The sequence below is a fragment of the Desulfobulbus alkaliphilus genome, assembly GCF_016918545.1.
GTDB classification, from domain to species: Bacteria; Desulfobacterota; Desulfobulbia; order Desulfobulbales; family Desulfobulbaceae; genus Desulfobulbus; species Desulfobulbus alkaliphilus.
The window spans coordinates 57,672-101,314 of the sequence record NZ_JAFFQC010000015.1; the positions used below are offsets into that span (position 1 = coordinate 57,672).

Annotated in this window: 42 protein-coding genes and 1 other RNA gene (1 of these 43 only partly in view); 28 read left to right on the forward strand and 15 right to left on the reverse strand. The window is 52.0% G+C overall.

What is annotated here, in order from left to right:
• The 4 genes from JWG43_RS09640 to JWG43_RS09655 all read right to left on the reverse strand — a co-directional run.
• Positions 1-80, reverse strand: the 5' portion of a protein-coding gene (locus JWG43_RS09640; protein WP_205242707.1) for a response regulator. 2,080 nt of this gene lie to the left of the window's left edge; only the first 80 of its 2,160 coding nucleotides appear in the window; the start codon lies at positions 78-80; its stop codon lies beyond the left edge, outside the window.
• Positions 81-88: 8 nt separating this feature from the next.
• Entirely contained in the window at positions 89-931 is an 843-nt protein-coding gene (locus JWG43_RS09645; RefSeq protein WP_205242708.1) for an HDOD domain-containing protein, read from the reverse strand.
• Positions 932-1,135: 204 nt separating this feature from the next.
• Positions 1,136-1,498, reverse strand: coding sequence for a molybdenum cofactor biosynthesis protein MoaE (locus JWG43_RS09650; protein ID WP_205242709.1), 363 nt, complete (start codon positions 1,496-1,498; stop codon positions 1,136-1,138).
• A 15-nt stretch (positions 1,499-1,513) separates the two neighbouring features.
• Positions 1,514-2,935 (reverse strand): lytic transglycosylase domain-containing protein, encoded by a 1,422-nt coding sequence (locus JWG43_RS09655; protein WP_205242710.1) that lies wholly within the window; start codon positions 2,933-2,935, stop codon positions 1,514-1,516.
• Positions 2,936-3,307: 372 nt separating this feature from the next.
• On the opposite strand from JWG43_RS09655, the gene JWG43_RS09660 reads away from it, so the two are divergent.
• From JWG43_RS09660 to tyrS, 6 genes are all read left to right on the forward strand, one after another.
• On the forward strand, positions 3,308-3,793 hold the full coding sequence (locus tag JWG43_RS09660) for an NUDIX hydrolase (RefSeq protein ID WP_205242711.1): 486 nt from the start codon (positions 3,308-3,310) through the stop codon (positions 3,791-3,793).
• A gap of 161 nt (positions 3,794-3,954) precedes the next feature.
• On the forward strand, positions 3,955-4,269 hold the full coding sequence (zapB, locus tag JWG43_RS09665) for a cell division protein ZapB (RefSeq protein ID WP_205242712.1): 315 nt from the start codon (positions 3,955-3,957) through the stop codon (positions 4,267-4,269).
• Between the two features lie 20 nt (positions 4,270-4,289).
• On the forward strand, positions 4,290-4,577 hold the full coding sequence (zapA, locus tag JWG43_RS09670) for a cell division protein ZapA (protein ID WP_205242713.1): 288 nt from the start codon (positions 4,290-4,292) through the stop codon (positions 4,575-4,577).
• 277 nt (positions 4,578-4,854) lie between these two features.
• Positions 4,855-5,027: non-coding RNA, 6S RNA (ssrS, locus tag JWG43_RS20575), on the forward strand.
• A gap of 404 nt (positions 5,028-5,431) precedes the next feature.
• Complete coding sequence (gene rny, locus JWG43_RS09675) at positions 5,432-6,997, forward strand: ribonuclease Y (protein WP_205242714.1); 1,566 nt, start codon at positions 5,432-5,434, stop codon at positions 6,995-6,997.
• Positions 6,998-7,009: 12 nt separating this feature from the next.
• Positions 7,010-8,224 carry a tyrosine--tRNA ligase gene (tyrS, locus tag JWG43_RS09680; RefSeq protein ID WP_205242715.1) on the forward strand — a complete coding sequence of 405 codons (1,215 nt, stop codon included), beginning with the start codon at positions 7,010-7,012 and terminating at the stop codon, positions 8,222-8,224.
• 225 nt (positions 8,225-8,449) lie between these two features.
• Here the strand turns inward: tyrS and JWG43_RS09685 are convergent, their stop codons facing one another.
• Positions 8,450-8,872 carry a Fur family transcriptional regulator gene (locus JWG43_RS09685; RefSeq protein ID WP_205242716.1) on the reverse strand — a complete coding sequence of 141 codons (423 nt, stop codon included), beginning with the start codon at positions 8,870-8,872 and terminating at the stop codon, positions 8,450-8,452.
• A 119-nt stretch (positions 8,873-8,991) separates the two neighbouring features.
• On the opposite strand from JWG43_RS09685, the gene JWG43_RS09690 reads away from it, so the two are divergent.
• On the forward strand, positions 8,992-10,023 hold the full coding sequence (locus JWG43_RS09690; RefSeq protein WP_205242717.1) for a tRNA dihydrouridine synthase: 1,032 nt from the start codon (positions 8,992-8,994) through the stop codon (positions 10,021-10,023).
• Here JWG43_RS09690 and JWG43_RS09695 read toward each other — a convergent pair.
• The 3 genes from JWG43_RS09695 to glgP form a co-directional block, all read right to left on the reverse strand.
• Positions 9,999-11,294 carry a radical SAM family protein gene (locus JWG43_RS09695; protein WP_205242718.1) on the reverse strand — a complete coding sequence of 432 codons (1,296 nt, stop codon included), beginning with the start codon at positions 11,292-11,294 and terminating at the stop codon, positions 9,999-10,001. The two genes, JWG43_RS09690 and JWG43_RS09695, sit on opposite strands and share 25 nt — an antisense overlap.
• A 14-nt stretch (positions 11,295-11,308) precedes the next feature.
• The gene (locus tag JWG43_RS09700; protein ID WP_240193504.1) at positions 11,309-11,761 is read right to left on the reverse strand and encodes a hypothetical protein; all 453 of its coding nucleotides are present in this window, start codon (positions 11,759-11,761) and stop codon (positions 11,309-11,311) included.
• Positions 11,762-12,060: 299 nt separating this feature from the next.
• Entirely contained in the window at positions 12,061-14,256 is a 2,196-nt protein-coding gene (glgP, locus tag JWG43_RS09705; RefSeq protein WP_205242719.1) for an alpha-glucan family phosphorylase, read from the reverse strand.
• 263 nt (positions 14,257-14,519) lie between these two features.
• Here glgP and JWG43_RS09710 point away from each other — a divergent pair, with 263 nt between their 5' ends.
• The 7 genes from JWG43_RS09710 to rlmB all read left to right on the forward strand — a co-directional run bounded on the left by JWG43_RS09710 (position 14,520) and on the right by rlmB (position 19,647).
• A complete protein-coding gene (locus JWG43_RS09710; protein WP_205242720.1) occupies positions 14,520-15,041 on the forward strand; it encodes an OmpA family protein in 522 nt (173 codons plus the stop codon).
• A 271-nt stretch (positions 15,042-15,312) separates the two neighbouring features.
• Positions 15,313-15,846, forward strand: coding sequence for an OmpH/Skp family outer membrane protein (locus JWG43_RS09715; protein WP_205242721.1), 534 nt, complete (start codon positions 15,313-15,315; stop codon positions 15,844-15,846).
• Between the two features lie 21 nt (positions 15,847-15,867).
• Positions 15,868-16,893, forward strand: coding sequence for a D-glycero-beta-D-manno-heptose-7-phosphate kinase (gene rfaE1, locus JWG43_RS09720; protein WP_205242722.1), 1,026 nt, complete (start codon positions 15,868-15,870; stop codon positions 16,891-16,893).
• 99 nt (positions 16,894-16,992) lie between these two features.
• A complete protein-coding gene (locus tag JWG43_RS09725) occupies positions 16,993-17,874 on the forward strand; it encodes a YicC/YloC family endoribonuclease (protein WP_205242723.1) in 882 nt (293 codons plus the stop codon).
• A gap of 72 nt (positions 17,875-17,946) precedes the next feature.
• Positions 17,947-18,252, forward strand: coding sequence for a DUF370 domain-containing protein (locus JWG43_RS09730; RefSeq protein WP_205242724.1), 306 nt, complete (start codon positions 17,947-17,949; stop codon positions 18,250-18,252).
• On the forward strand, positions 18,245-18,865 hold the full coding sequence (gene gmk, locus JWG43_RS09735) for a guanylate kinase (RefSeq protein WP_205242725.1): 621 nt from the start codon (positions 18,245-18,247) through the stop codon (positions 18,863-18,865). Before JWG43_RS09730 ends, gmk begins: the two co-directional genes overlap by 8 nt.
• Positions 18,865-19,647, forward strand: a complete 783-nt coding sequence (gene rlmB, locus JWG43_RS09740) for a 23S rRNA (guanosine(2251)-2'-O)-methyltransferase RlmB (RefSeq protein ID WP_205242726.1) — start codon at positions 18,865-18,867, stop codon at positions 19,645-19,647. The genes gmk and rlmB overlap by 1 nt, the downstream gene beginning before the upstream one ends.
• A 186-nt stretch (positions 19,648-19,833) precedes the next feature.
• Here rlmB and rpsA read toward each other — a convergent pair whose 3' ends face one another.
• From rpsA to JWG43_RS09770, 6 genes are all read right to left on the reverse strand, one after another.
• Positions 19,834-21,000, reverse strand: coding sequence for a 30S ribosomal protein S1 (gene rpsA / locus JWG43_RS09745; RefSeq protein WP_205242727.1), 1,167 nt, complete (start codon positions 20,998-21,000; stop codon positions 19,834-19,836).
• 93 nt (positions 21,001-21,093) lie between these two features.
• On the reverse strand, positions 21,094-21,606 hold the full coding sequence (locus JWG43_RS09750; protein ID WP_205242728.1) for a YfcE family phosphodiesterase: 513 nt from the start codon (positions 21,604-21,606) through the stop codon (positions 21,094-21,096).
• Between the two features lie 5 nt (positions 21,607-21,611).
• Positions 21,612-23,384, reverse strand: coding sequence for a RiPP maturation radical SAM C-methyltransferase (locus JWG43_RS09755; protein ID WP_205242729.1), 1,773 nt, complete (start codon positions 23,382-23,384; stop codon positions 21,612-21,614).
• Positions 23,385-23,394: 10 nt separating this feature from the next.
• Complete coding sequence (locus JWG43_RS09760; RefSeq protein WP_205242730.1) at positions 23,395-24,120, reverse strand: LolA family protein; 726 nt, start codon at positions 24,118-24,120, stop codon at positions 23,395-23,397.
• On the reverse strand, positions 24,113-24,901 hold the full coding sequence (gene murI, locus JWG43_RS09765) for a glutamate racemase (protein ID WP_205242731.1): 789 nt from the start codon (positions 24,899-24,901) through the stop codon (positions 24,113-24,115). The genes JWG43_RS09760 and murI overlap by 8 nt, the downstream gene beginning before the upstream one ends.
• 611 nt (positions 24,902-25,512) lie before the next feature.
• Complete coding sequence (locus JWG43_RS09770; RefSeq protein WP_338033255.1) at positions 25,513-25,953, reverse strand: Ros/MucR family transcriptional regulator; 441 nt, start codon at positions 25,951-25,953, stop codon at positions 25,513-25,515.
• A 642-nt stretch (positions 25,954-26,595) separates the two neighbouring features.
• Between JWG43_RS09770 and JWG43_RS09775 the strand changes: the two genes are divergently transcribed.
• A complete protein-coding gene (locus tag JWG43_RS09775; protein ID WP_205242732.1) occupies positions 26,596-26,883 on the forward strand; it encodes an FmdB family zinc ribbon protein in 288 nt (95 codons plus the stop codon).
• 304 nt (positions 26,884-27,187) lie between these two features.
• Positions 27,188-27,391 carry a hypothetical protein gene (locus JWG43_RS09780; protein WP_205242733.1) on the forward strand — a complete coding sequence of 68 codons (204 nt, stop codon included), beginning with the start codon at positions 27,188-27,190 and terminating at the stop codon, positions 27,389-27,391.
• A 46-nt stretch (positions 27,392-27,437) separates the two neighbouring features.
• On the opposite strand, the gene queA is transcribed toward JWG43_RS09780, so the two are convergent.
• Positions 27,438-28,544 carry a tRNA preQ1(34) S-adenosylmethionine ribosyltransferase-isomerase QueA gene (queA, locus tag JWG43_RS09785; RefSeq protein WP_205242734.1) on the reverse strand — a complete coding sequence of 369 codons (1,107 nt, stop codon included), beginning with the start codon at positions 28,542-28,544 and terminating at the stop codon, positions 27,438-27,440.
• A gap of 275 nt (positions 28,545-28,819) precedes the next feature.
• On the opposite strand from queA, the gene mqnB reads away from it, so the two are divergent.
• From mqnB to JWG43_RS09845, 12 genes are all read left to right on the forward strand, one after another.
• Entirely contained in the window at positions 28,820-29,554 is a 735-nt protein-coding gene (gene mqnB / locus JWG43_RS09790; protein WP_205242735.1) for a futalosine hydrolase, read from the forward strand.
• Complete coding sequence (locus JWG43_RS09795; protein ID WP_205242736.1) at positions 29,547-30,383, forward strand: 1,4-dihydroxy-6-naphtoate synthase; 837 nt, start codon at positions 29,547-29,549, stop codon at positions 30,381-30,383. Before mqnB ends, JWG43_RS09795 begins: the two co-directional genes overlap by 8 nt.
• Positions 30,380-31,009: a molybdenum cofactor guanylyltransferase gene (gene mobA, locus JWG43_RS09800; RefSeq protein ID WP_205242737.1), complete on the forward strand. Its 630-nt coding sequence runs from the start codon at positions 30,380-30,382 to the stop codon at positions 31,007-31,009. Before JWG43_RS09795 ends, mobA begins: the two co-directional genes overlap by 4 nt.
• A gap of 416 nt (positions 31,010-31,425) precedes the next feature.
• Positions 31,426-32,169, forward strand: coding sequence for an arginyltransferase (locus JWG43_RS09805; protein ID WP_338033256.1), 744 nt, complete (start codon positions 31,426-31,428; stop codon positions 32,167-32,169).
• Between the two features lie 182 nt (positions 32,170-32,351).
• Positions 32,352-33,407 (forward strand): Fic family protein, encoded by a 1,056-nt coding sequence (locus JWG43_RS09810; RefSeq protein ID WP_205242738.1) that lies wholly within the window; start codon positions 32,352-32,354, stop codon positions 33,405-33,407.
• A 535-nt stretch (positions 33,408-33,942) separates the two neighbouring features.
• A complete protein-coding gene (gene gmd / locus JWG43_RS09815; RefSeq protein ID WP_205242739.1) occupies positions 33,943-35,028 on the forward strand; it encodes a GDP-mannose 4,6-dehydratase in 1,086 nt (361 codons plus the stop codon).
• A gap of 14 nt (positions 35,029-35,042) precedes the next feature.
• On the forward strand, positions 35,043-35,984 hold the full coding sequence (gene fcl / locus JWG43_RS09820; RefSeq protein ID WP_205242740.1) for a GDP-L-fucose synthase: 942 nt from the start codon (positions 35,043-35,045) through the stop codon (positions 35,982-35,984).
• Positions 35,985-36,432: 448 nt separating this feature from the next.
• A complete protein-coding gene (locus tag JWG43_RS09825; RefSeq protein ID WP_205242741.1) occupies positions 36,433-37,251 on the forward strand; it encodes an ABC transporter permease in 819 nt (272 codons plus the stop codon).
• On the forward strand, positions 37,241-38,581 hold the full coding sequence (locus JWG43_RS09830; RefSeq protein WP_205242742.1) for an ABC transporter ATP-binding protein: 1,341 nt from the start codon (positions 37,241-37,243) through the stop codon (positions 38,579-38,581). Before JWG43_RS09825 ends, JWG43_RS09830 begins: the two co-directional genes overlap by 11 nt.
• A 198-nt stretch (positions 38,582-38,779) precedes the next feature.
• Positions 38,780-40,732 (forward strand): class I SAM-dependent methyltransferase, encoded by a 1,953-nt coding sequence (locus JWG43_RS09835; protein WP_205242743.1) that lies wholly within the window; start codon positions 38,780-38,782, stop codon positions 40,730-40,732.
• 155 nt (positions 40,733-40,887) lie between these two features.
• A complete protein-coding gene (locus JWG43_RS09840) occupies positions 40,888-42,846 on the forward strand; it encodes a rhamnan synthesis F family protein (RefSeq protein WP_205242744.1) in 1,959 nt (652 codons plus the stop codon).
• 107 nt (positions 42,847-42,953) lie between these two features.
• Positions 42,954-43,643: hypothetical protein (locus JWG43_RS09845; protein ID WP_205242745.1), on the forward strand; the 690-nt coding region annotated here is incomplete at its 3' end.

Here is a 43,643-nt window from a genome sequence, read left to right on the forward strand (position 1 = left end):
TCCTGGTGCAGGTGATCGCACAGGGCGGTTAGTTCACGGACTGGATCGACCAGATCAGCGAAAAGGGGAGTCAGGGCCATGCCACACCTCAGCCGCCGTACATGTTTTTTGTTTTTTCCAGTTCGTCGGGAAGATCCTCGGCCAACACCCGGTATTCTTCAACATTGGTTTGGATATGGGAGGCCAGCGACGCTGGCAGAGTGGCCGGCAGCCCTTCTTTGACGGAGAAGTGTAATTGATTGATAATGTATTCGCTCATCTGCAGGATGCCGGTCAGCGATTGGGGAGGGGCCTCGCCGTTTTCGAGATGGTGATCGCGGATAGCCTCGGCAATCGGATCCGGTATGCGCCATTCCCTGGCCAGAATGTATCCTGTTTCGCAGTGGTCAGTGTGGAAGAGTGCCTGTTCCACCTCGACGATGCCGGGACCATCGGCTGCCAGTTGTTCGATGAGCAGCAGGAAAGTGTCCTTGTCTGCTTCCATGGCAACAATCAGGCCAATATCATGGAGGATGCCGGATAGGTAGGCATCGTCACCATTGATACTGAAAATACGTTCGGCAATCATTTTGCTGCAGATGCCCGAGGCAGCGCTGTGCAGCCACAGCTTTTGGGGTGAAAAAGTTGTGGTGCTCGAACTGCTGCGAAGCATACCCTGAATAGCATCGGTCACGGCAATGTTGTACAGGTTTTTCATGCCCAGCAGGGCCACGGCACGGGAGATGGAATCAACCTTGCGGGTCAGGCCGAAATAGGAGCTGTTGACCAGGGTCAGCAGGCGGGCGACCAGGGCCGGATCCATACGGATCACTTCTTCGAAATCCTGCAAGGTGGATTCCTGGTCGTTGACGAGTTGGACAAGTCGGGTGACAATATGGGGGAGTGTTCTGATTTTTTTAAACTGGAGGATGAGTTTCTCGGCTGCGGTCATGGACGGGCTCCGTTGGGCTGTGCTCCCCTCTCTGACATGCAACGGGTGCCCATCCGCAAACGGCTGTTTTCACGGTGACTCATTGTTGCTCTGTCCAATACAATTCGTGAACAGGTACATAGAAAGCTGCGATGCAAGGTGCTGGTGCGTCTCGATTCAGAAGGGAAAATTCCGTTTCTTGACGAACGCTGACGCAGGGGCTGGTCACCCGACAACCTCATTTTTCCTGACAGCCTCTGCCTTGATGCGATCCAGGAGTTCCGCCAGCACAGGCTTAATGTTTTCCCGTAGATCGCCGGCAACAACAATAAAGAGCAGATCGTCTCCCGGGGCGAAGTGTCCAGAGTGTGCTTCGACAAGAATCTCATAGATGCCGGGGCGGTCAAGGTATTCACGACGCAGTTCGCTGATTTTATCCTGATCGACTTCGATGTCCAGTGCCGTCACCCGGCGATGATCCACCCGTGACCAACTGCGCACCGTGCCGTTATGAATAAGGATCATCCCGACATTCTCGGTGAAGTCGGGCCGTTGTTTCAAAGCAGCGATTGTTTTTGAAATATCCACTAGTATTGTATGAAATTATGGTTTTCTCTTGTGTTCCGGTTTGTACAGGGTGACAACTTGCACACGAGAAGGGATGATCAAAGATTCCCCGACTCTGATTAAATTTTTCTCTTGTCGGCCATTTACGGCCAGCAGTTCATGCAGAGGGACTTCGAAATGCCGGGCTATGGATGAGGTTGTGTCCCCTGGCTGGACAATATAGCGGACGGGAATCGAGCGTGTTGGCATGCTTGCCGGAACCTGGGTAACAGTGGGCGGGGGGGTGGAAACGGTTTTTCTCACCTTGGTTGCGGCCGGCTGAATGGCTGCCAGCCCAGCCGGTAAACGCAACAGATAGTTTTGCGGCAGGGGCTGCACTCCGTCCAAGACCGGTTTTCTCAGCGCCGGGTTCAGGCGGGTCAGCTCCTGTTGTGAAATGTTGAAGGTGGTGTGGATTCTGCTTATGGGCACAGATTGCTGGAGACGGAATGTGACCGTGGCATCGGGACGGTCGAGTCGGATATTGGGATCGGCGTAGAGTTGCCTGGAAACTCTCATGGCGGCGAGGAATTCTGAATAAAAGTTCCGGGAAGCAAACTTGAAATGCCCCTGGTCATAGGATTTGAAGATGTTTTCATAACAGCCTTTAGCCCTGACAGCCCGAACAGTACCGGCTCTGCCGTAGTTATAGGCGGTGATTGCCAGCGGCCAGGTTTTGAGTTGTTCATAATTCGTTTTCAGCAGACGGGCGGCGGCCTGGGTGGAGATATACGGATCCAGGCGTTCATCAACGTGATCATTGATGGTCATGTACTCCGAACCGGTTGTGCGGATAAACTGCCAGAGCCCGGCGGCGCCAGCTTTGCTGTAGGCGGTATAATTGTATGATGATTCGACGTGGGGCAGGTTCAACAGTTCCAGGGGAAGCCCGTGGGCGGCAAAAATCTGCTTGAATTGAGGCAGGTATCTGCCGGATCGGACCACACCTCGATGGAAACGGTCTTTCTGGCCGACCTGCATTCGGACGTTGCCCCTGGCTTCGAGATAGGCGGCCTGGTTCCGTGAGGGGAACAGGGACGCGATATGGCGTTCCTGCCGGGTCTGCGGGGGGGTGCCGTTGCCGAGCTGCAACAGAATGGTGTCAATTTGTTGTCGCGCTGTTTTTATTCGCTCGCTGTTGATTCTTGCCGCCCCCGGTACCTGCCGGGGGACCAGTTCGACCACGGTATAGACCCGGTCCAGGTGATTCCGGTCGTGCATGACACCTTGATTGGTGGTATATTTACCATAAATATTTTCCCAGAATTGCACGTTGGGGCGGATAGATGGGTACAGCGGGAACAGTTCCCCCGCCGAGGAGAATGCAGGGGAACAGGTGACAGCCAAATGCAGCCAGAAAGTGAGAAACAGGATGGACAATGACCGTTTATGCCCGGCTCGGCAAAGTGAGAGTACCATGATACCAAAACACCGTGAACAAGGGGAAAGGGTTGTTTGCCTGATCATGTACGAGTATTCTAGCACATTATGAGGTGTCCGGCGAGAAAAGTCAGATGTGTCTGGTTGTTTGTGAACTTTTTCCATTTTCCTCGATCCGTGAGCGTTCGTGCGTTAGCTGTATTGTCTGTGACCATTCGATTAACGGAGCCTTTATCAGACGGTTACGGGCAATGAAGATGGCGTACGGACGGATGACCCCGAAAGTCGGTTGGCGAAGGGTAACATCAAGGATCCCGCAATTATTATATGATACCAGTACGATATATCCAAAAGAGAATCCAGCCGTCACGGATTCAGGAGTTTGACACCGTCCATGGTGACGGCTGACCCATGTATACACCAATCATAGGGACTCTTGGCTATGTTCTTTCCGCCGATGGGATGCGAACACTTCTTGTCCATCGCAATGCCCGGAGCGACGATGAGCATCTGGGTAAATTCAACGGGCTGGGAGGCAAGATGCTGCCCGGAGAAGATGTGGTCACCTGCATGAAAAGAGAACTCTTTGAAGAGTCAGGGCTGACCTGCACCACTCTGCAGCTGCGCGGGACAATCAACTGGACCGGTTTTGGCCCCAGGGGAGAAGACTGGCTTGGTTTTATTTTTCTCATTACCGCATACCATGGGACAGTGCGATCCGGTAATGAAGAAGGTGATCTGGACTGGCACCTGTTGTCTGATCTCCACCGCCTGCCCATGTGGGAAGGGGATCGATTTTTTCTTCCCCTGGTTTTTGATGGTGACCCCCGTGTTTTTCATGGATTCATGCCTTATGCCCAAGGGCGACCAATAGGATGGAATTTTTCCCGGATATGAGGACCCTTTGGAAAAAACGAGTTCCTGTTGGTCCTTCTAAGCAAAGTCCTTGCGTTAGGAGGGGCAGCTCTGTATAGTGATGCCCTGTTTAGTTCTGTCATGATTTCGGAAGGTTAAGGTTTTACAACCTTTTCGGCAACTTAAAAGTCTGGGGAAGTGTCATGGGAAATAATTCGGAATTGGTTCGTCTTGAGGAGTTTGTCGATAAACTGTTGACGAAATACAATCAGCTCAAATCAGAGTATCTATCCCTGCGTGATACGCTGGCAGAGCGTGATGCTGAATGTGCTGACCTGAAAAACTCAATATCCAATCTGAGTAACGAACGAAGCGAAGTCGGCAGTCGGGTTGCCGGTCTGGTTGACCGTATCGAGCAATGGGAGAATGAGCAGGTCCCTCTGAGCCAGGAGCCGGTTGAACAGCATGGTGGTCCGCAGGGTTCTCTCTTCGGCGGCGATGCCGGCAATAAGGAATAATATTCAGGTACTGATAATCGATGCAGGACCGTCTTGTTCGTTTTCATTTGTTCGGACAGGAATTCACTTTTTACAGTGACGCTCCCGAAGATGAAGTTGAGGCGGTTTTGCAGCTGCTTCGTGATGAACTGGAAGCCAACGAGAAAGTGAGTCGAAGTTCGGTACCCTCCAGCAAGGTACTCGTGCTGGGCTGTTTGCGAATGGCAGCGAAATATATGCAGGTACATCAGGAGTACCAAGAATATCGCCACCTGCAGGAACGAACAGTTGATCGCTTGATCGATAAAATCTCCTCCGGTATGGACTGAGTGGCAACGAACTGAATCCGTGACGGCTGGACTCTTGTGTTGGATATATCTTTTTGCAATAACATTATAATTGCAGTTGATCCCTTGAAAATACCTTGCACCAGCCGTTCGGGGCATCCGTCCGCACGCCATCTTCATTGCCCGTAACCGTCCGATAAAGTATACTTTAATTGAAAGGTTACGAACAACGAAGCTGACGTACGGACGAACGCTCACGGATTCAGCAACGAATAATCATTTTGTTCGATGATTCGATCGGCTATAATGGAGATGAACAGTTCCCCTGCTCTGTTGGTGATCGGCGGAGTATTGAGCCAACTCCTATGATTAGGGCAGCCTTACAGTCGGATTATGGAAATCTTCATTGATTTGCAGACGTCGGCAGAGGCACTGCCCACCTAATGATAATTAGGTTTAATCATTTCGTCGACACGGCAGCGCGGGGGATTCTTACCAGCGAATAAACGCTGTTGACAATATGCACCGAAGGAATGGTGCCCAAGGGAAAGAGTACTGGTTTGCTACGGACAAGGCAGGTTTTGATACGACCAACAACCCTGATGCGATCAGGTTTACCATATATGTACATGCGTAACCCTTCACGCAGACTGTGTTTAGGGAAAAACCGAGGCAAACTCTGAGCCGCGCCCGGTTTTTCCGCACGTTTTCACATTGAAAACCATTGGACCGCCCCAGGGGAAAATCCTGCCGGCGCGGTTTGTTGTTGTCTCTCCACCTCCGCCGTATCCCCCCTGTATTCCCTTCTTTTTTTGACTTGTTGCCACAACTTCACCCTTTTGAATGTTTAACAGGGCAGTTGGTGCAGTGTAGAGATATTCGACAGGTATAATGTCATGGAACTAACTGTAATGACTCTGCTTTTAGCGCTGGTTAACCTTGTGGCCGGCTTGGTTGTCGGGGTGCTTCTGCGCAAGCGGTTGGTGGAAGGCAACCAGCGAAATATTGAATTACAGGGCCGGCAGATCATTGAAAATTCCATCAGCGAAGCCGAGCAGATCAAAAAGGAGGCATTGCTTCAGGCGAAGGAAGAAGCCTTTTTGATCAAGCAGGATGCCGAACGTGAACTTAAGGCCAACCGGCAGGAGATCAAGGAGGACCAGCGCAGATTAAATCGTAAATTTGACGATATCCAGCGCGAATTCCAGATTCTTGAAGAAAAACAGGCCAGTTTGAAATATCGGGAAGAGAACCTTGAAAAAAATGAAGGCAGGGTTGTCGAAAAGCAGAGCGAGTTGGATATACTGATTGATGAGCAGCGGTACAAGCTGGAACAGATCGCCGGGATTGACCGGGACGAAGCCAAGAAACAGCTGATGCTTTCCATTGAAAGCGAGGCCCGTATGGAGTGCGCCAAGAGGCTGTCCCGCATTGAAAATGAGATGAAGATCGAAGCCGATCGCAAAGCAAAAAATATCCTGGCCCTGGCCATTGCCCGCTATGCAGGTGATTATGTGGCGGATAAGACCGTCTCCGTGGTCCCCCTGCCCAATGAGGAGATGAAAGGACGGATAATAGGCAGAGAAGGTCGTAATATCAGAGCAATAGAAGCTGCCACCGGTATTGACATTATCATCGACGACACCCCGGAAGCGGTTATCCTGTCCGGATTTAATCCTGTTCGCCGGGAAGTGGCCCGGCTGGCTCTGGAGCAACTCATCGCCGATGGCCGTATTCATCCAGCCCGCATCGAGGAGGTGGTGCATAAGGTAGCGGAAGAACTCGAGGTCGGGATTCGGGAGTCGGGTGAGCAGGCGACCTTTGATGTCGGTGCCCATGGCTTGCACGTTGATCTGATCAACCTTATTGGACGACTTAAATACCGCACCAGTTATGGCCAGAATATCCTCCAACACTCTCTAGAGGTTGCCTTTCTCTGCGGGGTGATGGCGGCTGAACTGGGTCTGGATATCAAAAAAGCCAAACGTGCCGGTCTGCTCCATGATATCGGCAAAGCCGTGGATCACGAAGTCGAGGGTTCCCACGCCATCATCGGCCGCGATCTGGCCCGGAAATATGGAGAGGCCGAGGATATAGTCTATGCCATAGGTTCGCACCATGAAGATCTGCCGCCCAAAAGTGTCCTTGACGTCCTGGTGCAGTCTGCTGATGCCCTTTCCGGAGCCAGACCGGGCGCCAGAAAAGAGATGTTGCAGGGGTACGTGAAACGGCTTGAAGATCTGGAACACATTGCCAACGGTTTTAATGGGGTTGAAAAATCGTACGCCATTCAGGCTGGAAGGGATCTGCGCATCATTGTTGACAGCCAGAAAATAAAAGATGAGGAAACTACGCTGCTCAGTCGAGACATAGCCAAGGCCATTGAAGAGCAGCTGACCTATCCAGGCCAGATCCGGGTGACGGTCATCCGTGAGACAAGAGCCGTTGAATATGCCAAGTAACCGGGGGAAAACATGAAATCGGTAGATGAGCAGATTGCCCTGATTGAACGGGGGACCGTTGATTTTCATTCCAGGGAGGACCTGGTTAAAAAACTGACCAGGTCACTGGAAACCGAGGTCCCCTTGACCATCAAGGCGGGATTTGATCCAACCGCTCCGGATCTGCATCTCGGCCATACAGTCCTCATTCAGAAATTGCGGCATTTTCAACTGTTGGGCCATCAGGTACATTTTCTGATCGGTGATTTCACCGGTCTGATCGGAGACCCTTCCGGTAAGTCCGACACCAGGCCGCCTTTGACCCGTGAGGATGTGGAGAGCAATGCCGAGACCTACAAGGAGCAGGTTTTCAAGATTCTCGACCCGGAAAAGACCCTGGTTGTCTTCAACTCGACCTGGCTGGGACAGCTGACCTCCTATGATATGATTCGCCTGGCCTCGGAACTCACCGTTGCCCGGATGCTCGAACGCGATGACTTCAAAAAACGATTTGAGGCAAATAAGCCGATCTCGATTCACGAGTTCCTCTATCCCCTTATTCAGGGGTATGATTCGGTGGCCATGCAAGCTGATGTGGAGCTGGGCGGCACTGACCAGTTGTTCAATCTGCTCATGGGGCGTGATCTGCAGCGAAGCCGCGGCCAGGAACCGCAGGTGGTGCTGACCGTACCGCTGCTGGAAGGCCTGGACGGCGTCAACAAAATGAGTAAATCGCTGGGTAACTATATCGGTATCTCGGAACCGCCGGACACGATTTTCGGTAAGGTGATGTCCATCAGTGATGAGCTGATGTTCCGATACTATGAGTTGCTCAGTGACCTGTCCCTGGCGGAAATTGCCCAACTGCAGCAGGAGGTCGCCGCGGGCAATGTGCACCCCAAAGCTGCCAAGGTTGGCCTGGCCAAGGAATTGGTTGCCAGGTTTCATAACCAGCAAGCGGCGGATGAGGCGGAGCGGAATTTTGAACAGGTGTTTGCCCGGCACGAAACGCCTGATACGGTTGACGAGGTGCGGTTGATCGTCGAGGAAGATCAGATCTGGGTGCCGAAACTGCTGGTGGATGCCGGCCTGGTGAAGTCAACCTCCGAAGGTCGACGTCTGATGCAGCAGCAGGCGGTTTCCATTGACGGCAGCAAGGTAGAGGACAGCAACGCCGTTGTGCCCGCAACGGGAACATTGCTGCTCAAGGTCGGTAAACGACGCTTCTGCAGGGTTCTTTTCTCGTGATTGGTCTCCACGTGCAGGGATGAACAAGGGCTTTATCCTGAATCCGTGAGCGGGCGCTCAGGAGGGTGGCTGGTGAAAGTGTTTGGTAAGAATTTTCCTGAATTACACCCTGATTACAGGAAAATAAATCCTTTAAAGAATTCAGCCGTCACGGATTCAGGAAACAAAAAAAGCGGCTTTCCAGCAAGGGAAAGCCGCTTTTGTCGGTTGAATTTGGGGTTGTGATCAGTCCGTGGTGTCGGGGTGGGGCTTTTTTTCCCGACAGGTGGGGCATATGCCGGAGAATTCGACGTGATGGCCCATAATTAAGTAGGGTGTGGTCTCGGTGGCTTGGGCGACAAGCTCCTGAATGACCGGGACATCGATATCATCGACCTTGCCACAGGAAGAGCAGCGGATATGATAGTGATCTTCCGTGGTGGCATCAAAGCGTTTCTGAGTGCCGCCAACCTCCAGCTTGAGAATCATACCGCTGTCGGCCATCAAATCAAGGTTACGGTAGACCGTGCCAAGACCGATGCGCGGCAGGCGCTTGCGAACCATGTCATACAGTTCGCTCGCTGTAGGATGACTTGTTACTTTTGCCAACTCTTCCAGAATGATCTGGCGTTGGGTTGTCAGTCGGATCATGGGTGCAGGTGCGTTCATCGTCAGTACGGTATCCTTAAAAAAGTTTAGTGAATAATTGTTATCATAAAAATTTTACCATTCACTTTGTTTTTTTGTCAAGTAAGAAGGCTGTTCACAAAAAGTAATATGTTGGAAAAATGATCATCCGCGGTAAAAAAATCTGGCCACCGCTTATCCTCGCTCCCATGGCCGGCCTGACCCACTCGGCGCTGCGGACCCTTCTCCTTGGTTTTGGCGGGGTAGGTCTTCTCACGACCGAGATGCTTGCAGCAACCAGGTTGCCGGCGGAAAATCCTCACCTGTCACCTTACCTGGTGCGAACCGAGGCTGAATCACCGCTCGCCTACCAGCTGCTGCTGACCGGTGAGGAACATCTTCCCAAAGTGTTCGATGCGGTCCATCGTTTTCGAGCCGATATCGTTGATCTCAACCTTGGCTGTCCGGCACCTCTGGTCCGCAGAAGTGGTGGCGGCAGCAGCCTGATGGACAATCCTGCCCTGGTCCGGCGAATCGTCAGCTCTGCCAGGAAACAAACCCACCTGCCGTTAACCGCCAAGATCCGCCTTGGAGAAGACCTGGATGCGGTACGTCTTCGTGATTTCTGCGTCATGCTTGTTGATGAGGGACTGGATATGCTCACTGTCCATGCCCGATTGCGGCGGGAATCTTTTTCCAGGCCGCCTCGGTGGCAATGGGTGGCCAGAATCAAGGAATGGATTGATATTCCCGTCGTGGCCAATGGCGCCATTACTTCGGTGGCCAGTGCCCGGGCCTGTCTCGCCGCAAGTGGTGCCGACGGGTTGATGATCGGTCGTCAGGCAGCGGTGACACCGTGGATTTTTGCGACCATCGCTCGTGAGGTGTATGGAGCGGCAGTTCCAGAGACGGATATCTGGCTCCCCGGTGTGTATCGGCAATTTGCTCAGGCACTGATGGAGCGGTTCCGCCCTGAACGGCGGTTGGGACGGTTGAAGGAGTACACCCATTATTTTGCCGGTAATTATCCTTTTGGGCATCATCTGGCCAGTCGCGTCCAGGCAAGTGGTTCGTTCCCGGAGGCCTGTCAGCGGTCAGTAGAGTTTTTTGCCGAGAATGAACCTCGCTGGCAGAGACTGGAGACAGCTTGGTGGGAGTGGTTCGGATTTCAGGAGTGCAGGGCGGGATTATAGTAGCCGAAGCGGAGGGCGGGAAATGTGTTCCGCAGGGTCGCCAGCCAGGTGCGAATACCAAGGGGAGAACCGGTGGCCACATGGCCGATGACTTGCAGGTAGTGTTCCGGGTCCATGTTCAGGTTGCGCAGCTGAATCAGATCCGGGTGGCAGGAAGCAACCAGTTCAGAAAAAGCAGCATATTCCGCCGGATCGTCGGTGAATCCCGGGAGAATAAAGTAATTGAGTGAAACATGGCGGTTGTGGTGTTTCATGACCGCAATGGAGCGACGGACATCAGCCAGGGAAAATCCCCTGGGCTGATAATAGCGGTGGTGTCGTTCCTGTTGCGCACTGTTGAGGGAGATCCGGATCGAATCCAGACCGGCCCTGGCAAGGCGATCAACGGCATCCGGCAGACTGCCGTTGGTGTTGAGATTGATAGTGCCACGCCTGGTTCGAGAACGAATCAGGCGGATACTTTTTTCCATGATCCCGGCCTGCAGCAGGGGCTCTCCCTCACACCCCTGCCCGAAGCTGACGATGGGGTCTGGTGCGGACAGCAGATGATTCACCGCTACTTCGGCGATTTCCGCTGCCGAGGGGGTGAAGGTGATGCGATCCTGGGTTGAAGGGCAGCAGCCGGAGGTTTGGAGGGAAATGCAGCCGGCACAGGCGGCGTTGCAGGTCGGCGAACAGGGCAGGGGCGCTTCCCAGCGGCCAAGGAAATAATTCCGGGCCGCGGGGCAGCCGTAGGTCAGGCAGCATCGGCCCAAGTGCTGTACCAGGCGGTTGGCGGGGTGGTGTTGCAGCTTTTTACGGGTGCGGCGGTCAATGAGCCGCTGGTCGAATTGATCGGCATCCTGGCGGATATCAGGGTCGCTGCGGAAGGCCGTCGCCCAGAAGCGGCCCTTGCTCCACCCCACTGCGGTATAGGCGAACAAAGGCAGGACCGGCACAGGATCGGCAGCCTTTTGAAAAGCAGCCGTGTAAATGGCGGTATGGGCCGGGGCCATGAACGCGGCAACGGCCTGGACCGGTCTGCCGGAAGCAAACGGATCGGTTGCCAGCAAGGCTGGTTCGCCGCTCTCTGGTTCGATTCCTACCGGCAGACGGCCGGGCAGGGCAAACAGTTCGCTTCCAGGTGGCAGTTCAATCAGATCATCAGGCTGTGGTGCATTGAAGTGGCCGGCGGCATTGCCGGCCATATACAGGCCATCGTACTCGATGATGGTCCCGTTTTCAGTGGCAAACAGTAACGATGGAGTGGTTCCGGGGCGGGATACCGCCATGCCTTGCCCTTGGATTATCGGGGACGAATCTTGGTCAGGACGGAATCGACCGCTCGGTAAATGTCGAGGTCATCGCCGAAGACGTCCTGAATATTGGTATGGTTGATCAGGTCTTCAATGATGAACTGCGTCAGGTAGAGGCTGATGACATTGGGGTCAGGAGTCAGGTTGCGGATCGGAGCGATTTTGAACTGCATGTCAAACTCTTCCATTTCACTCATCCGCTGCAGTTGCTTTTCCATGACTTCTTGAATAGCCTGAACGGAATTTGTTTCAATGATATGTTGATCAAGCAGTCGTTGTACCAGAGAAACAGCTAGATCGGGGGCGAGCTCACGTGATTTTTTCAGCATGAACTGCCGTTCCCGTTCCCGTTTGCGATCAATGGCATCGATGGTTTTGTTGGTGCTGTTGCTGGGATTGATATGGCGGGCCATGGGGGTTTGCTCCTCGATGTTACAGCCCATGTGGCGGGCATTGCTTTATTTTGTATCGTCAATATTTTTGCCGATCTTCTGTTGTCACGGCAGGTCGGCCGGCATGCCGAGGACGAGAAACAACGAGTCGCGGCGGGAATACATACGCCCCGAAGGGCGGCTGGTGAAGGTTGTTATCAAGGATCCTGCTGTAATTGTAGGATGATTACAGGAAGATATATCCAGGATAAGCGTCCAGCCATTATGGATTCAGGTTGAATGCTTTTATACTGCACCTTGTGGTGATAAGCACTGCTTTTATACCCACTCCACGCTTTTTCTGGGGGTGGTTATATTACCTTGTGCTCACTGTGATAGAGACCGTGAAACCGGTCAACTGCCCTGTGAATGTCAGGATCAAGCTGCAGCCTGTACTGCTTGACATACTCCGCAGCCATGCGATGGGTATTGAAAATAGGGACATTTAGGCGCAGGTTATTGATGGCCCGTTGCATATAGAGATCCGGCTTTTGATAGAACATTTCGAGCACTTTGGGCAGTAACCGGTAGAAATCGTCAGCATCCTCGGTATACAGCAAGGATTCGGGTGCTTCACTGAGATCGGCCTGTTCAACCGGGCCTTCAAATCCGAATTTCCAGCCGGTTTGTCCCTGATGATAGCCCTCCACCCACCAACCGTCCATAATACTGATGTTGGGGACACCGTTCAGGGCCGCTTTCATACCGCTGGTACCGCTTGCTTCAAGTGGGCGTTTGGGGTTGTTGAGCCAGGCATGGACCCCGGCAACCATGAGTTTGGCGACCTGCATGTCATACCCGGTGATAAAGACCAGCTTACCCAGACCCTTGCTGCGGAGGTAGAGTTCTTCCTGATTGTCGAGGATCAGTTTGAGTACGGATTTTCCCGGTTCATCCGCGGGATGGGCCTTGCCTGCAAAAAGGAAATGCACTGGCCAGTTGTTGTTGACCAGGATCTCGGCGAGTCGTGGGATATCGTCGAAAATGAGGTCAGCGCGTTTGTAGGTTGAAAATCTGCGGGCGAACCCGATGGTGAAAACTCCCGGTTGCAACCAGTCGGATTCGGGAAGATGAGACAGGTGATTGGGCGGATCGATCCAGGTCTCCAGCATCTGTTCGCGGTGACTTTTGAGCATGGAATTGACAAATTGGAGCAGCTGCCGGTTGTCGGCATCCCAGGCGGAGCGCAGCGGTTCCATCAGCAGGGGAACATCTTCCTTGGTCAGCCTGGCAAAACATCCCGGATCCTTACGCCAATTGCTCAGGGAGGGGATAGGGTCGAAACAGCGGCGGCGGTTGTCGCTGATCCAGGTGAGATGATGAACGCCGTTGGTGATGGCCTTGATTTTTTCGGCAAAGTCTGGAAACTGCTTTTTGGTGACATCCCGGTGCAACCTGCTGACACTGTTGATAGCCCGGTTGAGCCGCATGGCCATGGCGGTAAAATTGTATTCGTGGCTGAATTCTTCGTCCTGGGCAAAAAGATTGAGAATACGCTGAAAAGCCCGATGGCTGATGGTGGCGTACAGGTCCCGGTCAAATCGGTCATGCCCTGCCTTGACCGGGGTGTGGATGGTATAGACGATTTTGTTAGCCACCCGGTTTGCCGCGGCGATGATTTCTGCGTCGGTCATGGTATCCTGAAACGATGGGCCCAGAGCCGATTGCAGTTCCTGGAAAATGAGATGCAGAGTAACTGTGACCCCATGCTGTTCATTGAGGTGGATCGTATCGATGGAGAAGTTGAGCGCTTCGAGCAGGGGCAGGATGGCAGCGCCGAGCATGCGGCGTTGGTTGGCCTTGATAACGGTCGACTTGGCGTTATAGAGTTGGTGTGCTGATTCAGTGACCCAGGGCGGCGCGTCGGGCAGGCTGTAGTCAATCAAGAACTGGGGGACAAAGTAATCAAGGAGGTCGTTGATTTCCATTTTCATCCAGACCCGGGCGGGGATCAGGGTCGGATGGTGTTGGCCGTTGAAAAAAGGAATGGCTATTGTCAACGGTTGGTCAGGGTTGACCGGGTCTTTGAGCTGAAAAAGGGTTGGCGTCTCTTCAGGAGTCCAGCGGGTAGCGTGATCGATCTGGCCGATTTTAGAATCAACGATCTGCGAAAAATAACCCTCACGGTAGAGGAGACTGACCGCGACAACCGGTATGCGGAGATCGGCAAAACTCTTTAAGGTGTCACCGGCCAGAACCCCGAGACCGCCGCTGTAGTTGGGGATTTTCCGGGGACCTTTGAGGTATCTTTTCAACAGGGCGCTGACCCGTTGGTCGCTGCTCTCGGTGAAACCATGCGTTTCCATGTAGGTCTTGACCGGATGGAAAACGTCCGGGTCGGCTCCGATTTCCATGGAGACATAAGCTACCGCATCGGTAGCGGGATCTTTCAGCTTTTGCCAGACATCATCGAATATTTTTTGTGAAATACCAAAAAAGGTGCCGAAGGGGCAGGTGGAGAGCAGGTGGGTGGCAGTGGCGGTGTTGTTGGTTTGGGCTGCATTCATGTATTAATTCTGATTCTCGGGAAGGAATGGCAAAAGACGATATTTTTGTATGTAAACAGTAAATCTTAGATAACCAGCACTTTTTTTGCAAGAGAAAATAAAAGTTTGTTGACCAGCGTGACTTGGTCAGGGTTGTTCTGTCAGGGTTCTGTTTCAGGAGGGTATATGAGGGAATCGGTAAAAAAGGATTGTATTTCTCCAAGGGCGAAGTAAATTAAAACAGCTTGTTACTTGTTTAACATCAACCGTTATGGAGAAGGGCAATGAGCAGTAAAAAATGGGTGTATCTGGCAACGTCGGTGATGCTCATACTTGGCCTTGGTTTTTCAGGCTGCAGCAAGAAAGTACCGGAAACTGTGCCGCCGCCGCCGCAGTTCACGGAAACTGAAGCCGCCGGGGTTACCGAGCCACTGGATACCGAAGAAACCGGTATCATGGAAGGGCGGACCTCGGGACCCATGGTACCAGTGTATTATGAATTCGACAGTTCAGCGATCATTGGCGAGCAGGTGCAGCGGATAGAGTTTAATGCTGAATTTCTCAGAGACAATCCTGATATCAGAATCAGGATAGAAGGCAATTGTGACCCGCGGGGCACGAGGGAATACAATCTCGCCCTCGGTGAACGTCGTGCCCAGGCAGCAAAGAGGTATCTGGTCAATCTCGGGGTCAGCCCAGAGCGCATGAACACCGTCAGTTTCGGGGCGGAGAAATTATTGCTGTATGGGCATGATGAGATTTCCTATGCCCAGAACAGGCGGAGTGATTTCGTCATTATCAATTGATAAGATATCACTGGTTGTGCATGTTCATCCAGAATCGAGATAAAGTGTACTGGTGAATGCAGTTGCAGGCCAATAAGGGGGCATGCTGCGGATCAGATGTGCGGGTACAGCAAAAAAGTTAGGAAAAATTGCTGGTTCTGGATGGGCACTCGTCAAAGCCGGGTGGAACGCGGGCTTCCTCCCGGTTTTGTTTTTTCAGGCTCTCAACTTCCAGGTTTGGCTCGACCAGGCCTGGCGGTGAAAAGAGAAATTGTTTTTTAAAGGATTGAATATGTTGAAAAAAATGAGAAATTTGGTTGGATGGCTTGGTGTGTTGATGATTACGGTTGCTGGTTGCTGGCAGAGCCAGGCCTGGGCCGCTGAGACCAAGATTGGAGTGCTCGACATGCAGAAGGTGTTGGCAACATCCTCAGCCGGGCAGAAGGCACAGGAATTGATCGAGCAGCGCATGGAATCACTGCAAACCGATTTCAGAAAGCAGGAGGGCGATCTGCTTAACCTGCAAAGTGAGATAGAGAGAAGAAGTTCAGCCTGGAGCGATACGGTTCGCCAGGAAAAAGCCATGGAATTTCAGCAAAAGCGGCGGGATCTCCTGGAAAAACAGGAAGAGGCCAAGATGGAACTGCAGAAATTACAGGAAAAGCATGTCAACCCTATTCTGCAGAAACTTGAGGGTGTGGTTGAGAAAGTGGCCAAAGAGAAAGGCTATGCACTGATCCTGCCGCGCAACATCGTGCTGCATGCCTCACCCGAAGTGGATATTTCCGATCTGGTCGTCACCGAACTGAACAAAGTACTCAAATAAATCAACAGCTTTTGTACAGCAGTGAACAGATCCTTTGAAGACCTGCAGCAGCTTATACCGCGACTGAGTAAAGCCCGGGTGCTTGTCATCGGTGATATCATTGTCGACCATTTTCTCTGGGGAACGGTTTCGCGGATATCTCCCGAGGCGCCGGTTCCGGTGGTCAATGTGCAGCGAGAGGATCTGCTTCTGGGAGGCAGTGCCAATGTATTGCGTAATATTGTCTCTCTTGGTGGCCAGGGGGCGCTCTGCGGTCTTATCGGCGCGGACCCCATGGGGAGGAAAGTGGTGGATCTGGTCACCAGCCTCGGTGCGTCCACCGAGGGGCTGGTGGTCGGGCAACGACCGACAACCGTCAAAACCAGGGTGGTAGCCCAGGGGCAGCAGGTTGTCAGGTTTGACCGCGAACAGACCGGTATCCCCGCTCAACAGTCGCTTGACGCTCTTCTGGCCTACCTGAAGCAGCATGTTCACACCTTTGACGCGGTCGTGGTCTCGGATTATGCCAAGGGTATGATCAATGAGCAACTCATGACCAGCCTGCATCACCTGCTGCATCGAGTTCGAAAGAAGGAAGGTCGTCAGCTGCCGCTGATTGTCGATCCCAAGCCGTCCAATATACATTGTTTTGTCGGTGCCACCGTCATTACCCCCAATCATCTCGAAGCGATGCAGATAAGCGGCATACGCATCGAGGACGATCAGAGCCTTCTGGCCGCGGCTCGCCAGATCCGTAAGGATATCGGCTGTTCAGCGGTGCTCATCACCCGGGGGGAGGCAGGGATGGCACTGTTGGGGAGCGATGACGTTCTGGTGACCATTCCCACCATGGCCAGAGAAATCTACGATGTGACCGGCGCCGGTGACACCGTGGCGGCAACCCTTGCCCTGGGGTTGGCTGCCGCTTGCTCGATGGATGATTCCGCTGTGCTCGCCAATCACGCCGCGGGGGTCGTGGTCGGCAAAGTGGGTACGGCCAGTGTCTCCACGGGCGAACTTATCACCGCTCTCGGACGATTTTGTTTTCCGGATCCAGGTGCCCGTTGATCAGCGCTTCGTGTGCGGATAAGCAGGCAGCCAGGTCCGTGTTCAGCTGGGGCGCATGTGATCCCTTACACCTTCACTGTTTGTAGAGACGATAAAGCAATGCGACTGCGAAGCATGACCGGCTTTGGCCGTGGTGAGGCCTCGGAAGACGGCCGGACCTGGGTGGTTGAGGTGCGTACCGTCAACCACCGGTTTCTGGATCAACGGGTTCTTCTGCCCCGACTTTTTGCGGCTTTGGAAGAACCGGTGAAAAAGGTGGTGGCCGCTGCCTTTGACAGGGGCAGGGTCGACATCAGCATCAGTCTGCTGGGCTCATCCGCTGTTGTCCCGCATCTCAAGGTCAATGAGACGGTTGCCCGCCAGTATCACCGCTGTCTGCGGCAACTGGTTGAAGACTACGGCCTGGAAGAGGATATCCGCCTGAGCGACATGCTCACCTTGCGTGATGTCATCAGCCTCGAAGAGGGGAATCCGGACATGGATACCGAATGGCAACTGATCAGCACGGCCCTCGATGCGGCCCTTGCCGATTGCGACAGCATGCGTGAGCGGGAAGGCACTGTTCTGCGGCGGGAGTTGTTGGACCGTCTGGAGAAATTCGAGGTCATCGTCAGGCAGATAGAAAATCAATTGCCGGAAGTGCTGCGGCAACGCCAGGCTGATCTCAAGCTCAGGATTGAAAAAGTACTGGACGGCTTTGACCTCGACCCCCTGCGTCTGGCCCAGGAAACTGCGATCATGGCCGATAAAAGCGACGTAACCGAGGAACTGACCCGGCTTGAGAGCCATATCGCTCAGTTTCGTGCCTTTTTATCCGCTGATGAACCGGTGGGCCGTCGATTTGACTTTCTTCTTCAGGAATTCCTTCGTGAGGTCAACACGCTGTCCTCGAAAATCGCCAACGCCTCCATCGGTCATCTCAGTGTGGAAATGAAAAATGAAATCGAAAAATTACGGGAACAGGTGCAGAATGTCGAATAGCGGCACGAGGGAATTCGGCGGGGTAACGTTGCCGATGCCATTCCGGTCACCGTTTTCCGGAGGGGATTGAGCATGGACTGCAGGCTTGTCAATGTCGGTTTTGGCAACGCGGTGACAGTCAGCCGCATCCTGGCGGTGGTTCATCCCGGCTCCTCCCCCATCAGGAAGTTGAAAGATGATGCTCGTTCTGAAAAGAAACTTATCGATGTGACGGAAGGGCGCCGCACCCGGGCCATCATTATTCTCGACAGTGGCCATCTTGTCTTGTCATCCGTTCAGCCGGAAACCATCAGTCAGCGTTTACTCGCCCTGATCCAGGACCAGCGCAATCCCTCGTTTTTGCTTGAGAAAAATAAACATGAGCAACAGGATGGCTAGCGGCCTGCTCCTGGTTCTTTCCGCACCCTCGGGATGTGGCAAGACCACGATTGTCAGGAAAGTCATGGCCACGCTGCCGGGACTTGTTTTTTCGGTGTCGCATACCACCCGGCCGGCGCGGGCCGGTGAAGTCGACGGCGTCCAGTATCATTTTGTCGATGAGGCGGCTTTTCTTCAGATACGGGACCAGCAACCCTCGGGCTTTCTTGAATGGGCCCGGGTGCACGGCAACCTGTACGGTACCGGGGTTGAAACCGTCCGTCAGTTGCAGCAGACAGGCTGTGATGTCATTCTCGATATCGATGTGCAAGGGGCCGCGCAGGTTCGGGAACGAGTCCCCGCGGTGTCCGTCTTCATTGCTCCTCCCTCCATGCAGGAACTCGAACGGCGCTTGCGCGGTCGGGGCACGGAAGAGGGCGCCATCCTCAAGAAACGTCTGGACAATGCCGCCAAAGAGATCGCTGCTGCCGGTAAATATCAGTACCTGATCGTCAACGATCGGCTCGATGAAGCAGTGGAAACCTTCCGCAGCATCATCATTGCCGAACGTAGCCGCCAGCGGCGGACCCTCTCCGGCCAACCCGTACAGCTTGCCTGTTCAAATCGGCATTGATGAAGACAGTAAAAAAAGGCGGCAACGAGTTGCCAGGTGGGGAGCCCGAAGATTTGATCTGGGGTATCAATGCCGTTGGCGAGGCCCTGCAGAGCAGCGCTTGCATCAGTGAGTTGTTTGTCCAGCGGGGCAAGGCCGGTCCTCGTCTGCAGCAGCTAATCGATCAGGCGAGAGCAGGTGACATTGCCATCCGTTTCGTCGAGCCTGACAGAATGCCGGTCCCCCGGCACACCCGGCACCAGGGGGTGGTGGCCCGCCAAAGCGAGGCCCCCCCAGTCTCCCTGGAGAAACTCCTGGACGGTCTCAGCGAAAAGGAGACTCCCGTTCCCCCTCGGCTGCTGGTGCTCGATTCCATTCAGGATCCGCGTAATCTCGGCTCCATTCTTCGCTCGGCACTGGCCGCGGGGTTTGTCAATGTCATCATGACCCGGGAACGCTCCGTGCCGATAACCGGTACGGTGGCCCGGACCTCGGCCGGTGCTTTAGCTCATCTCCGACTCTGCCGGGTGGTCAATCTCGCTGAAACCCTGCGCATTCTCAAGGAGCATGGTTTCTGGATTTACGGGGCGGTGGCGGAAAGCGAAGTGGTCTCAGTGTACAATGTTGATTTTTCCGGACCGATCTGTCTGGTCATCGGCAGCGAGGGCAAGGGTATCCGGCCCCTGGTGAGGAAACAGTGTGATATCCTGGTCACCATTCCCATGTGCACCCCGTTCAATTCGCTCAACGCCTCGGTGGCGGCCGCCATCCTTATGTTCGAAATCAGCCACCGCATCCGCTGACCCCTCCCTACAGCAAGATATATTCCTGAATCCGTGAGCGGATGCCCCGAAAGGGCGGCTAGTGAAAGGTATTTTCAAGGGTTTTCTGCTGCAATTACAACATGATTACAGCATGATATGCCCAAAACAAGAGTCGAGCCGTCACGGATTCAGGATATTCAAAACAAGAATCCAGACGTCACGGATTCAGGATTTTTTCTTCAACTGTGTTTTAAGCAGATCTCCCAGGGTCCCCATGGAGACCGGTTCCTTGCTCACCGGTGGCGGGGCCGGTTTTTCCTCCCGACGATGATCCTCCGGGGCGGTATAATCCTCTGGAGCCAGGGCGATACGTTTCTGGGTACTGTCAACGGATTCGATTTTCACGGTCAGATCCTGTCCAGCTTCCAGCACCTCCCGGGGATGATGGATTTTGCGACCGGCACCGAGTTTGGAAATATGGAGGAGGCCGTCAACGCCCGGTTCCAGGGTGATAAAGGCGCCAAAGGCGGTGAGCCGTGACACCCGGCCCTGATGGATCGAGCCGGGGAGATATTTTTCACCGGCCTTGTCCCAGGGGTTCTCCATGGTTTCGCGCAGGCTCAGAGAAATCCTATCCTTGTCCCAGTCCAGCCGTTTGACCACCACCTGGACCTGCTGCCCCTTGCTGAGGACGTCGTCCACCCGGTCGATCTGCCCCCAGGCGATTTCAGAGATGGGGATAAGGCCATCCACCCCGCCAATGTCGACAAAAGCGCCAAACTCCCGCAGCGAGGTGACGGTGCCGCTGACCTCCATCCCCTCGGTGAGCCGTTCCTTGAGTTGCTCGCGCTCTTGAGCTCGCTGTTCCTCCAGCACTGCCCGTGAGGAGACAATGACATTTTTCCCCTGGTTGCTGAATTCGATCACCTTAAAGGCAAAGGTCTTGTCGATGTATTCCTCTGCATTGTCAACTTTGCGGATATCCATCTGTGAATAAGGGCAGAAGACCCGCTGGCCGGCCATGGTCACGGCAAAGCCTCCCTTGATTTCCCCGGTCACCTTGCCTTCGATCGGAATCCCGGTCCGGCAGGCTTCTTCCAGGGCCAGAGATGAGGCACGACCGGATCCCAGTCGGGTGGTGAACAAGGTTTCACCGCTTCGGGCGCCGAGAAAATAGACGCTGAGGGATTCACCCGGAGCGGTGGTCAGTTCACCGGCTTCGTTGCGCAGTTCGGTTGCGTCGAGGATGCCCTCGCTCTTGCCGCCGATATCAAGGAAGATGTTGTCGCCGCTGATACTGACAACCACGGCCTCGACCCGGTCACCCGGCTGCATGGTCGGTCGGGAAACGGTTTTTGCCTGGAAAAGGTCTGCAAAGGATTCGTCACTCATAGTTCTCTACGGGTTCAAAAAAATGTATCCGACGGTTGAGGTCTGATTCTTTCCCCTCCGCCAGCGCTGCCGCCATTCCCCATCGGGAACGATTCAATCATTCAATATCAGTTTATCGCCCACCACGATCCGGCGGACTGAAAAATTACTGGTCTCCAGCAGGGCAAAAGCCGGTTCTGCATCCTTGCCGAGAAGATCGCCGGGATTGATCAACAGGCACTCGTTGATCTGTTCCACCGCATAGATATGGTCATGGCCGCAGCAAACCAGGTCAAAGGCGCCGGAGCGGGCCAGGTCATGAGCCGGTTCCGGGTAATGCTGCAGCGCGATACGCAGGGGGCCGGCGGTCAGTGTCCCGTGAAAGCCATGGTGCAGGATGTTGGCCATGGCTGTACATCGGGTGGCGATGAGATGCTGGTCGCCGGCATTATTGCCGTAGATCAGGTGCACGGGTCCTTGAAAAGCCCGCAGGTGGTCGAGCATGAAGGGAGAAATAAGATCACCGCAGTGAATCAGCAGTTCGGCATGCTCCTGGTTGGCCCGTTTGACGGCGCGCTGCAGATTGGGGATATGATCGTGGCTGTCCGAGATGATGGCAATACGCATGGACGTCAAGGGGCGTGGACGGCCAGGGCAAGGCAGGCGTCCTGATCCTGAAAGAGAAGACCTTTTTCGGCAAGATCGGCAAGAAAGTGTTTCAGTTGCTCCTCTTTAACCCGGTTGAAGGTTTGCAGCAACTCCTTTTGCCTCACCGGCTGCCGGCACTGCAGATAAATTTTGCGGGACAGACCGCGCAGTCGGTGGTGCAGTGTCGGCTGACCGGCACGTTCCTGCCTGATGAGGAGGAAGTCGCTGCCGTCACGATAACAAAGAGCAGGTTGTCGAGGGTCACGCCGGTTGTGGAAGTCCGTCCAGGCCGCAATCTGGCGACGCACTGGGGCCCAGAGTTTTTTCTGGTGTTGCCGATCGCCGCGGTACGATTGAATCAGCATGTCCACCTGGCTGAGGAAATACGCGGGAAACAGGATGCGGTACTTGGGGTGGGTGGTAACGGCTGTCAAGCCGAAGCGGCGTGGCTGGCTGTGCACGGGGCTGCCCAAGCCAAGGAAAAAGGTTGCCACCTGCAGAGGCGGGTACGGGAAGACCGCCTGCAGAGCGGTCATGGTATCCGCCACCTCCATTGTGGTTGAACCGGGGAATTCGAGGATCAGGTTGCCGGAAAGACGTATGCCCTGCTCCAGGGCGAATTTCATCGCGGCAATGTTGTCCAGCACCCGGGTCCCTTTGTTCATCCGCTCGAGCAGGGAATTAGAGAGGGCCTCGATACCCACTTGAATTTCGGTGAGACCGGCTTGACGGCACAGGGCATACTGTTGAGGGTGCTGCATGGCCCTGACTTCAGCAAAAAAACGGAACTCGGCCTGCTCATCGGCCATGTACTGAAAAAAAGAGCGAGCTGCATCAGGAGGCAGGGCGTTATCGGTGAAGGAAAAGTCAAGGCATTGATATTGCTTCGCCAGACTTTTGACTTCAGCCGCCATCCGCTCCGGCTTCTTGGTGCGATAGCATTGCCATTGCAGATTGAGATTGCAGAAACTGCAGCGGTTCCACCAGCATCCCCGGGAGAATTCAATGGGTAGTTGCGGAATGAAGGGGATAGCGCAACGGCTCAACTCGAAAAAATAGTCGGAGTAATCTGGGGTTGGGAGAGTGTTGAGATCCGCCACTTCCCGAGCGGATGAATGCGCTGATGTCGACGGGGTTTGCGCAGCAGAGAAGACAGTCTCCTTGGGGAAGGGTCCCCTGCCGAGGAGAAAGGTTGCCAGGTCGCGGAGCGGTTGTTCCCCTTCGCCACTGATCAGGTAGTCCACGGCAGGGAAGACGGTATGCAGTGCTGTTCCCATTTGCGGGGTACAGCTCGAACCGCCGAAAACAATGGGCAGGTGCGGACGGAGTTCCTTGATTTTTTTTGCAGCCCACAGCGAGGCGGTCAACTGGTTGAAGCAGACCGAAAAACCCACCAGCAGACATTCGGGGCACAGCTCCCGCTCAAGAAAGTTGGTCAGTTGCTTTTCCAGATCAAGGAGCAGGGACGGGTAGGATGTCGGATCGGTTTCCTTCAGTTCCCGTTGAAAAAGCCTGCCTGTCTGTTGGCGCTGTTCGGGGAACAACAGGCCGCTGTAGAGGGCTTCACCGGCCCAGCCGTTGACAGCGATCTGCTGGTACCGTTGCGTGCCGATTGCCGCCGCTACCTCCAGGGAGGGGTGGCGGACAGTGATGGCCATGTCTTCGAGGTGTTGACCCAGATAACTTTTGAGAGCACTAAGCTGGATGGACGGGCGATTGAACAGCGCCCAGGGCATGGAAATCAGCAGAAGCCGCATGGCAGCGATCTCATGGACGGATGATTTCGGTGCTTGGCTGCAGGTCAAGTTCAAGCAGGGATTGGCGCAATTGCGGATCGTCTGCCGGCAGGGCATTGAAGCGGATTTCAGTGAATTGCAGTTCGGTGAATGTCTCGAAATGATCCTCCATCAGCAAGCGCTGCATGATCATATCGGTATCGAACCACAGCTGGATCCGCCTGATCTGAGGATGAGGCTGTCTGGGGGTGAGCAGAATTGCCTCGAAAGTATCGGGTGCCGGCGTCAGCCTGAAGAAGGGGTCCGGCGGCTCGGCCGCAAAGGCCTCGAGCAAGCTGCGGGTTCCGGTGAAAATGGCGTACGTGATGTCAGCTTCCAGGTCGTCGATGGGCGAAACAATGAGTTGATTATCCTGAGGGGTGTAGATGAACAGTTCGTGACCGTCGTTGATGATGGTCTGGATGGTAGGTTCAGTGTAATTCCAGCGCATGATGCCGGAGATTTCCGAAGTGAGGGCTTCGCTGTCCCCTTCGCCGGTTGGACGGAAAAAAACCGCGTTGCCGGCACCTTCTCTGATGCGACCACTGGAAAAAGTGGCCTGGGAAAAATCGAATTCCAGACTTTGCAGTTCCATGTACTGTTGTTCGAAATCGAGTATACGCTGGTCCAGGGTGGAAGCAGCTGCACATGAGGGTGAAGGAAAGGCAAGGAGAAGCAGCAGCAGGAGGCTGAAGCAGGCCATGAGTGAGTTAAACATCGCTTTGTTCCAAAAGGACGGGGCGTCCGAAAATTTTTCCGGCCAGGGCGTGGACCGGCGCAGGGGTGTCGGAAACAAAAAAACGGCTGGGGGTTTCCGGTGCATAAAGCGTATTGCGCAGGGTAGTGTCCTGGTCGAGAATTTCTTTGAGATGCAGGGCGACTTCAATGGATGAGTCGATTATATGTACTCGGCGACCAATACGTGGGGCAATCGTTTTTTTGAGGAGAGGGTAATGGGTACAACCGAGGATAAGGGTGTCGATCTGCTTGTCGCGCAACGGATGCAGATATTTTTTGACGATCATTTTGGTTTCCCGCCGCTCCAGCCAGCCTTCCTCAACCAAGGGGACCAGCAGGGGACAGGCCTGACTGTACACCTTGCATTCCGGCCGGAGGGCATGAAGGCGTTGTTCATACAAACCGGCATTGATGGTGGCCCGGGTGCCGATGACACCGATCCTGTTGTTGCTTGTCACCGCCGCGGCTTTTTTCACCGCCGGAAAAATAACATCAATGATTAATTGGCTGTATTGCCGGCATAAAGAAACCGAAGCGGCGCTCGCCGCGGAATTGCAGGCAATAACAATGATTTTTGCCCCCTGGCGAAGAAGAAAATCCGTATTGTGATGTGAATATTCTGTGATCATGGCCGGACTTTTCGAACCATAGGGTGTCCGGGCCAGGTCGCCCAGATAGATCAGGGGAAACCCCGGGCAGAATTGCTCAATGGCGCGGGCAACAGTCATGCCGCCGACACCGGAATCAAAGATGCCGATCATTGTCTCTCATTCAGTGGCTGATTTGCAAAAGACCTTCACCCTTGAGCGTTTGTCCGTTTGTCAGCTTTGTCGTTTGTGGTCGTTTGATTGAAGTGCACTTTAACGGAGGATTACAGGCAATGAAGATGGCGTGCGGACAGGCGCTCACGGATTCAGGCACAGGTTTTGTACCTGCCCGGTTTATTACGCTTCTGTATTGCAAACAATCATGGGTGCCTCATATTTGTGCAGACGTGGCTGTCCGCTGTTGATCTTCCATGCGGGCAACTACGTCCGTGCAAAGATGGGGCGACTATGACCGCTTATTGCACACCGGCACCTGGAATAAGGGGAGCAGAACGGCAGTGGCGGTCCATCCTGGCAATGCAGCCAGGGGGATATTTATGTGAATCCATTCGGATATACAGGCGTGGCGTCCGTAATGGAGCCCCGTTTGCGGGCGGCTGCGACCGGGAAAAGAGGGGTGGCAATGATCGCTTCCTCTGCTTCTTTCAGTGCTTATCAAGAAATGTTTCTATTCCCCAGACTCTTTGCCGCGCTGTCAAATGTACCCCTTGAATAGTATCCTGGATCCGTGATTGAGAGCAAAAAATTTTACTTGTGGATGGACACTATTTATTTTTATCCTTGGAGCGTGCTTCAATTGATTTGCGGAGGTTGACCGGCAAGCCCCGCTCCTTTCCCGATTGTGAACGTTTTTCGGAAAGTGCTTTCGAGCAGAGCGGTTGTCGAGCGGTGAATCCGTATTTTTTACGATATTCCTTGGAATTGAGCCCATGAGATTTCAGATGCTTCGGGGAGAGCATCTTGAATTCCTGTCCGCATTCCAGGCAGACGATTTTATTTCTCTGGATGGATTTCTTCGCATCCATAACAGGACCGGATTCCTCTGGTTCCCTTTCAATGTTCGACAATTCAGAATCCTGCAGAGATTTCAGGGTTTGAAATGTATCGTTCAGTGCCGCCTTTATTTCATCGGTGGTCATCTGTTTACTGCTGATTTGCGACTGAATGATCTCGGCAGTCATTTCAACGAGTGATTTACTCATCATATTCTCCTGGTTATGAAAAAAATGGGTACAAATAATAATTTTAACATGTACAAGGAAAAAGATAGATCAAGTTTTGACGTATTGCAATTGTTTTATCTGTTGGCCCATTAATTTTTAAGGATGCATGTTCTGGAACTCTTTCAAAGATTTTCAAACCAGGCCGCTGCTGAAAATATTTATTTTTATCTAATCAATTAAACATGCACCGGATGTGAGGTTACAAGAGTCGTACCTGTTTCTTGAAGTTGTTGACCAGTGTCTGTCCAGAAGTGGTTGCCCATTCTAACTTTTTCCTGGATCCGTGAGCAAACGCCCGAAGGGTGGCTGGTGAAGGTTATTATCAAGGATTTTGTTACTATTATATTGTGATTACAGTAAGATGTTTTTCTAAAAAAAGCGTCAAGCCGTCGCGGATTCAGGCTTTTTCTATGTGGACAGTCGCGCCCGTGCAGAGATGGGAGGTGCCTGCGAGCAAGGAGAGCCTGGGCTGTTTGTCGATTGCCAGCGAATGGAGAGCTGTTGAGCAGGGGTAAATTCCTTTTGTGGAGTTGACACCGAAGGTGGGAAACATTAAATTTGTTCTATTTCAGACTACGGTTTCTTTCTTCAACGTACTATATATAACTTGTGTGAGGTGCTCCTATGCCAGTCTATGAATACGAGTGTGCGGGTTGCGACAAGATCTTCGAGGTTCAGCAGAGAATTGCCGATGAACCGATTCGGATCTGCCCGCAATGCGGTGGTGAGGTCCGTAAATTGATTTCCATGAGTTCTTTTCAACTGAAGGGTAGCGGGTGGTACACGGACGGCTACTGTGGTTCTACCAAAAACAAGGAAGATGCTCCTTCCGTACCAGCCAAGGACACTCCTGCCGCACCTCCTTGCCAGGGCGGGGCCGGAAGCTGTCAACAGTGTCCGGCTGCAAGTTAACAAAGGATGCTTTTTCAGAAACAGCTCTATTCACCAGGCTTGTGATTGCGCTGGCCAATGATCCAGGTTCCCGGGTCAGGCAGTCATCGACCTGTGGCCGGTGAACGTTTTTGCGCTGTCCCATTATCCCTTGATAGGGTGTACCTCTACCTACGGTTCTATTTTTCAACCCGCCTCCCTGGAGAACAGAATAATTCGTTTCAGGAGAGACACTGAGGGATTTTTCCCCGCGACCCGGTGCTTGCGCCGGGTTTTTTTGTCTGTGATGAGTGATTTGTGCTTTCTCAACTTCAGGAGTCACTCGATGCGGGTAATGGAGGTATCCATCACCTGGATCCGTGAGCGAACGCCCCGAAGGGCGGCTGGTCAAGGGTATTATCAAGAATTCCGCTGTAGTAATTATGATCTGATTACAGCAAAATATATCCCCCAAAACAAGAGTCAAGCCGTCACGAATTCAGGCATCAGGGAAGCCGATCAGTTCATCGCCGGGTTGCGGGATTCCTGAGACACGACTTGGCAGCAAAGATCTGCCGATCCTGATTCCTTGGGAATCACGGTCTGGTAATGATCGCCATGGCATCACCATAGGAAAAAAACCTGTACCCTGCCGTCACAGCCAGGTTGTAGGCATCCAGGATCCGGGGTCGGCCCGCCAGGGCCGAGACCAGAAAAAGCAGTGATGACCGGGGCAGGTGAAAATTGGTGATCAGGTTGTCCACCACCCGGAACTGATATCCCGGATAGATATACAGGTCGCAGGGGCCAGCCAGGGCCTGGACCTGCCCATTCGGGTCGGCGGCAAATTCCAGGGTCCGAACAGTCGTAGTGCCCACGGCCCAGATGCGGCCGCCAGCCGCCCTGACTCGATTGATGGTTGCCGCGGTCGCGGGCGAAACCTCCACCATCTCGCTGTGGATGACATGATGGCGGATATCCGTAGTGCGGACAGGGGCGAAGGTGCCGTAGCCAACGTGGAGGATTATTTCAATCACCTCGACCCCTTTTTCTTTGATGGCGGTCAGGAGGTCGTCACTGAAATGCAAGCCGGCTGTGGGGGCGGCAACCGAACCGGTTCGGCTGGCGTAGCGGGTCTGGTAGCGATGACTGTCTTCGCCGAGGCTGCCGTGGGGACGGTTGATATAAGGAGGCAGAGGCATCTGGCCGTGTTTTTCCAGGAGCGCTTCCAGCGAATGACCGTGTTTTTTCCTGAACAGGAGACTCACATTGGCTTTGCCGTCCTCTTCGTAGCTGTTGACGCGGGCGCTGAGGCTGCTGCTGAAAAGGAGCAGGGAGCCCGGTTGTGGCCGTTTTGAACTCTTGATCAGGGCGGTTGCCGAGGCCTCGCCAAGGTTGAGGGCAGTATTGGCTGGGGGTACGCATCGAGGGAATTCGAGCAGAAACAATTCCACCTTGCCGCCGGTCTGCTTGCAGCCGGATAGACGTGCCGGGAAGACTCGGGTGCTGTTGACCACCAACAGGTCGCCGGCCCGCAGATAAGAAAGGATGTCGCTGAATCGATGGTGGGCTGGAGAGGCCTCGGTGGTATCCAGGACCAGCAGGCGGGATTGATCGCGCTGTGGTACCGGATACTGGGCTATCTGTGCGGGAGGAAGATGATAATCGTAGGCTTCCAGGAAATGGGTGTCTTCTTTGCTCATAACAGATTGCAGCTGGACAGGGCTGGGTGATTTTCTTGCAAAGCGCGATACCCTACAGTACATTGTAAGCAAAGTCCAGCAACCGCTCCCGTCGCGGCTGCTGGATAACGTAATCGCTTGCCCCCTGGATCCGTGAGCGAACATCCCGAAGTGCGGCTGGTGAAGGTTATTGCCAAGGATTCAGTTGCAATTGTAACCTGATTACAGCAAAATATATCCCAAAAAGGGTCCAGCCGTCACGGATTCAGGTACACGCTATCCATAAGGACGAATTCTTGCAGGAACCCACCCCTCCGGATGATGAAGCCTCTACCACCAATCCGCGGAAGCGCTCCCCGCTGCAATCCTCAATGTACCTGATCACTGCTGCGACCCCGTTTGAAATGGATGCCTATCTGCAAGCCGCCGGGCAATCATCGTCCACCCGGCAATTAATCACCGGGATCGGTCCGGTGGAAGCAGCGGTGCGGACAACTGTTTTTCTTGCTGATATCGATATACCGATCCGCGGTGTCATCAATATCGGCGTTGCCGGGGCCTATCTCCATGAGGTCCAGGGTCCCCGGGTACTGGATATCTGCCTGGCAGACCGTGAGATACTGGGCGATTTCGGGATCTGCAGTGCCGAGGCGGTGGAACCGTTGCGTGGAGAAGCGCTGGACATAGTGGATACCTTTTCCCTGGAAAATGATCTGCTCTTTGCAGCTGAAGTCCAGTTGGCAGCCCTGGGCATCGCCTACCAACGGGGTTCCTTCATCACGGTCAGTTGTGTCAGCGGTTCACGGCAGCGCGGAGACCTGCTTGGGCTGCAGTACCAGGCCTTGTGCGAAAATATGGAAGGGGCGGCAGTGGCCAGGGCCTGTCTCCAGTTCGGCCTACCCCTGCTTGAACTGCGCTGTATTTCCAACCTGGTGGAGGACCGTGACCTCCAACAATGGCAATTGAAAGAGGCCTGCCGTCGGTGTGGCGTCGTCGCGGCCGTGCTTGTGGAGGGGTTACCCAATGATTGAACAGCAGCCGATTTCCATTGGGTTTTCACCCTGCCCCAATGATACTTATATTTTCAATGCGTTGGTGCATGGCAGGGTGCCGCTGGAACGGGTCCGCTTCAGTGAACCGCTGCTCGAGGATGTGGAAACCCTTAATCTCTGGGCTTTGCGTGGTCGGCTCGATGTGACCAAACTCTCCTTTCATGCCCTGGGACATGTGCAGGAGACCTATACCCTGCTGCAAACCGGTGCGGCCCTTGGGCGAGGCTGCGGTCCTCTGCTGGTCACCGGGACTCGCCCTAAAGTGGCGAGCATCGCTGACTGGAAAATCGCCATCCCCGGGGCCTGTACCACGGCTGCACTGCTGATGCGGTTGTATCAGCCGGCCTGGAACCATCCAGTGGTCCTCCCTTTTGATCAGATCATGGCTGCCGTTGCCGAAGGCCGGGTTGATGCCGGGGTCATCATCCATGAGAGTCGATTTACCTATCAGCAGCACGGGCTGCACTGTATCGAGGATCTTGGTGAATGGTGGGAACGGAGCACCGGTCTGCCCATTCCTCTGGGTTGTATCGCGGCCAGGTCAACCTTGGGGCCGGAGGTGCACCAAGAGATCGATGCGGCCATTGCCGCCAGTATCCGCTGGGCGGATGCCCATCCTGATGAAGGTTTTGCCTATATACGATCACATGCCCAGGAGTTGGAAATTGACGTCATCCGCAGCCATATAGGCCTGTATGTAAACGATTTTTCACGAGAACTCGGTGATGAAGGCAGAGCCGCGGTGCAGGAGCTGCTGCGCCGGGGTGCGGAGGCCGGGCTTTTTTCCGGACCACCACACACGCCATGACCACGATTGTCCCGCCACCTGTCGGCCCAGTCTGGGGTTGTGTCCTCATTGGCGGCAGAAGCCGGCGCATGGGGAACAGACCCAAACACCTGATTCGTCAGGAGGGATGCTCCTGGGCGGAGCGGACAGTTGCTGTCCTGCTGCGGAACGTCGAGCAGGTGGTCATCGCGGGGCAAGGGGTACTGCCTCCTTCCCTGACCACTTTACCGCGGGTGGCTGATGTAGCCGGTCTTGGCGGACCGCTCGCCGGTATCCTGGCCGTTTTCAGGGCCTACCCCGGGGTGTCCTGGCTGGTGACAGCCTGCGATCAGCCTGATATCGAGGGAGAGGCCCTGCAATGGCTGCTTGCCTGCCGGCAGCCTGGAGTTCTCGCTGTTCTGCCCGACCTGAATAATGATGGTCGGATTGAACCGCTCCTGGCGTATTACGACCAGCAGTGCCGCCACGTTCTGGAAAAAATGGCCGCCTCCGGGCAGCGGCGAATGAGCAGCCTGCGGCATACTGCCGGCGTTATCACCCCGCAACCCCCGGCGACTATTCGCTCCTGCTGGCGGAACATCAATACACCCCAAGATCTTGCCGCCCACCCAGCGGCCATGGTGTGTACCCTCCCGGAGGCCTGCTGATGCGCCCGCCGCATGCCTCCATTAATGATTACCTGACCTGCGAATCTGTATTTTGCCGTCATAACAATGAGGTAGTAAGGTGGTAAGGTGGTAAGGTAGGGTGGGCACAGCAGTACCGTGCCCACGCGGTGATCGGGTAGGATGAACACGACCGTATCGTGCCCATGCGGCGAGCGAGGCAAGGGCCAACAGCAATAACGATGACGATAACGACCACGATAATGAAACAGGGCCTGGATCCGTGAGTAAGGTAGGGTGGGCACAGCAGTACCGTGCCCACGCGGTGAGTGAGGCATGGAGCAACAGCAATAACGATGGCGATATCGACCACGATAATGAAACGACAGGCAAAAGGCGGCTGTTTGCCTGTCCTCAGGTAAAAAATTGCGGGGGATACAGACTCAAAGGAGGATGTTGTGCACCTGAACCAAAGGGAGCAGAGGCACCATGACGTACCGCCTGGGATCGTCGGGGATATGGAGCGATTCTTTGTCAACGTTGTTGCCGAATGCCCCTACGGGCTGGACCAGACCGCAATCTATCATCAGGCGGTGCCCGGTCGGCTCGATGAACAGAGCATGGGGGAATTTCTTGCCCACGGCTACCGACGTAATGGCAACTGCATTTACAATATGCGTTGTCCCCAATGCAGCCTCTGTGTGCCGATACGCTTGCGTCCCAAGCGCTTGCGTCTGAACCGCAATCAACGCCGGGTCTGGCGCAAGAATCAGGATGTTGCGGTCGAGATTGCCCCGCTGACCATGTCCCGCGAGAATCTGAACCTGTTGCAGCGCTTTCTTTCCAACCGCTTTCCAGCCGGCCGCAGCTTGGCGGAAAGTTATTATTCCGGTTTTTTCATTACCAGCATCAGTCGTTGTTTTGAAATCCGCTATCGGGTCGGTGACCGCTTGCTGGGGGTGGCCGTGGTCGATGGCAGCCCTTCCTGGCTCAATGCGGTCTATTTTTATTTTGATCCGGAATTCGGCTGGCGCAGTCCGGGAACCCTCAATATCCTCACCCTCAACCATTTCTGTACCAGCCGCAATATCGAGCACCTCTACCTGGGCTATTGGATCAAAGACCTGGTCGGCATGCACTACAAAACCGCCTTTCGCCCCCACGAACTGCTGCGCGACGGCACCTGGCGCGAGCAGCCCTGAAACCGTTGCCACCGCCAAAAACCAGGGATGCTTCCCTTTTTTTCAGGGCATAAAGGAGTACATCCCCGCAAAGTTAAAAAATAGGGGAAGTGTCCCTGGTTTTTGCTGGTTTTTGAAACCTCACGAACCCAGGCAAAGGATACGCCTGGTAATTGGGTGTAAATGGGTGTAGTATTGGGCTCATGCTGCAAAGTGACACTATCCAGATCACCCCGGAGATCCTGAGTCTCATCGCCGGAATCGACGAATTCAAGGGCGCCTGGCGTGCCTTGGGCACACTCGCGCCTGACCGCCTCTCGGCCCTGCGACGCGTCGCCACCATCGAAAGCATTGGATCCTCCACCCGTATTGAGGGCAGCAAATTGTCCGATCGGGAGGTGGAGCAGTTGCTGTTCAATTTGGAGATCAAGTCCTTCGCCACCCGCGACGAGCAGGAGGTGGCCGGCTATGCCGAGCTGATGGATCTGGTGTTCGCATCTTGGCAAGAGATCCCGTTCACCGAGAACCACATCAAGCAGTTGCACCAGATCCTGCTGCGCTGCAGCGAGAAGGACACTTGGCATCGCGGCAGCTACAAGACCAACGCGAACAGTGTCGCCGCCTTCGATGAGACCGGCGCTCGGATCGGTATCGTGTTCCAGACAGCGTCGCCCTTCGATACGCCCCGCCTGATGGTGGAGCTGGTCGCCTGGGTACAGCAGGAGCGCGAAGCCGCCCGTCTGCATCCACTGTTGATCATCGCTCTGGGCGTTGTTGTCTTTCTGGAGATTCACCCCTTTCAGGACGGCAACGGACGGCTCTCCCGCGTGCTGACCACGCTCTTGCTCCTGCAGGCCGGGTACGCCTACGTGCCCTACAGCTCGCTGGAAAGCGTGATCGAGCAGAACAAGGAGACGTATTACCTGGCACTGCGGCAGACACAGGGCACGATCCGTACCGAGTCGCCAAATTGGCAACCGTGGTTGGTGTTCTTTCTGCGCTCGCTGGCCGAACAGGTCCGGCGGCTTGGAAAGAAAGTCGAGCGGGAAAAGATTGTCCTGGCGGCTATGCCGGAGGTACAACTTCAGATTGTCGAATTCGCCCGAGAACATGGTCGGGTGACGATTGGCGATGCGATCAGGCTCACCGGTGTCAGTCGCAATACCCTTAAACAGCACTTCCGCAAATTGGTCAATCGCGGCATATTGAATCTGTACGGCAGTGGCCGTGGGGTCTGGTATGACCTGCGAGGGAAATAGGCTGAAAAATTTTGGACGCTTTCCTTGTTTCCCGGAAAGATATTGAAATTATCGGACGGTTACGGGCAATGAAGATGGCGTGCGGACGGATGCCCCGAAGGGCGGCGGGTGAAAGTTATTGCCAAGGGTCCCGCTGTAATTATAATATGATTGCAGCAAGATATGTCCAAAACAAGAGTCCAGCTGTCACGGATTCAGGTATAACTCATGCCATTGCGGAATACCTGGAAGTTGTCGAAGCACTCACCTTGGGCAAGAACATCCGGGAAGTCGAGGTCGAAAGGCTGTAGTTAACGCCATCACAATGGGCAATATCATACGAGATGCGGGATTGAGTACCGATGATTTCCGTAAGCTGTTGTAGGCGCGGGAAGTTTGGGAAAGTCAGCCAGCAAAACTCCTTGCAGGCTGGGCGATTTTCATGTATCCGTAGCCACCATCTTCCTACACCTTTACAGATTGTACGTATCTTGCAAATATCCGGTTCATGCCTGACTCCTGGGGGGTCGGGTGTGCGAATAAGAGGTCTTTGTTCATGAAAACAGCGTTTATCACCGGGATCACCGGTCAGGACGGCGCCTACCTGGCCGAACTGCTTCTGGAAAAGGGCTACATGGTCCATGGCCTCAAACGACGGGCTTCTTCCTTCAATACCGATCGCATCGATCACCTCTACCAGGACCTGCACGAAGAAAATATCCGTTTCCGTCTCCACTACGGCGATCTCACCGATGCCACCAACCTGATCCGCATCATCCAGGAGGTGCAGCCGGACGAGATCTACAACCTGGCAGCGCAAAGCCACGTGGCGGTTTCCTTTGAAACTCCGGAATACACCGCCAATGCCGATGCCCTGGGCACCCTGCGGCTGCTGGAGGCCATCCGCATCCTCGGCCTCGGTGAAAAGTCCCGTTTCTACCAGGCCTCCACCTCCGAACTCTACGGCCTGGTCCAGGAAACCCCCCAGAGCGAAACAACCCCCTTCTATCCCCGCTCGCCCTATGCGGTGGCCAAGCTCTATTCCTACTGGATCACGGTCAACTATCGCGAGGCCTATAATTTTTATTGCTGCAACGGTATCCTCTTCAACCACGAATCACCGGTGCGGGGCGAGACCTTTGTTACCCGCAAGATCACCCGGGCCCTGGCCAGGATCAAGCTCGGTCTGCAGGACAAAGTGTATCTGGGGAATCTCAATGCCAAACGCGACTGGGGCCATGCCAAGGATTATGTGCGCATGCAGTGGCTGATGCTCCAGCAGGAGCACCCCGAGGATTACGTCATTGCCACCGGAGTGCAGCACTCGGTGCGGGAATTTGTCGAGATTGCCGCCCGGGAACTGGGCATCGATATCGTCTGGCAGGGCCAGGGGGTGGAGGAGGTCGGTCTCAATGCCAGAAGCGGCAAGGAAATCGTGGCCGTGGATCCCCGCTATTTCAGGCCCACGGAGGTGGAAACCCTGCTGGGGGATCCCGGCAAGGCCAAAAAACAACTGGGCTGGGAACCGCAGGTCTCTTTCCAGGACATGGTCAGTGAAATGGTGGTGGAGGATCTCAAGCTGGCCGAGCGCGATCAGATCGTCTGTCAGAAAGGCTTTAAGGCCTTCAACTATTACGAGTAAGGGTACCCCCGGGCATGCAACAGTCAGCAAAAATATATGTAGCCGGGCATCGCGGACTGGTGGGAGCCGCACTCTGTCGCGCCCTGACAGCACAGGGGTACACCAACCTGATCACCAGGACCCATAAGGAACTGGAACTGACCCGGCAGCAGGCGGTGGAGGATTTTTTTCGGACCGAGCGGCCTGATTATGTCTTTCTGGCCGCGGCCCGGGTCGGCGGCATCCATGCCAACAACACCTATCCCGCTGATTTTATCCGCGACAATCTGCTCATTCAATCCCACGTCATCGACGCCGCCCATCAGCACGGAACCAGAAAACTGCTTTTTCTCGGCTCTTCCTGTATCTACCCGAAACTGGCGACGCAGCCGATGCGCGAGGACTGTCTGCTCACCGGCCCCCTGGAGCCGACCAATGAGTGGTACGCGGTGGCCAAAATCGCCGGCATCAAGATGTGCCAGGCTTATCGCCGTCAGTACGGATTTGATGCCATCAGCCTGATGCCCACCAATCTGTATGGCCCGGGGGATAACTTCGATCTCGCCAACTCCCACGTGCTCCCGGCCCTGGTCCGAAAATTCCATGATGCCAAGCACAGCGGCGGGAGCGAGGTGGAGGTCTGGGGCACTGGCACGCCGAGGCGGGAGTTCCTTCATGTCGACGATCTGGCTGACGCCTGCCTCTTTCTCATGGCAGCGTATAGTGCCGAGGAATTGATCAATGTCGGGGTGGGAACGGATCTCACCATCGCCGAGCTGGCCGCCGCCGTGGCCAGGGTCACGGGGTTCACCGGCACCATCCGCTACAACACCGCCATGCCCGACGGCACCCCGCAAAAGCTTCTCGATGTCAGCAGGTTGTTTGCCCTGGGCTGGCGGCCGCGACTCGACCTGGACCAGGGACTGGCCTCCACCTATCAATGGTTTCTGGGCAACCGCGCTTCTCTGCGGCTGTAATGCGCATGCGTGGTCTGCTTGACAAGATACGCCATTTTATTTCATAGGCGGTATCGAAATTTGTTTCCTTCCTCGTAATTCTTAGAAGAGTATCGATCTCCTCTGACCTGGTAACATGGCTTTAACCGGCCAACTAACACAAAATGCGCTAACCGCATGAGGTTCTGTAACCGTTTATACGTTCAAGGTAGCTTCCAGACTGTTTCGAACTTGGCATAGTAGCTTGTGCGTCCGCAGATGTAGTGTTGATGAATAGATACACATTGTGAATAGATAGAGTAGGTTCTTTGATACGATCAAATCCAACATTTATATCCTTAATGAGTACTATTAGATTTTTATTGTAATGGATTGGGTAGTAAATTTTGAAGTTAATATATTTGCAATTAATCAAATTTATTTTTGTAAAAAAATTTTAACAAGATGTATTTAAGGAGTTTGTTTTCTGATGCAAGATTTTCCTGTTGCACCAAAAAAAATGTTAGATTGTTTATGGTGTAATCGTTACCTGATTTTAACTTTTATTCAGCGGGAAATTTCTGGTCGTTACCGTGGATCTTTTATGGGTCTTGTTTGGTCATTTATATATCCTATGTTAATGTTGGCAGTTTATACTTTTGTTTTTAGCGTGGTATTTAAAGCAAGGTGGAATTCTGGTAGCGACTCTAAAACTGAATTTGCCTTGATACTCTTTGCAGGACTTATGCTCTATAATCTTCTCTCAGAGTGTTTAATCAGAGCGCCAAACTTAATTCTATCCAATGTGAATTATGTAAAAAAAGTAATTTTTCCTTTGGAAATTTTACCTGTCGTTATAGTTGGAGTTGCGCTATTTCATACGGTTGTAAGTTTTTTTGTGTGGATAATCGCGTATATGGTGCTTTTTGGTCAGCCTCATATAACAATATTTCTATTTCCTTTGGTAGTGGTTCCATTATTATTTCTAACTTTAGGATTGTCGTGGGGTCTGGCATCACTTGGCGTATATATACGTGATGTATCTCAGTTTATCGGCGTAACAACAACGGCCTTGCTTTTTCTTTCGCCAATATTTTATTCAATCTCAAGTCTCCCTGAAAACTATCAAATTTTTATAAATTTAAATCCTTTAACACCTATTATTGAACAGTCAAGAAAAGTACTATTTTCAGGAGAGCTGCCTGATATAAAAATTTTATTTTCATGTTATTTATTATCGTTACCTGTCATGTGGCTGGGCTTTGTGTGGTTTCAGAAGACTAGAAAAGGATTTTCAGATGTCCTCTAATGTCGCAGTAAAGGTTGAGAATTTAAGTAAGTGCTACCAATTATATGAAAAACCTCGGGATCGTCTTCTCCAGATGTTTTTTCGTGGACATAGAAAATTTTATCGAGAATTTTGGGCTCTTAAAAATATATCGTTTGAGATTAAAAAAGGAGAAACAGTTGGTATAATTGGACGTAATGGCAGTGGCAAATCAACACTGCTGCAGTTGATTTGTGGAACCCTCAATCCTACAAGCGGCGTAATTGAAACCAATGGGCGTATTGCGGCTCTTCTTGAACTTGGATCTGGTTTTAATCCAGATTTTACAGGTCGGGAAAATGTATATATGAATGCCTCCGTTCTTGGTTTGAGTAAAAGTGAGATTGATGCTAAATTTGAAGATATTATAAATTTTGCAGATATCGGGGAATTTGTTGAACAACCTGTTAAAACTTATTCCAGTGGTATGATGGTACGGCTCGCATTTGGAGTTCAATCTCAGGTAAATCCAGATATTTTAATTGTCGATGAAGCACTGGCTGTTGGCGACGCTCGATTTCAAGCTAAATGTTTTGATCGTCTCAAAAAATTAAAAGATAATGGAACAAGTATACTGCTAGTTACCCATTCTTCTGAACAGATAGTTACCCACTGCTCTAAAGCGATATTGCTCGAAGGAGGAGTCAATCTTGAATCTGGTGAACCGCGGCATGTCGTCAACCGCTACTTGGATGTACTTTTTGGAAAAACGAAAATTGATTCGGAATCAAGCCAGCCTATCGAGGAAAGTTGCTTGACTCCACAATTAGGTGACGATGATTATCATCTCAGCTTTACTGACGAAAGATTTCATACCAGGCAATGTTATAATCCAAATGAGTATCGATGGGGAGATGGTGCTGTAAAAATACTCGATTTTTATCTCTCATCAGAAAACGAAATTTATCCTTTGGCCGTTTCTAGTGGCAAAATAATTACCTTAGCTGTAACAGTGAAGTTTTTTTCGCATGTAATGAGACCAATTTTTGGATTGACGATCAAGACAAAAGAAGGGGTAACAGTTTATGGCGCAAATTCAGAAACACTTAATAGCAAATATTTTTTCAACACTTTTAAACAATATGATGTAGTACAAGTTACGGCAATGTTCAATTGTCGCCTTGCCCAAGGCGATTATTTTCTGTCACTGGGAATAGTGAGCAGAAATGGCGAAGATATAATTCCTCATGATAGAAGGTATGATTCTATTCACCTTCAGGTCCTCCCGTGTGAAAATTTTTTTGGAATGGCTGACCTGGAGCTGAAACTTGCTGGGAAAACAACATCGACATCACATCATAATGCTCAATAACTTTTCACCGGATGTAAGTGGTCGATGATCGTATCCGGGTTTTTAACAACTTGTCTTCATAAGTTTTATCTTAAACCCATCCTGCAGCTAATGCCCCCGTTCTGAAACTAAATTGTCTTCCTCAATCAAATTTTGCGTCTGTATTTGTCAAGAACCAGCCAATTCCCTTTTGATCTTTATTAGTTGCTGGTTCCCAAAATGAAAATTCTGGGAGAAACAATGTCCAATCCATATCATTCCTTGCTAACTGACTGGGGTTACAGGCTAAGCTCAAAGACAGATGTCTTTTCCAGATTAGGATACGAGGGAATAGGGTACAGCGATGGAGAAAGACTGGAGGAAGATCTTCTAACCACTCTAAAAAATATTACCGATCTTTCAGTCCTTTCGCCTGAGATACGCAACGCATGTAATGACTGGGTAACAACGTACCACCTGTCACCCGAACGTTCTAATATACTGAGACCATTTGCTCAATTTTTAACGTCAGTCAACATCCTTGAACTTGGTGCCGGTTGTGGGGCTATTACACGCTTTTTAGGTGAATCTGGAGGTAATGTCATTGCCTTGGAGGGGGCCCCCGCCCGAGCTGCTATTGCTCGGACAAGAGTACAAGATCTTCCTAATGTTGCTGTTATTGCAGAGAAAATCTTAGACTTCAAGCCTGATTTTAAATTCGACGTGATAACCCTTATCGGTGTCCTCGAATATGCTGGAAAATATTCAACCATTAAAGATCCGGTTCAAGGGCTTCTTGAGCATTGCCGTTCACTCTTAAAAGAGGACGGATTTCTAATTATCGCAATTGAAAATCAATTGGGCTTAAAGTATTTTGCCGGCGCGCCAGAAGATCACGTCGGTAAACCCGTGTTTGGGATAGAAGGTTGGTACCAAAGCTGTGATGTGGAAACATTCGGCAAACAGGTGCTCACGCGTTTTTTGGCCAGTTCGAGTTTTCCTGGGCTCCATTTTTTTGCCCCATTTCCTGATTATAAACTCCCTGTCTCAATCGTATCTGAAACAGCTTTCTCAAAGCCGCATTTCGATGGTTCGGCATTTGCGTGGCAGGCTGTGAGGCAAGATAGGCAACTCCCGAGTGTTTGTAATTTTTCGCAAGAACTAATATGGCCAACGCTTGAATTAAATGGCCTGATGATGGAGATGGCCAATTCTTTTCTGATTGTTGCAAGTAGTCTAGCTGGGATTGAACGCCTGAACCAAGGTGTTGATGGGTTTGCTTGGCATTATAGCTGTAGCCGAAAACCCCAATATTGCAAAAAAACTGTATTTAAATGTCCTGATAAGCTACATGAAAACACCATCTCCGTTGAGACTTTTCCTCTGAGCCTTGAGCAAGAACCCCTTGCCGGCGGCCTTTTAAATCATACAATAAGTCAACGGAATAGTTACGTTTTAGGCACCCTTCTTGCTTTTGATTTTACCAAAATCGTGACGAATGAATTCTGGGAATTTTCCGATATTGCTCGTTTTTTTAGAAATTATTTGAAACACCTCTCCTTTGTTTCTCAATCGCAATTCGCAAAAATTGACTGGGCTGATATGAACTCGCAGCTACCAGGGGTGATGTTCGATTGGATGCCAAAAAATGTCATTGTTGACAGTGAGGGTGTTCCCAGGGTGATCGATCAAGAGTGGTCTATCAATAGAGAAATCAGCCTCGGGTATCTTGTTTTTCGAGCATGTTATACCCTTGTTGTTTCAGTCTCTTGTTTCGGTGCGGGGCCACGATTTTATAATGGATGGCGAACGCCAAGGAAATTTTTTTTACTCTTAGCAGAGTCGCTTAACTGGGACATGCGCGAAGATAATTTAGAGAGCTATATCCGTCTTGAAGTTGCAGTTCAAGAATATATTACCGGAAATAAAAAGGATGCGGATTTCCGCTCTTGGTTCAACAGTGCCAGTTTAATTACAACATCTGTCTATAATCGCGTACAAAATCTCGAGCTAGAAATACAAAGACTGCTGAAACTGCAAAAAGAAATCATTCAGCAGCAAAATAGTACGCAAGAAACTTTAAATATCTTGACCAATACTCTGTCCTGGCGTTTAACCGCTCCCATTCGGCGGCTTCGTCATTTTCAGCAAAGATTTTCAAGTTATCTATCCAGTCTTTTCCAGAAGGAGTGACATACTTTAAGATTTGTGCTCTGCGCTTTTCAAGCCATTTAACCAAACGTTCAAACATTAGGAGATAATGTTCAAGAATACCTTATCTCGCCACTCACTTTTTTTGTTTGAAAGTAGATTAAATTAATACATCAAAAAAATTAAAAAGGTTACGTATGCGGCTTCCAGCAAACTGGAGACAATGGAGTCTCTTTTTCCCGCCAAAACCTATCTCGCCGCAGGTTTTCAGTGAAGCGCGATGTCTTTTTTCACCTGAATGGTATCTGACCCAACTTCGCGATACTGTCAGGACCGATCTGTTTGTACATTACCTGAAAATTGGCTGGAAACAAGGTCTGGATCCAAACCCATTCTTTCAAACTAAATGGTATTTGACGTGCTATCCAGATGTAGAGGTTACCAATGAATGTCCTTTTGTTCATTATCTTAGAACAGGAGCCGCGGAAGGTAGAAATCCAAGTCCAGTTTTTTTAACATGGTGGTACCTGAAAAATAATCCAGACGTTTATGAGGCCGGCAGCAATCCTCTTTTGCATTTCTGGCAATTTGGTAACCAGGAACGACGTTCTCCTTGCCCACTTTGGAATCTCGAGTGGTTTTTTCGTAATACCAGTGAATCCGATCTATTGACCGCGTTGTTAAACATTCGAAACAATGGATGGCACACAATGCCAAGTCCACACCCGCTCTTTGATAGTCGCTGGTATCTTGCAGCATACCCGAATGTGCCTGATAATCTGAATCCGTTAGAACACTATCTCATTAAAGGTTGGAAGGAGGGGTGTCGTCCAAATCCTGTTTTTATACCTTCGTATTACCACGAACAATATCCAGATACGCGCTGGCTAGAGCCTCTTACTCACTTTGTTGCATATGGTCGCGCTGAAGGAAAAGACCCTACTTTTATTTTTAACGAAGTATTCTACCGCTCTATTAATTTGAAAATACGACAGGATGAAGATGCTTTGGCACATTATGTGATTGCTGGAGCACGTGAGGGGTATGACCCTAATCCCTTCTTCCATAACAGTTGGTATCGGTTACAAGTTGATCATGATCTTAGTAGTTTAACTCCCTATGGGCACTATTTGCTTTTTGGAGCGAGGTCCGGAAAAAACCCCAGCCCCCTCTTTGATGGGCCATGGTATCTCCGTTCGAATAGTGATGTAGCCCAAAGTGGAAGAAACCCTTTAGAACATTTTTTAAGGCATGGGTTTCTGGAGGGACGATCCCCAGTCCCTCGTGAAACTAAACTCGCACCACCTACTGTATTACGACGTGGTGACAACCCGTGGGTAATACCACCGGCAATTGATTTACAAGAGAGAAAGGTGCTGCTGGTGGCTTGTCATGATGAGCGTAAACTCTACGGTAAAGCAGTTCGTCACCTTGTGAACGGGTTCAGAACAGAAGGGTGGGTAGTTATTCTGACCTATGACCATAAAATAGATCGAGAGCAATTCATTTCCTGGAGCGATTCAGATTTACCCCATGCCGTCTGCGCAATAGATCACACAGGATATGATTTTTATTCCTGGCGACTTGCTTGGGGAGCTTGCAAAGATATCGAACAGGCCAGGCGAGTGGCCTTGATGAATGACAGTGTCATAGGGCCCACCAAATCATTGTCCGAACTGTTGCAGTTAGTTGAACTACACACGGCTGATGTGCTGGGGTTTGTTGAATCAGGTGATATAATGGCGCACCTTCAAAGCTGGGGCCTTGTGTTTGGTGTAAATCCAATATGTGACGGGGCGATACGACGATTTTTAGACCAGGTAGATGGCAGTTGGTCCAAAATCCAATTGATCGCACGTGCAGAGGTCCCATTTGCGCGTTGGCTTACACTTCAAGGTTATTCGGTTGCCTCGATATGTTCACCAGTCTCCTTGATTCGCTCTCAGCAAAATCCGATTTTAGAGTGGCGGCGAGTCTTGAATGCTGGGATACCTTTTGTTAAACGAGAGATGTTTGCAATGTCGGCTTATCAGTCCGGTCAGCTTCCAATTGAAATTCTCGAGCAATTAGAGAAGATTTCCCAATGCGAAATACGCCCCTTGGTTGAGGATTCTTTAGCTCAGATAGGTCTTGAACTAGGTCGCCCTTGGGACTGAGCGTCGAAAATGCTTGTTTTGTAGGGGGGGCGGCAAGCCCTCTCAATGTACAATCGTCTGTGAGGTTTGATTGGAACAGAGGTTAAAGGGGTACGGTAAACATCGGAATGGTTGACTTTAAAAAATCGATAAAAAAACCGGAAACCATTGTTTCCCTTTGCTTATTGGTACTGCTTGGATCGGTTTTTTTGACCCACCCGTTTTTGCGAATACCCTTTGACCCTTGGGAGCATCTAATTAAAATCCGGTCAATTTATGACACGGGTACATGTTTCTTGTATTGGCCCGAATATGGAAGTTCTTATTGTTCATGGCATTTTTCATGGGCGAAGTTGTTTGGTTTTTTTGGAATAAACAATTCATTTCATTGGGCTTATATTATACACTTTGCGCAAAGTATTTTTTCAATAATAAGTGTTTATTATTTCGCATTTACTGTATTTCGTCTTTGTAATATTCGGACAACTCATATAGAACTACAAATACTAGCTTTTTTTGCTACTATTTTTTGGCTGACTGGAAATGGTACATTTTCTATAGATCGCCAACAGGCTTGGCTCATATGGTATTCTCTTACGTATCAAGGTTTAACTGTCCCTCTCTTTTGGTTAATGGTCGCTTGGTTATTGAAGATTTTATTCAATGATATACCAAGCACTTTTTTTAAATTTTTTTATGCTGTTTTGATATTTTTTAGTTTTTTTGTTCTTTTGTTTTTTCATCCTACTGAAGCAGCATTTTTTTTAATTTATTTTGTTATTATATTTGTTTTTTCTCCTTCCGCATTAAGCATTAAG

What these genes read in the sequence shown, in the direction of transcription:
- JWG43_RS09825 (WP_205242741.1), top strand. Translation starts at nt 36,433, where the DNA reads ATGCAAGATTTTCCTGTTGCACCAAAAAAAATGTTAGATTGTTTATGG.
- JWG43_RS09645 (WP_205242708.1), bottom strand. Translation starts at nt 931, where the DNA reads ATGACCGCAGCCGAGAAACTCATCCTCCAGTTTAAAAAAATCAGAACA.
- JWG43_RS09725 (WP_205242723.1), top strand. Translation starts at nt 16,993, where the DNA reads ATGCGACTGCGAAGCATGACCGGCTTTGGCCGTGGTGAGGCCTCGGAA.
- JWG43_RS09700 (WP_240193504.1), bottom strand. Translation starts at nt 11,761, where the DNA reads ATGGGCTGTAACATCGAGGAGCAAACCCCCATGGCCCGCCATATCAAT.
- zapA (WP_205242713.1), top strand. Translation starts at nt 4,290, where the DNA reads ATGCAGGACCGTCTTGTTCGTTTTCATTTGTTCGGACAGGAATTCACT.
- rpsA (WP_205242727.1), bottom strand. Translation starts at nt 21,000, where the DNA reads ATGAGTGACGAATCCTTTGCAGACCTTTTCCAGGCAAAAACCGTTTCC.
- mobA (WP_205242737.1), top strand. Translation starts at nt 30,380, where the DNA reads ATGACCACGATTGTCCCGCCACCTGTCGGCCCAGTCTGGGGTTGTGTC.
- JWG43_RS09655 (WP_205242710.1), bottom strand. Translation starts at nt 2,935, where the DNA reads ATGGTACTCTCACTTTGCCGAGCCGGGCATAAACGGTCATTGTCCATC.
- zapB (WP_205242712.1), top strand. Translation starts at nt 3,955, where the DNA reads ATGGGAAATAATTCGGAATTGGTTCGTCTTGAGGAGTTTGTCGATAAA.
- gmd (WP_205242739.1), top strand. Translation starts at nt 33,943, where the DNA reads ATGAAAACAGCGTTTATCACCGGGATCACCGGTCAGGACGGCGCCTAC.
- JWG43_RS09710 (WP_205242720.1), top strand. Translation starts at nt 14,520, where the DNA reads ATGAGCAGTAAAAAATGGGTGTATCTGGCAACGTCGGTGATGCTCATA.
- rny (WP_205242714.1), top strand. Translation starts at nt 5,432, where the DNA reads ATGGAACTAACTGTAATGACTCTGCTTTTAGCGCTGGTTAACCTTGTG.
- JWG43_RS09685 (WP_205242716.1), bottom strand. Translation starts at nt 8,872, where the DNA reads ATGAACGCACCTGCACCCATGATCCGACTGACAACCCAACGCCAGATC.
- JWG43_RS09770 (WP_338033255.1), bottom strand. Translation starts at nt 25,953, where the DNA reads ATGATGAGTAAATCACTCGTTGAAATGACTGCCGAGATCATTCAGTCG.
- JWG43_RS09795 (WP_205242736.1), top strand. Translation starts at nt 29,547, where the DNA reads ATGATTGAACAGCAGCCGATTTCCATTGGGTTTTCACCCTGCCCCAAT.
- JWG43_RS09760 (WP_205242730.1), bottom strand. Translation starts at nt 24,120, where the DNA reads ATGTTTAACTCACTCATGGCCTGCTTCAGCCTCCTGCTGCTGCTTCTC.
- JWG43_RS09830 (WP_205242742.1), top strand. Translation starts at nt 37,241, where the DNA reads ATGTCCTCTAATGTCGCAGTAAAGGTTGAGAATTTAAGTAAGTGCTAC.
- JWG43_RS09780 (WP_205242733.1), top strand. Translation starts at nt 27,188, where the DNA reads ATGCGGGTAATGGAGGTATCCATCACCTGGATCCGTGAGCGAACGCCC.
- JWG43_RS09835 (WP_205242743.1), top strand. Translation starts at nt 38,780, where the DNA reads ATGAAAATTCTGGGAGAAACAATGTCCAATCCATATCATTCCTTGCTA.
- JWG43_RS09755 (WP_205242729.1), bottom strand. Translation starts at nt 23,384, where the DNA reads ATGCGGCTTCTGCTGATTTCCATGCCCTGGGCGCTGTTCAATCGCCCG.
- JWG43_RS09660 (WP_205242711.1), top strand. Translation starts at nt 3,308, where the DNA reads ATGTATACACCAATCATAGGGACTCTTGGCTATGTTCTTTCCGCCGAT.
- JWG43_RS09810 (WP_205242738.1), top strand. Translation starts at nt 32,352, where the DNA reads ATGCTGCAAAGTGACACTATCCAGATCACCCCGGAGATCCTGAGTCTC.
- murI (WP_205242731.1), bottom strand. Translation starts at nt 24,901, where the DNA reads ATGATCGGCATCTTTGATTCCGGTGTCGGCGGCATGACTGTTGCCCGC.
- JWG43_RS09730 (WP_205242724.1), top strand. Translation starts at nt 17,947, where the DNA reads ATGGACTGCAGGCTTGTCAATGTCGGTTTTGGCAACGCGGTGACAGTC.
- JWG43_RS09750 (WP_205242728.1), bottom strand. Translation starts at nt 21,606, where the DNA reads ATGCGTATTGCCATCATCTCGGACAGCCACGATCATATCCCCAATCTG.
- JWG43_RS09695 (WP_205242718.1), bottom strand. Translation starts at nt 11,294, where the DNA reads ATGGCGGTATCCCGCCCCGGAACCACTCCATCGTTACTGTTTGCCACT.
- fcl (WP_205242740.1), top strand. Translation starts at nt 35,043, where the DNA reads ATGCAACAGTCAGCAAAAATATATGTAGCCGGGCATCGCGGACTGGTG.
- JWG43_RS09840 (WP_205242744.1), top strand. Translation starts at nt 40,888, where the DNA reads ATGCGGCTTCCAGCAAACTGGAGACAATGGAGTCTCTTTTTCCCGCCA.
- JWG43_RS09690 (WP_205242717.1), top strand. Translation starts at nt 8,992, where the DNA reads ATGATCATCCGCGGTAAAAAAATCTGGCCACCGCTTATCCTCGCTCCC.
- glgP (WP_205242719.1), bottom strand. Translation starts at nt 14,256, where the DNA reads ATGAATGCAGCCCAAACCAACAACACCGCCACTGCCACCCACCTGCTC.
- tyrS (WP_205242715.1), top strand. Translation starts at nt 7,010, where the DNA reads ATGAAATCGGTAGATGAGCAGATTGCCCTGATTGAACGGGGGACCGTT.
- rlmB (WP_205242726.1), top strand. Translation starts at nt 18,865, where the DNA reads ATGAAGACAGTAAAAAAAGGCGGCAACGAGTTGCCAGGTGGGGAGCCC.
- JWG43_RS09715 (WP_205242721.1), top strand. Translation starts at nt 15,313, where the DNA reads ATGTTGAAAAAAATGAGAAATTTGGTTGGATGGCTTGGTGTGTTGATG.
- JWG43_RS09775 (WP_205242732.1), top strand. Translation starts at nt 26,596, where the DNA reads ATGCCAGTCTATGAATACGAGTGTGCGGGTTGCGACAAGATCTTCGAG.
- gmk (WP_205242725.1), top strand. Translation starts at nt 18,245, where the DNA reads ATGGCTAGCGGCCTGCTCCTGGTTCTTTCCGCACCCTCGGGATGTGGC.
- queA (WP_205242734.1), bottom strand. Translation starts at nt 28,544, where the DNA reads ATGAGCAAAGAAGACACCCATTTCCTGGAAGCCTACGATTATCATCTT.